General features: G+C 67.6%; 54 protein-coding genes, 1 pseudogene and 1 riboswitch (2 of these 56 only partly in view). Of the genes and pseudogenes, 32 read left to right on the top strand and 23 right to left on the bottom strand.

The annotated features are described in order from the left end of the window. A protein-coding gene (locus ACOHX0_RS15105) for an AAA family ATPase (protein WP_420677839.1) crosses the window boundary here: on the top strand, positions 1–538 show its end. Its footprint begins 563 nt before the window's first position; the window shows 538 of its 1,101 coding nt (coding positions 564–1,101); its start codon lies off the left edge, out of view; the stop codon is at positions 536–538. A 181-nt stretch (positions 539–719) separates the two neighbouring features. Here the strand turns inward: ACOHX0_RS15105 and ACOHX0_RS15100 are convergent. Beyond that, a pseudogene (locus tag ACOHX0_RS15100) lies at positions 720–1,060 on the bottom strand (IS5 family transposase); the annotation flags it as partial. 250 nt (positions 1,061–1,310) lie between these two features. Here ACOHX0_RS15100 and ACOHX0_RS15095 point away from each other — a divergent pair. Continuing rightward, entirely contained in the window at positions 1,311–1,856 is a 546-nt protein-coding gene (locus ACOHX0_RS15095; protein WP_475682936.1) for an IS66 family transposase, read from the top strand. A gap of 178 nt (positions 1,857–2,034) precedes the next feature. Here ACOHX0_RS15095 and ACOHX0_RS15090 read toward each other — a convergent pair whose 3' ends face one another. Beyond that, complete coding sequence (locus tag ACOHX0_RS15090; protein ID WP_420677837.1) at positions 2,035–3,489, bottom strand: cobyric acid synthase; 1,455 nt, start codon at positions 3,487–3,489, stop codon at positions 2,035–2,037. A gap of 443 nt (positions 3,490–3,932) precedes the next feature. Further along, entirely contained in the window at positions 3,933–4,250 is a 318-nt protein-coding gene (locus ACOHX0_RS15085) for a DUF6280 family protein (RefSeq protein ID WP_420677836.1), read from the bottom strand. Positions 4,251–4,467: 217 nt separating this feature from the next. Here ACOHX0_RS15085 and efp point away from each other — a divergent pair, with 217 nt between their 5' ends. Then, positions 4,468–5,031, top strand: coding sequence for an elongation factor P (gene efp / locus ACOHX0_RS15080; protein ID WP_420677834.1), 564 nt, complete (start codon positions 4,468–4,470; stop codon positions 5,029–5,031). 86 nt (positions 5,032–5,117) lie between these two features. Here the strand turns inward: efp and ACOHX0_RS15075 are convergent, their stop codons facing one another. Both ACOHX0_RS15075 and ygfZ read right to left on the bottom strand, forming a co-directional pair. Further along, the gene (locus ACOHX0_RS15075; RefSeq protein WP_420677833.1) at positions 5,118–5,666 is read right to left on the bottom strand and encodes a hypothetical protein; all 549 of its coding nucleotides are present in this window, start codon (positions 5,664–5,666) and stop codon (positions 5,118–5,120) included. Positions 5,667–5,787: 121 nt separating this feature from the next. Beyond that, the gene (ygfZ, locus tag ACOHX0_RS15070; protein WP_420677832.1) at positions 5,788–6,525 is read right to left on the bottom strand and encodes a CAF17-like 4Fe-4S cluster assembly/insertion protein YgfZ; all 738 of its coding nucleotides are present in this window, start codon (positions 6,523–6,525) and stop codon (positions 5,788–5,790) included. Between the two features lie 78 nt (positions 6,526–6,603). Here ygfZ and ACOHX0_RS15065 point away from each other — a divergent pair, with 78 nt between their 5' ends. Beyond that, complete coding sequence (locus ACOHX0_RS15065; protein ID WP_420677831.1) at positions 6,604–7,284, top strand: TIGR04283 family arsenosugar biosynthesis glycosyltransferase; 681 nt, start codon at positions 6,604–6,606, stop codon at positions 7,282–7,284. A 19-nt stretch (positions 7,285–7,303) separates the two neighbouring features. Here ACOHX0_RS15065 and ACOHX0_RS15060 read toward each other — a convergent pair whose 3' ends face one another. Beyond that, a complete protein-coding gene (locus ACOHX0_RS15060; protein WP_420677829.1) occupies positions 7,304–9,163 on the bottom strand; it encodes an ABC transporter ATP-binding protein in 1,860 nt (619 codons plus the stop codon). A gap of 196 nt (positions 9,164–9,359) precedes the next feature. On the opposite strand from ACOHX0_RS15060, the gene ACOHX0_RS15055 reads away from it, so the two are divergent. Next, complete coding sequence (locus ACOHX0_RS15055; RefSeq protein WP_420677828.1) at positions 9,360–10,586, top strand: pyridoxal-phosphate-dependent aminotransferase family protein; 1,227 nt, start codon at positions 9,360–9,362, stop codon at positions 10,584–10,586. Positions 10,587–10,908: 322 nt separating this feature from the next. Here the strand turns inward: ACOHX0_RS15055 and ACOHX0_RS15050 are convergent, their stop codons facing one another. Both ACOHX0_RS15050 and ACOHX0_RS15045 read right to left on the bottom strand, forming a co-directional pair. Further along, a complete protein-coding gene (locus ACOHX0_RS15050) occupies positions 10,909–11,103 on the bottom strand; it encodes a histidinol phosphate aminotransferase (RefSeq protein ID WP_420677827.1) in 195 nt (64 codons plus the stop codon). Positions 11,104–11,210: 107 nt separating this feature from the next. Further along, the gene (locus ACOHX0_RS15045) at positions 11,211–12,323 is read right to left on the bottom strand and encodes a pyridoxal phosphate-dependent aminotransferase (protein ID WP_420677826.1); all 1,113 of its coding nucleotides are present in this window, start codon (positions 12,321–12,323) and stop codon (positions 11,211–11,213) included. Positions 12,324–12,557: 234 nt separating this feature from the next. Here ACOHX0_RS15045 and ACOHX0_RS15040 point away from each other — a divergent pair, with 234 nt between their 5' ends. From ACOHX0_RS15040 to ACOHX0_RS15030, 3 genes are all read left to right on the top strand, one after another. Next, positions 12,558–13,343: a crotonase/enoyl-CoA hydratase family protein gene (locus ACOHX0_RS15040; protein WP_420677825.1), complete on the top strand. Its 786-nt coding sequence runs from the start codon at positions 12,558–12,560 to the stop codon at positions 13,341–13,343. Positions 13,344–13,686: 343 nt separating this feature from the next. Further along, positions 13,687–13,905, top strand: coding sequence for a hypothetical protein (locus ACOHX0_RS15035; RefSeq protein WP_420677824.1), 219 nt, complete (start codon positions 13,687–13,689; stop codon positions 13,903–13,905). A 115-nt stretch (positions 13,906–14,020) separates the two neighbouring features. Then, positions 14,021–14,212 carry a hypothetical protein gene (locus ACOHX0_RS15030; protein WP_420677822.1) on the top strand — a complete coding sequence of 64 codons (192 nt, stop codon included), beginning with the start codon at positions 14,021–14,023 and terminating at the stop codon, positions 14,210–14,212. A 54-nt stretch (positions 14,213–14,266) separates the two neighbouring features. Here ACOHX0_RS15030 and ACOHX0_RS15025 read toward each other — a convergent pair whose 3' ends face one another. From ACOHX0_RS15025 to ACOHX0_RS15015, 3 genes are all read right to left on the bottom strand, one after another. After that, the gene (locus ACOHX0_RS15025) at positions 14,267–14,806 is read right to left on the bottom strand and encodes a GNAT family N-acetyltransferase (RefSeq protein ID WP_420677821.1); all 540 of its coding nucleotides are present in this window, start codon (positions 14,804–14,806) and stop codon (positions 14,267–14,269) included. 105 nt (positions 14,807–14,911) lie between these two features. Further along, positions 14,912–15,814, bottom strand: coding sequence for a fructose bisphosphate aldolase (locus ACOHX0_RS15020; RefSeq protein ID WP_420677818.1), 903 nt, complete (start codon positions 15,812–15,814; stop codon positions 14,912–14,914). A gap of 190 nt (positions 15,815–16,004) precedes the next feature. Continuing rightward, positions 16,005–17,399 carry an aminotransferase-like domain-containing protein gene (locus tag ACOHX0_RS15015; protein ID WP_420677816.1) on the bottom strand — a complete coding sequence of 465 codons (1,395 nt, stop codon included), beginning with the start codon at positions 17,397–17,399 and terminating at the stop codon, positions 16,005–16,007. 160 nt (positions 17,400–17,559) lie between these two features. On the opposite strand from ACOHX0_RS15015, the gene ACOHX0_RS15010 reads away from it, so the two are divergent. Continuing rightward, complete coding sequence (locus ACOHX0_RS15010; RefSeq protein ID WP_420677814.1) at positions 17,560–17,946, top strand: DUF983 domain-containing protein; 387 nt, start codon at positions 17,560–17,562, stop codon at positions 17,944–17,946. Positions 17,947–18,106: 160 nt separating this feature from the next. Here ACOHX0_RS15010 and ACOHX0_RS15005 read toward each other — a convergent pair whose 3' ends face one another. Continuing rightward, positions 18,107–19,750 (bottom strand): CTP synthase, encoded by a 1,644-nt coding sequence (locus tag ACOHX0_RS15005; protein ID WP_420677813.1) that lies wholly within the window; start codon positions 19,748–19,750, stop codon positions 18,107–18,109. Positions 19,751–19,922: 172 nt separating this feature from the next. Beyond that, positions 19,923–20,288 carry a preprotein translocase subunit SecG gene (gene secG / locus ACOHX0_RS15000; protein WP_420677811.1) on the bottom strand — a complete coding sequence of 122 codons (366 nt, stop codon included), beginning with the start codon at positions 20,286–20,288 and terminating at the stop codon, positions 19,923–19,925. Between the two features lie 178 nt (positions 20,289–20,466). Here secG and nthA point away from each other — a divergent pair, with 178 nt between their 5' ends. From nthA to ACOHX0_RS14975, 5 genes are all read left to right on the top strand, one after another. Further along, entirely contained in the window at positions 20,467–21,093 is a 627-nt protein-coding gene (gene nthA, locus ACOHX0_RS14995) for a nitrile hydratase subunit alpha (protein WP_420677809.1), read from the top strand. After that, positions 21,090–21,767, top strand: a complete 678-nt coding sequence (gene nthB, locus ACOHX0_RS14990) for a nitrile hydratase subunit beta (RefSeq protein WP_420677807.1) — start codon at positions 21,090–21,092, stop codon at positions 21,765–21,767. The genes nthA and nthB overlap by 4 nt, the downstream gene beginning before the upstream one ends. Then, positions 21,764–22,096 (top strand): nitrile hydratase accessory protein, encoded by a 333-nt coding sequence (locus tag ACOHX0_RS14985; protein WP_420677805.1) that lies wholly within the window; start codon positions 21,764–21,766, stop codon positions 22,094–22,096. The genes nthB and ACOHX0_RS14985 overlap by 4 nt, the downstream gene beginning before the upstream one ends. Before the next feature lie 283 nt (positions 22,097–22,379). Continuing rightward, entirely contained in the window at positions 22,380–23,675 is a 1,296-nt protein-coding gene (locus tag ACOHX0_RS14980; protein WP_420677803.1) for an adenylosuccinate synthase, read from the top strand. Further along, a complete protein-coding gene (locus ACOHX0_RS14975) occupies positions 23,675–23,929 on the top strand; it encodes a DUF2842 domain-containing protein (RefSeq protein ID WP_420677801.1) in 255 nt (84 codons plus the stop codon). Before ACOHX0_RS14980 ends, ACOHX0_RS14975 begins: the two co-directional genes overlap by 1 nt. A gap of 165 nt (positions 23,930–24,094) precedes the next feature. Here the strand turns inward: ACOHX0_RS14975 and ACOHX0_RS14970 are convergent, their stop codons facing one another. Then, the gene (locus ACOHX0_RS14970) at positions 24,095–26,173 is read right to left on the bottom strand and encodes a chemotaxis protein CheA (RefSeq protein WP_420677799.1); all 2,079 of its coding nucleotides are present in this window, start codon (positions 26,171–26,173) and stop codon (positions 24,095–24,097) included. Between the two features lie 139 nt (positions 26,174–26,312). On the opposite strand from ACOHX0_RS14970, the gene ACOHX0_RS14965 reads away from it, so the two are divergent. Continuing rightward, positions 26,313–26,972, top strand: coding sequence for a thiamine diphosphokinase (locus ACOHX0_RS14965; protein ID WP_420677797.1), 660 nt, complete (start codon positions 26,313–26,315; stop codon positions 26,970–26,972). Here ACOHX0_RS14965 and ACOHX0_RS14960 read toward each other — a convergent pair. The 3 genes from ACOHX0_RS14960 to ACOHX0_RS14950 form a co-directional block, all read right to left on the bottom strand. Further along, entirely contained in the window at positions 26,950–27,873 is a 924-nt protein-coding gene (locus ACOHX0_RS14960; RefSeq protein ID WP_420677795.1) for a DMT family transporter, read from the bottom strand. The genes ACOHX0_RS14965 and ACOHX0_RS14960 overlap by 23 nt on opposite strands. A 63-nt stretch (positions 27,874–27,936) precedes the next feature. Further along, a complete protein-coding gene (locus ACOHX0_RS14955; protein WP_420677793.1) occupies positions 27,937–29,310 on the bottom strand; it encodes an L-serine ammonia-lyase in 1,374 nt (457 codons plus the stop codon). Next, complete coding sequence (locus ACOHX0_RS14950) at positions 29,310–30,017, bottom strand: glutathione S-transferase family protein (RefSeq protein WP_420677790.1); 708 nt, start codon at positions 30,015–30,017, stop codon at positions 29,310–29,312. Before ACOHX0_RS14950 ends, ACOHX0_RS14955 begins: the two co-directional genes overlap by 1 nt. 212 nt (positions 30,018–30,229) lie before the next feature. Here ACOHX0_RS14950 and rpiA point away from each other — a divergent pair, with 212 nt between their 5' ends. The 6 genes from rpiA (at position 30,230) to ACOHX0_RS14920 (ending at position 36,644) form a co-directional block, all read left to right on the top strand. Further along, positions 30,230–31,018: a ribose-5-phosphate isomerase RpiA gene (gene rpiA, locus ACOHX0_RS14945; RefSeq protein WP_420677788.1), complete on the top strand. Its 789-nt coding sequence runs from the start codon at positions 30,230–30,232 to the stop codon at positions 31,016–31,018. A 167-nt stretch (positions 31,019–31,185) separates the two neighbouring features. Then, entirely contained in the window at positions 31,186–32,541 is a 1,356-nt protein-coding gene (gor, locus tag ACOHX0_RS14940; protein WP_420677786.1) for a glutathione-disulfide reductase, read from the top strand. 70 nt (positions 32,542–32,611) lie between these two features. Continuing rightward, on the top strand, positions 32,612–33,757 hold the full coding sequence (gene hflK / locus ACOHX0_RS14935; protein WP_420677785.1) for an FtsH protease activity modulator HflK: 1,146 nt from the start codon (positions 32,612–32,614) through the stop codon (positions 33,755–33,757). Beyond that, positions 33,757–34,785 (top strand): protease modulator HflC, encoded by a 1,029-nt coding sequence (hflC, locus tag ACOHX0_RS14930; protein ID WP_420677783.1) that lies wholly within the window; start codon positions 33,757–33,759, stop codon positions 34,783–34,785. Before hflK ends, hflC begins: the two co-directional genes overlap by 1 nt. Continuing rightward, entirely contained in the window at positions 34,785–34,979 is a 195-nt protein-coding gene (locus ACOHX0_RS14925) for a DUF2065 domain-containing protein (RefSeq protein ID WP_420677782.1), read from the top strand. The genes hflC and ACOHX0_RS14925 overlap by 1 nt, the downstream gene beginning before the upstream one ends. A 171-nt stretch (positions 34,980–35,150) precedes the next feature. Continuing rightward, entirely contained in the window at positions 35,151–36,644 is a 1,494-nt protein-coding gene (locus tag ACOHX0_RS14920; RefSeq protein WP_420677780.1) for a Do family serine endopeptidase, read from the top strand. A 644-nt stretch (positions 36,645–37,288) separates the two neighbouring features. Here ACOHX0_RS14920 and ACOHX0_RS14915 read toward each other — a convergent pair. The 3 genes from ACOHX0_RS14915 to ACOHX0_RS14905 form a co-directional block, all read right to left on the bottom strand. Next, a complete protein-coding gene (locus ACOHX0_RS14915; protein ID WP_420677778.1) occupies positions 37,289–37,957 on the bottom strand; it encodes a Crp/Fnr family transcriptional regulator in 669 nt (222 codons plus the stop codon). Positions 37,958–38,083: 126 nt separating this feature from the next. Next, positions 38,084–38,626 carry a peptidoglycan-binding domain-containing protein gene (locus ACOHX0_RS14910; protein ID WP_420677776.1) on the bottom strand — a complete coding sequence of 181 codons (543 nt, stop codon included), beginning with the start codon at positions 38,624–38,626 and terminating at the stop codon, positions 38,084–38,086. Between the two features lie 52 nt (positions 38,627–38,678). After that, positions 38,679–39,101, bottom strand: a complete 423-nt coding sequence (locus ACOHX0_RS14905) for an OB-fold nucleic acid binding domain-containing protein (protein ID WP_420677775.1) — start codon at positions 39,099–39,101, stop codon at positions 38,679–38,681. 172 nt (positions 39,102–39,273) lie between these two features. On the opposite strand from ACOHX0_RS14905, the gene ACOHX0_RS14900 reads away from it, so the two are divergent. Next, entirely contained in the window at positions 39,274–39,597 is a 324-nt protein-coding gene (locus ACOHX0_RS14900) for a 2Fe-2S iron-sulfur cluster-binding protein (RefSeq protein ID WP_420677773.1), read from the top strand. Positions 39,598–40,144: 547 nt separating this feature from the next. On the opposite strand, the gene ACOHX0_RS14895 is transcribed toward ACOHX0_RS14900, so the two are convergent. Together ACOHX0_RS14895 and purD are read right to left on the bottom strand one after the other, a co-directional pair. Next, positions 40,145–41,026, bottom strand: a complete 882-nt coding sequence (locus tag ACOHX0_RS14895) for a bestrophin family protein (RefSeq protein ID WP_420677772.1) — start codon at positions 41,024–41,026, stop codon at positions 40,145–40,147. A gap of 249 nt (positions 41,027–41,275) precedes the next feature. Next, entirely contained in the window at positions 41,276–42,541 is a 1,266-nt protein-coding gene (gene purD / locus ACOHX0_RS14890) for a phosphoribosylamine--glycine ligase (protein WP_420677771.1), read from the bottom strand. 191 nt (positions 42,542–42,732) lie between these two features. On the opposite strand from purD, the gene xseA reads away from it, so the two are divergent. Then, positions 42,733–44,247: an exodeoxyribonuclease VII large subunit gene (gene xseA, locus ACOHX0_RS14885; RefSeq protein WP_420677770.1), complete on the top strand. Its 1,515-nt coding sequence runs from the start codon at positions 42,733–42,735 to the stop codon at positions 44,245–44,247. 49 nt (positions 44,248–44,296) lie between these two features. On the opposite strand, the gene ACOHX0_RS14880 is transcribed toward xseA, so the two are convergent. Next, positions 44,297–44,713: a hypothetical protein gene (locus ACOHX0_RS14880; RefSeq protein ID WP_420677768.1), complete on the bottom strand. Its 417-nt coding sequence runs from the start codon at positions 44,711–44,713 to the stop codon at positions 44,297–44,299. Positions 44,714–44,866: 153 nt separating this feature from the next. Between ACOHX0_RS14880 and ACOHX0_RS14875 the strand changes: the two genes are divergently transcribed. From ACOHX0_RS14875 to ACOHX0_RS14835, 9 genes are all read left to right on the top strand, one after another. Then, complete coding sequence (locus ACOHX0_RS14875) at positions 44,867–45,523, top strand: lysoplasmalogenase family protein (protein WP_420677766.1); 657 nt, start codon at positions 44,867–44,869, stop codon at positions 45,521–45,523. A gap of 89 nt (positions 45,524–45,612) precedes the next feature. Then, on the top strand, positions 45,613–46,797 hold the full coding sequence (gene ftsY, locus ACOHX0_RS14870) for a signal recognition particle-docking protein FtsY (protein ID WP_420677764.1): 1,185 nt from the start codon (positions 45,613–45,615) through the stop codon (positions 46,795–46,797). Positions 46,798–47,056: 259 nt separating this feature from the next. Beyond that, the gene (locus tag ACOHX0_RS14865; protein WP_420677761.1) at positions 47,057–47,962 is read left to right on the top strand and encodes an EamA family transporter; all 906 of its coding nucleotides are present in this window, start codon (positions 47,057–47,059) and stop codon (positions 47,960–47,962) included. A 29-nt stretch (positions 47,963–47,991) separates the two neighbouring features. Next, on the top strand, positions 47,992–48,612 hold the full coding sequence (locus ACOHX0_RS14860; RefSeq protein ID WP_420677760.1) for an inner membrane-spanning protein YciB: 621 nt from the start codon (positions 47,992–47,994) through the stop codon (positions 48,610–48,612). 79 nt (positions 48,613–48,691) lie between these two features. Further along, positions 48,692–48,770, top strand: a riboswitch (SAM riboswitch). An 83-nt stretch (positions 48,771–48,853) separates the two neighbouring features. After that, positions 48,854–50,056 (top strand): O-succinylhomoserine sulfhydrylase, encoded by a 1,203-nt coding sequence (gene metZ / locus ACOHX0_RS14855; protein ID WP_420677759.1) that lies wholly within the window; start codon positions 48,854–48,856, stop codon positions 50,054–50,056. Positions 50,057–50,300: 244 nt separating this feature from the next. Beyond that, entirely contained in the window at positions 50,301–51,434 is a 1,134-nt protein-coding gene (gene folE2 / locus ACOHX0_RS14850) for a GTP cyclohydrolase FolE2 (protein WP_420677757.1), read from the top strand. A gap of 338 nt (positions 51,435–51,772) precedes the next feature. Further along, complete coding sequence (locus ACOHX0_RS14845) at positions 51,773–52,771, top strand: hypothetical protein (RefSeq protein ID WP_420677755.1); 999 nt, start codon at positions 51,773–51,775, stop codon at positions 52,769–52,771. Positions 52,772–52,818: 47 nt separating this feature from the next. Beyond that, on the top strand, positions 52,819–54,267 hold the full coding sequence (locus ACOHX0_RS14840) for a TrkH family potassium uptake protein (protein WP_420677754.1): 1,449 nt from the start codon (positions 52,819–52,821) through the stop codon (positions 54,265–54,267). Positions 54,268–54,389: 122 nt separating this feature from the next. Beyond that, positions 54,390–54,442: the 5' end (the start) of an aspartate kinase gene (locus ACOHX0_RS14835; RefSeq protein ID WP_420677752.1), read on the top strand. Its footprint extends 1,186 nt past the window's final position; the window shows 53 of its 1,239 coding nt (coding positions 1–53); it begins with the start codon at positions 54,390–54,392; its stop codon lies beyond the right edge, outside the window.

Below are 54,442 nucleotides of genomic sequence, written 5' to 3'. Positions count from 1 at the left end.
CAGCGAGAACGCGTCGTTCGGCGTTGTCGGGTCGCAGCGCGGCTGGGGCAGTGCGCATCCGGGGCGCTTGCTGGAAACCATTATGCAGGCGCGCGTTGCAAACCCGATTATTGTCGTGGACGAAGTGGAGAAGGCCGGGAAAGCTACGTCCAACAGGGGACATGCTTTTGGCCTGGCTGAGGCGCTCTTGCCTTTGCTCGAACCCATGACTGCCAAACGCTGGAATTGCCCTTACTATCAGGTGAAGTTCGACATGAGCTGGGTGGGCTGGGTGCTGACGTCCAACAATTACCGCCTGCTGCCTGAACCGCTTCTTAGCAGGTGCCCGCCTGTCCGGTTGCGCGAGCTTACACCAGCGGAACTGAGTGATTTTGTGCGGCGGGAGGGCGCTAAACGGCATCTTTCGTCCATCGCGGTCCAAGCTGTTACCGAAGCTGTTGACCGCACTTGCCAATATGGGATGCGCATCGACCTCCGGATTGCATCCCGGCTGCTCCAGCGTGCTGAAGACCTGGAACGTCGACCTGTCTGGCAATGACCACCGTGGAACTTCTGCAAGTTGCTGAAATTGCACGTTGGAGTGCTCCGGACGAATTCGTTTGGTTCAAGGGTAGCAATTCGCAGACAGCGCCCTTCGCAAAGTCGACGCTGCCAGTTTATCAGAAGTGCGCCGTCAGCCCAAAGGTGTCCTATGTCTGGTGACCAGCTAGGGTCAGGACTCATAGCCAGTAAATGACGAGTGCGGCGAGGGCGATGGCTGAGAGGAAGACCTTCGGGCATCTGTCGTATCGGGTCGCCACACGCCGCCAATCCTTCAGCCTGCCGAACATGATCTCGATCCGATTGCGGCGTTTGTAGCGGCGCTTGTCGTACTTGACCGGTTTCTTCCGCTGTTTCCGACCGGGGATGGGATACACGCGCGTATCCCTTTGTCTTTCAACGCTTCTCTGAACCAGTCTGCATCATATCCGCGGTCCCCGAGGAGCCAATCGACACTCGGCAGGCTGCTCAGCAAAGCCCGTGCCCCGATGTAATCGCTGACTTGCCCAGCAGTAACGAACAGGTTCGGGCAGAACCCGGAACAGATCCTGCGGGGCTTCGATGGCATCCTGCAGCGGCCCTCCCGGCAGCATGCTTCGCATGCGCCTGCCAGGTGACAGAAGGCTGCACCGGCTGCAACCGGCAGGCGCGCCCATCGCGGAAAGGCGGCGCGCCGGTCACGGTCGCACATTGCCGGGTGCATGCCCTCAGAAAGCTGAAGGAGGTCTTCGACCGCGGCGGCGCCGTGCGGGAAGCACGCCTCCGGCGTGATGATCGCCGCCGGGGGACTGCGCCGGATTTCGAAGCTCTACCGCATCAAGGATAAGATCCGCGGCATGGGTGGTCCCGCCCAGCGGCTGCCGGCCCGGCAGGCCCGCACCGCGCCGCTGGCCGCCGGGTTCGGAGAATGGCTGCAAAGCCAGCGCTGCCGGATCTCCTCAAAATCGCGTCTCGGTGAGAAGCTGGCCTGCATCCACCGTCAGTGGGACCGGCTGCAAACCTTCCTCCACGACGGCCGCGTCGGGATCGACTCCAATGCCCCCTCTCGGCAGATTGCTGCGCAATCGCCCGCCGGGCAGCGGTGCGAGAACCTGATCCGCCCTATCGCCCTGACGAGAAAGAACGCCCTCCTCGCCAGCCATGATGAAGGCGGCCGCCCCTGGGGCCGCATCGCTTCGCTCATCGCCACAGCAAAGATCAACGGCGTCGAGCCTTTCGCCTACCTCAAGGCCACCCTCGAAGCCATCGCTGCAGATCACCCTGCCAGCCGGCTCGACGAGCTCCCCCCCCCCTGGAACTTCCAGCCGTCAAGCTGACCCCGGGTGCAGTGTGGGCAACGCTTGCAGAGAGGCCATGCGGAGCGGCGGCCTAATCAGGCGGGCGATCTGCCGGGGTGGGCTGCGGTGCCGGTTCTTTGGGCGGGAGAGCCGGTGCCGGGCCGCAGAAGCTGGGGAAGCAGGCAAGACTCGACGGAGGTCTTCGTTGCCGGCGCGGTCAGAGCCGCACCGGCGCGGCCAGCTCCAGCAGGCGCGGCAGGTCCATGTAGCGCTCCAGATGCGCGGCCAGCGCGTCCAGCGTTGCCTCCACCCCGGCCTCGTAGCCCGCCTGGCTTGCGTGTCCCAGGCTGGCGAGGAACTCGGCCCGGAAGGCGTCGGAGGAAAACAGACCGTGCAGATAGGAGCCGCGCACCCGCCCGCAAGGAGAAACGGCGCCTTCGGGGCGGCCATCGATGCTGAGCCAGGCGCGGGCGCAATCGGGGCCGGTGCTGCGGCCCATGTGGATCTCGTATCCGGTCACCGGCAGGCCGCTGTCCCGGGTCTGCGCCTCGGTCAAGGTCACGCGTTTCCCGGCCGCCATCGTGGTCTCGATGTCCAGAAGCCCCAGCCCCTCGGCAGTGCCGGGGCGGCCGTCCACCCCCAGCGGGTCGGCGATGCTGCGGCCGAGGATCTGGTAGCCGCCGCAGAGCCCCATCACATGGCCGCCGCGGCGGTGGTGGGCGCGGATGTCGATGTCCCAGCCTTGGGCGCGCAGGAAGGCGAGATCGCCCAGCGTCGACTTGCTGCCGGGCAGGATCACCAGATCGGCATCGCCGGGCAGGGCGCGGCCCGGCGGCACGATCTCCACACTTACGCCGGGTTCCGCCGCCAGCGGGTCGAGGTCGTCGAAATTGGCCATCCGCTCCAGCTGCGGCACCACCACCTTGCAGGCGCCGCCCAGGTGCGAGGCGATGTCCATCATGTCCTCGGCCGGCAGTTTCCAGGCGTCGTTGAACCAGGGGATCACCCCCAGAGACGGCCAGCCGGTGCGCCGCGCGATATCGTCCCTGCCCGCATCGAACAGGCTGAGATCGCCGCGGAACCGGTTGACGAGGAAGCCTGCGACCCGCTCCAGGTCCTGCGGCTCCAGCACCGCCTGGGTGCCAACGATCTGCGCAATCACCCCGCCGCGGTGGATGTCGCCGGCCAGCACCACCGGCACGCCTGCGGCGCAGGCAAAGCCCATATTGGCGATGTCGTTTTTCCGCAGGTTGGTCTCGGCCGGCGAGCCCGCGCCCTCGATCAGCACCAGATCGGCCGCCGCCGCCAGCCGCCGGAAGCTGTCGAGCGCGGCCTCCAGGAGGCCGGCCTTGTCGCGCATGAAGGAGCCCGCCGCCATGGTCCCGCGGCGCTTGCCCTGCACGATGAGCTGGGCGCCGGTGTCGGTCTCGGGCTTCAGGAGGATGGGGTTCATGTCGGTATGGGGCGGCCGCATGGCCGCGCGGGCCTGCAGCGCCTGGGCGCGGCCGATCTCGCCGCCTTCGGGGGTGACGGCAGCGTTGTTGGACATGTTCTGCGGCTTGAAGGGCGCAACCTTCAGCCCGCGGCGCGTGAAAGCGCGCGCAAGCCCCGCGACGATGAGCGACTTGCCGACATTGCTGCCGGTGCCCTGGATCATGATCGCCCGTGCCATTGACCGCTCCCTGCCTGATGCCGCCCGTGATGCCCCTTTGCCGGACCTTGCATAGCAGGTTAGCGGCGCCGGTCCAGCGCGGCTGTGCTGCTTCCGGCACCTTCTGGCCCGGGCGCGGCGCGCGCACCCGCGGGCGGGGCGCCCCGCGTCCGGCTGGTGTCCTGCGCGGGACAAGGCTTACGGCCGCCGCGCATCGCCGGCGCCCTCCCGCGCGGCGGCAGTTTGGCCGGGGCTGGGGCGCCGCCAATGGGGAGCACGGGCCTGGCCGGGATAAGCTGTCCGTCGCGCCCGTTGGGATCGCCCCCGCGCGCACAGGACAAGCACGGCTCACTGCTTAAAGCGGCGGCAGCTTTCCTCATCGCGGACGAGCACGGTTTGCGGGCGCCGCAAAAGAAAAACGCGCCCCAAGGGGACGCGCTTTTCAGCTAACATGGCAGGCGGTTTCAGGCCGCTTCGGCCTGTGCTGCGTGGCGGCGCTCGCTCTCTTCGCGCGACAGCGCAACCGAGGTCCGCACACCGCGGCCCACAAAATCCATCAGCCCGGAAACCACCCGCTCGTTGGGGTCGATCCCGGCACAGGTCAGCACTTCGCGGCCATCGCGCGACCGGGCCCAGCGGGCGATCTGCTCAGGGCCGTTGCCGTATTTCTTGTCATCGGCGATCGCATCATCCAGAGCGGCAAGCACAACGGCGGCAAAGAGTTTGCGCGCACGGTTGCCCTGCTCGTTGTTATATGCGGTGCCGTCAACGAAATCTCGCATCTCGCTTCCTTTGTTGTTCTTGCTGTTGCAATTTTCGCCGTGGCGCTGCTTATGACGGAAGTATGACGATTCGGGTAGCCCGCAGATGCATAGCGTTCATGCAAATTGCGCATACCTTTACGACACGCTCACACGACATAGGTTGTCTTGCCAGCCGACAGCCCGCCAGATATAGGGGCTGTTAAGAATACATCAACCATCTGAAAGGCATTTTTCCATGCCCAAGATCAATGGAAACGAAATCCGTCCCGGCAACGTGCTGGAGCACAATGGCGGCCTGTGGGCGGCGGTGAAAGTCGATCACGTGAAGCCGGGCAAGGGCGGTGCTTTTGCTCAGGTCGAGCTGCGCAACCTGCGCAACGGCTCCAAGCTGAACGAGCGGTTCCGCTCGGCGGACAAAGTGGAGCGCGTCCGCCTGGAGCAGAAGGACCAGCAGTTCCTCTATGAGAGCGACGGCATGCTGGTGTTCATGGACACCGAGACCTACGAGCAGATCGAACTGCCGGCGGACCTTCTGGGCGACCGCCGCCCGTTCCTGCAGGACGGCATGACCATCGTGGTGGAATTCTACGAGTCCGAAGCGCTGAATGCGACCGTGCCGCAGAAGGTGACCTGCAAGATCGTCGAAACCGAACCGGTGGTGAAGGGCCAGACCGCGGCCAACTCCTTCAAGCCGGCGGTGCTGGACAATGGCGTCAAAGTGATGGTGCCGCCTTTTGTCGGCCAGGACGAGATGATCGTGGTCAACACAGAAACCATGGAATATTCCGAGCGCGCCTGAGCCCGTTCTGCCGGCCGGCCGCAAACCGGCTGCAATCCCGACTCATCCAGCCCCGCGCCGCCCGCGCGGGGCTTTGTCATTGGGGATCAGCCGGGCAGCGCCAGGCTGAAGCCGCATTCATCCATCATCTTGCCATAAGCCGCGGTGAAGCCGTCGAGCGAGGCGGTGAGCAGGGGCACTCCGTCCGCGCGGATCTCAACCCAGCGCCCGGATTTCATCATTTGCAGCATCGGCAGATGCGCCGAAGGGTCCAGCCGGCTTTCGGCCGAGGCCAGGCCTTCGCGGTTGATCCAGACCGAGGTGGAGCCATAGGCCGCGCCGCCGTCGTCGAACAGAAACTCCACTGTCTGGCCGGGCTGCATCTGGGTGAGGTAGTGGCGCGGCGCGGTCTCTCTCACCCGCGTCACCGGATAATGATACGGCGGGCCCGCGTCGCCGTTGGAGACCTCGATCCGCAGTGTCGGCATACCGTCACCGCCGGTATAGGCGGTGCAGCTGCGGCGCAGATCCTCGCCGGTGTCCACCACTTCGACCATTGTGTGCCAGTCGCGGTAGCTCCAGTAGTCGGCCGCGGCCGCGGCCGCGGCCGGGGCGGCTGTGACGGTCGCGAGCGCGAGGGCAAATAGCAGGCGCATGCCTTCCTCCTTGCGGGTGCTCCCGGCCGGAAAAAGAGGACGGTCCGGGTATTGCGGGCAGGGTAGCGGCCAGACGTGAACAGACCCTTGCCATTTGCTTGGGAAGCAGGAGGCTGCGCGCTTACCCCAGCCAGGAAACGCGGGCGTCCCCCGCCTGCATGTCCCCGCCTGCGCGGTCAAAGCGCAGGTAGGCGATGCCCTGGCCGCCCGACTGGGTAAAGAGCGTGCCCGCGGGCTTGCCGCCCGCGGTGATCCCGCTGCCCACAGGGGCTGCGCCCGCAACTGAAACGGTGCAGAAGCCCTTGCGCAGCTCGGTCTTGTGTTTCATCCGCGCAGTCACCTCCTGGCCGACATAGCAACCCTTGCGGAAATCGACGCCGTTCAGCGCCTCGAACCCCGCTTCCAGGATGAAAGTGTCGCCGGTCAGCTCCACTCCAGTTTCAGGAATGCAGTGGCGGACCCGGATCGCGTCCCAATCGCTGCCGTCATCGCCGCCTTGCCTGCCATAGAGCCGCCAGCCCATGTCCGCATGGCGCGGATCGGCCAAGGCGCCGTACGGCGCCGGGCCGGTGCCGCGCTGCACCTTCAGCCCGGTCTCTTCGATCTGCACATCAGCGCGCAGCCGGTACATTGCGAGCCGCTTCTTCAGCCCCTCACCCAAGGGGGCGGCCACGTCCAGCAGCACCGCGCCGTCTTTGTCCGCCACCAGGAAGAAATCGGCCAGGTATTTGCCCTGCGGCGTCAGCAGCGCGGCATAGACCAGCCCCTGATCCAGCCGCTCGACATTGTTGGTGACAAGCCCCTGCAGGAAGCTGCGGGTGTCGGCGCCGCTCAGGCGCAGGATGCAACGGTCGCTCATGTCGTGGTCCCCCTGGGCGTTTCAACTCTTGCGCCCGTGATATAGGAACTGGGCGGGAAGAGAACAGGAAAACCCGCCATGCCCGCACCTTTGAGCATCGTGATCCCCACCCTCGACGCCGAAGATGAACTGCCCGCCTGCCTCACGGCGCTGATGGAGGGGCTGACTGCCGGGCTGATCCGCGAGCTGATCGTGAGCGACGGCGGCTCCGCGGACGCGACCCGCCGGATCGCGGCGGAGGCCGGGGCAGAGTGGCTGAGCGGCGCGGCATCGCGCGGTGGGCAGCTGCGGCGCGGCTGCGCTGCGGCCAAGGGCGAGTGGCTGCTGGTGCTGCACGCGGATACAAGGCTGGAGCCGGGCTGGGCGGCGGCAGTCTCGCAGCATCTGCAGGAGGGGCAGGGAAGGCCCGCTTATTTCCGGCTGCGCTTCCGGTCCCGCGGGGTGGCGGCGGCCTGTGTGGCGGGCTGGGCCAACCTGCGCGCGCGGCTGTTCGGGCTGCCTTACGGCGATCAGGGGCTGCTGGTGCGGCGGCGGGAGTACCGGGCCGCGGGCGGCTATCCCGATCAGCCGCTGATGGAGGATGTGGCTCTGGTGCGCAGGCTGAAGCGGCTCACCTGCCTGCCGGCCGCGGCGCTGACCAGTGCAGCGCGCTACGAGCAACAGGGCTGGCTGCGGCGCGGCAGCCGCAATCTATTTACCCTGGCGCGCTATTTCCTCGGCGCCGACCCGGAGGCGCTGGCCCGCGCTTACCGCAAATAGGCGCAGGCCGCCGCGGTCTTCAGCCGAACATTTTGCGCGCGACCCGCTTGAACCAGGGCGGCCGGGGCTGGCTGCGTGCCAGACGCTGCGGCGCCTGCGCGCGCACGCCCTCGGTATCGACCAGCGTCTTGCCGTCCTGAAACTGCAGCCGGTAGAGATCGGCGTAGATGCCGCCGCGCGCCAGCAGCTCCTCGTGGGTGCCCTGGTCCATCACACGGCCGCGGTCCATCACCACGATCTTGTCGGCGTTGCGGATGGTCGACAGCCGGTGCGCGATCACCAGCGTGGTGCGCCCGCCCGACAGCTTGTCCAGCGCCAGTTGCACCACCTTCTCCGATTGCGCGTCCAGCGCCGAGGTGGCCTCGTCCAGCAGCAGCACCGGCGTGTTGCGCAGAAGCGCGCGGGCAATCACCACCCGCTGGCGCTGGCCGCCCGACAGAGCCGAGCCGCGCGGCCCCACCTTAGTCTCCAGCCCGTGCGCCAGCTTGGGCAGGAAATCCGCCACATGGGAGGCCTCCAGCGCGGCCTGCAGCTCCTCCTCGCTCACGTCGGTGCGCCCCAGCAGGATGTTGTCGCGCAGCGTCTCGTCAAACAGCAGCGCGTCTTGCGTCACCACGGAGAACAACGACCGCAGGTCGTCGGTCTTCAGATCGCTCACCTCGACGCCGCCCACCGCGACCGATCCCGCCTGCGGGTCGACCATGCGGGTCAGAAGGTTGAAAATCGTCGATTTGCCCGCGCCCGAAGCCCCCACCAGCGCCGTGGTCTTGCCAGCCTCGGCAGTCAGCGACAGCCGGTGCAGGATCTGCGATTCGCCATAGCTGAGATCGACGTCCTTGAGGCTGATCTCCGGCAGGCCCGCGGGGGCCGGTTTCGGGTTCTCCGGTTCGGTCAGCAGGATCGGCGCATCGACCAGCTCCTTGATCCGCTCCAGCGAGGCCGCTGCAGCCTGCCAGATGCCGGAAATATTGGCGAGCCGGCGTATCGGCTCGAAAGAGAGACCGATCGACGTGAAGAAACTCATGAATTCGCCGACCGTCTTCTCGCCCGCGATGATCTCAGAGCCGCCGTAAAGCAGCACCGCCATGAAGCCCGCGCCCGCCATGACGTCGGTCATGCCGGAAATCGAAGAAGTGCCAAAGGCGGATTTCACCTCGGCCGTCACCAGCCGGTCCATCAGGTTGCCGAACCGGTTGTTCTGGTAGGTCTCCAGCCGGTTCAGCTTGATCGGCACGATGCCGTGGAAGATCTCGTCCAGCCGGGTGGTCAGCGATCCGCTGAGGTCACGCGCCAGCGACGCCTTCTTGCGCACGTAGCGCTGTGCCATCTTGATCGGCAGCAGCAGAACCGGCACCCCGATCAGAAGCACCGCGGTCCAGCGCCAGTCGATGCTGATCGCCACTGCAAGCACCGCGACAAGCGCCATCACGTCGCGGCCCGCGCCGGTGATCATCGCGCGCCACACCGTGTCGATGGCGCCGACATCTCCCTGCACGCGCTGGATCAGGAGCCCCGGCGGGTGCACCTGGTGAAACGCCGGGTCCTGCCGGATCAGCCGCGCGAGCATGTCCTTGCGCAGATGCGCGGCCGAGGTCTGGGAGACCTTGCTGAGCAGCACCTTCTGGGTGACGCTGGAGACACCGCGCAGGGTGAAAATGCCCAGGAACGCAAGGCTCACCCAGAACAGTGCGCCGGTGTTGCCCTGCACGAAGACAAGGTCGAACATCGGCTGCATCATGTAGCCGAGCGCGCCCATGGTGGCACCCTCCAGGATCATGAAGATCACCGCAATGCCCAGAAGGCCGATGTAGGAGCGCAGATAGCCGCGCCACAGCCAGCCCAGCAGCTCGCGCGCGGATTTATACTCAGGCTTGCTCATAAGCGGCGGGTCCGGCAGGAAATTCGGGACATTCTCAGGCCTTCCTTGACTTGCCACAGCCATTTAAGCAGCAAAGCGTCAGGGCGCAAGCGGTTCAACCCGGAGGGGAATTGACCGGCGCGGAGGGGCCGGTAGTGTAACGGCAAAACGATCCGGCGGCAGGGCGCTGCGGGCAGCAGGCGGGGATGATGCGGAAATGAGCACACCGGTAAATGTTTCGGCGGGGCGGCCCTATCTGGCAATCCCGGGTCCTTCGGTGATGCCGGATGCGGTGCTGCAGGCGATGCACCGGCCCTCGCCCAACATCTACGCAGGCGAACTGGTGGAGATGACCGCCGCGATGATCCCGGACCTGAAGCGGGTGGCGCGCACCGGCCATCACGCGGCGATCTACATTGCCAACGGCCACGGTGCCTGGGAGGCGGCGCTGCAGAATACGCTGCAGCCCGGCGACAAGGTGCTGGTGCCCGCGTCGGGACGGTTCGGAATCGGCTGGTCGGAAATGGCGGCGGCGCTGGGGATCGAGACGGAGCTTCTCGACTTCGGCACCGGGGCGGCTTGGGATCTGGAGCGGATCGCCGCGCGGCTGGCAGCCGACAAGGGACAGCGCATCAAGGCGGTGCTGGCGGTGCATGTGGATACCTCCAGCTCGATCCGCAACGATATCCCTGCGCTGCGGCAGCTGCTGGACGCGGAGGGGCACCCGGCACTCCTGATGGCCGATTGCATCGCCTCGCTGGGGTGCGAGCGGTTCGAGATGGACGCCTGGGGTGTCGATGTGATGGTCTCGGCCAGCCAGAAGGGGCTGATGGTGCCGCCGGGGCTGGGGTTTGTCTTCTTCAATGCGCGCGCCGCTGCCGCCCGCGCCGCGCTGCCCCGGGTCAGCCGCTACTGGGACTGGGCCCCGCGCGCCAACCCGGATGAGTTCTACCAGTATTTCGGCGGCACCGCGCCGACGCATCACCTTTACGGGCTGCACGCGGCGCTGGGGCTGATCCACTCCGAGGGGGTGGAGGCGGTCTGGGCCCGGCACGCGCATCTGGCCCGTGTCATCTGGGCCGCCTGCGAGGCCTGGAGCGCCGAGGGGCCGCTGCGGCTGAACGTGCCGGACCGCGGCCTGCGCTCCCACGCGGTGACGGCGCTGCAGATCGGCGCGCCGCTTGGCACGCGGCTGCGGGAGTGGCTGGAGCAGTCGCTGGGGCTGACCCTGGGCATCGGCCTCGGCATGGCGCCGCCGCGAACCGAAGCCTGGCACGGCTATTTCAGGCTTGGCCACATGGGGCATGTGAACGGCCATATGGTGATGGGGCTTCTGGGCGGGATCGACGCCGGGCTGAACGCACTGGAGATTCCGCATGGCGGTGGCGCATTGGCCGCCGCAGCGCAAGCGCTGAGCGCGGCGGAGGTGGAGAACGGCCGCTGAGCGAGGGGCAGGGCAGTCGGTGCCGGTCGCGCAGGCCCAGGAGAACAGCCCGCCGAATCTGCAGCCCGCGCGCTTCCGGACGCAAGCCGGGAGCAGCGCGCCCGCTGGCGCTCCGTATAGCCGCGCGGTCGGCCCGCCTTTTGGCGCCGCGTAAAAGGCAGCCCTGGCAGTAAGCCCACCGGCACGCCCATCGATAAGCCCACGATCTAGCCCCCAAGACAATCCCACCGGCGGGAAGCCCGCTTGCAGGTGGCCGGCCCCGGTCAGTTCCTGAAAGCCAGCTCCCGGCAGGCACAGCGCAACCGCCGGCTGCCTCCCGCTTTCAGGCCCCGCCGTCCGCCAGCCGGGCCTCCAGCCGTGAAATGAAGTGGTTGATCAGCAGCGCCAGCACCAGCACCGGCACCAGCCCGTATAGCATCCAGACCACGAAAAAGACCCACATCAGGTTCATGCCGGCAAAGGTGATCGCAGCGGTGAACAGATCCGGTGTGCCGTCCGGCCGTTCGGGTTCGCGCATGGCCATACTCCCAGAACAGGTTACCCAGAAATACTGTTCAAAGAGTAGTCCGGCGGGGGTGAATGTCCGGTAAAACCCGGTTGATCTTTGTTACCGAGCGGCGGAAATCAGCCTGCGGCGCGCGCCGCTGCCAGCGCCACCGGCAGGGCGGCGGCAAAGGCGTCAAGCGCGGCTTCAGGCCCGCAGCTGACCCGGATGCAGCGGTTCTGTGGGGCGGAAAAAGGCATCCGCACAAACACGCCTTGGGCGGACAGCGCCTCCAGCGCCGCGCGGGCAAAACCGCCGTCCCGGCCGCAGTCGATGGCAACGAAGTTGGCCGCCGAGGGCAGCGCCTCAAGACCATTGGCCGCGGCGGCCGCGGCAATCCGGCTGCGGGCGGCGGCGATCCGCTGCAGCACCTGCGCCAGGTAGGCGCGGTCCTGCAGCGCGGCCAGCGCGCCTTCCTGAGCGATCCGGTTCACGCCGAAATGGTTGCGCACCTTGTTGAAGGCGGCGATCAGATCCGGATGACCGAGGGCATAGCCGATCCGCGCGCCCGCCAGCCCGTAGGCCTTGGAGAAGGTGCGCATGCGGATCACCCGGGGGTCATCGGCGCGGCCCGGCCAGGCGGTGCCTTCGGGCGCGCAGTCCACATAGGCTTCGTCCAGCACCAGCAGGCAGCCTTCGGGCAGGCGGTCCAGCAGTGCCGAGATTGCCCTGCCGCTGTGCCAGCTGCCCATCGGGTTGTCTGGATTGGCGAGGTAGACCAGTTTGGCCCCGGTCTCCCCCGCCCTGGCAAAGAGCGCCTCGATATCCTCGTGGTCGCCCTTGTAGGGGACGAGGTGCAGGGTGCCGCCAAAGCCCGCGACATGGTAGTTGAAGGTCGGATAGGCGCCCAGCGAGGTGACCACCGCATCGCCCGGCCCCACGAGAAGCCGCACCAGGCAGCCCAGCAGCCCGTCGATGCCCTCGCCCACAAGGATATGGCCGGGGCGCACGCCGTGGTGTTCCGCCAGCGCCAGGCGCAGCGCGTGGCTTTCGGAATCGCCGTATTTCCAGGCCTCCGCCGCGGCCTCGGCCATGGCCTCGACGGCGCGCGGTGAGGGGCCGAAGATGTTCTCGTTGGCGCCGAGGCGGGCGGCAAAGGGTTCGCCGCGGTCGCGCTCCTGCGCTTCGGGCCCGACAAAGGGCACGGTGGCTGGCAGGGCATTGACGAGCGGGGTGTAGCGGGGTCCAGTCATGCGCGCAGATAAGCCTTTCGCGGCGCCCTCTGCAAGCCCCGGGGGACAGCCGCACCGGGCTGCGCCTGCGGCGGACGGGGCAAAATTCCGGACGCGGAATTTTGGCCGGAAAATCCCCATTTTCCGGCGCCTGCCGCTGCCGGCCTGCCCCCACGTCCCGGTGGATTCCGCGGCCGCCGCGCGGCAGTCTGGCGTAAACCGGCAGTGCAGGGCCGGCAGCACAGGGAGAGCGCCATGACCCGGGTTTCTATCAGCTACAAAGACCACATCGCCCACGTGGCGCTGACACGGGGTGAGAAGCGCAATGCGCTTGACGAGGCCATGGTCAAGGCGATCATCGCCGCGGGCCAGGAGGTCGCGGCCTCGGATGCGCGCGCGGTGGTGCTCTCGGGCGAGGGCGAAAGTTTCTGCGCCGGGCTCGACTTGGGCAGCTTTTCGGGCTTTATGCAGCGCGACCTTTCGGCCTGGCTGATGGAGCGCAGCTTTGAGGACGCCAACGAGATGCAGGAAGTGGCGATGGTCTGGCGCCGGGTGCCGGTGCCGGTGATCGCGGCGGTGCAGGGCGCCTGCTTCGGCGGCGGGCTGCAGCTGGCGCTGGGCGCCGACATCCGCGTCGCGGGGCCGGATGCGCGGCTGTCGGTGATGGAGATGAAATGGGGGCTGGTGCCCGACATGGGCGGCATGGCGCTGCTGCCCGGTCTCCTGCGCCCGGACCTGTTGCGCCGCCTGACCTACACGGCTGCAACGGTCCCTGCCGAACAGGCGCTGGACTGGGGGCTGGTGACCGAGCTGGCCGGCGACCCCCTGGCGCGGGCCCATCAGCTGGCAGGAGAGATCGCCGCCCGCAGCCCCTCGGCCATCCGCGCCGCCAAACGGCTGATCGCCTATGCCGAAAGCGGTGCCAGCCAGGCCGATGTGCTGCTGCGCGAAAGCGCCGAGCAGCTGGAGCTGATCGGAAAGCCGGAGCAGATGGAGGCGGTGGCGGCCGGGCTGTCTCGGCGGCCTCCCAACTTCCGTTGAGGGCTGCATCGGCCGGTCCGCGGCAACCGAACGCCTTACTTTGAAATGCAACGCCAATTTTCGTGTAACTTTTCCGGAATGCGCCTCAATTGGCGGGAAACCGCCGTCCGCCGGCGGGAAAATGCCGCGTAAAGGCAGCGCAAATGCGCGTTAACCCTTTGATAACCTCCGGCGCCCGAGGGTGTTTTCAGCAAGGCGCAGAAGGGCCGGGCCAGCCGCATGATCCGCAAGCGGCGGCCGCCCTCGCGGGGCAGGGGAGTTCCCGCCGCCTTGCGGTCCGTGGTGGATCCGGTTTCGGGCGGCGGCGGCTGCCCGAAACCGGGCTTCAGAAAGGAGTGAGGCAATGCGAGTTGTGCAAACCAACATTCAGGCGGTGCAGACCAAGTGGTTTATCCTGTTCGAAAGCGGCGGGCTTCTGTCGCGCACGGGGGACCGGATCACATATTTCTATGACGAGGCGCTGAGCTTCCAGACCCGCGAGGAGGCGCTGCGTTACTTGATGGCGAACCGGAACGTGGTGGATGGCACCGGCCTGCGCCCGTCGCTGACCGAGGCGGCCTGAGCGGTGCGGCGGCAGGGGTTTCCGGAACCGCTGCCGGGTAGCGGTGCAGGCAGCGCGGGCCGTGCAGGCAGGGCGGGCCGTGCAGGCAGGACGGGCAGGGCAGGCGGGGAAAGCCATGCCTAGAGCCGTGCGGCGGCTGGCAGTCTGCGCCGGCCTGCTGATCTCTGCCGCGGCGCTGGGGTTCTGGCTCTTGATGCAGGGCGGCGGCGGTGCCGAGGGCTGGTTCAACGCCGCCGCCGCCCGGCATTTCTGGCTGCCCTGCGGCACCGGCCTGGCGCTGGCGATCGCCGCCTGCTGCAGCCGTTGAGAAATCGCTTTGCGGGCGGCATCCGGCGGCATCAGCCGGTGAGTGTGGACTCTGCTACCAAAGTGCCGGGTCATTCAGCGCTGCTGTGCAAGTGCAAGGGCCGCCCAGCGGCGGCACCGCGCCCCCTGCCAGCGACTGGCCGATCCATCCCACGGGCTGGCTGAGCGGCTGCGGCGCGGGCACCTCGGCTTCATCCATCGGCAGGAATCCGACCTTTCCATAAAAGGCCGGGTCGCCATAGGTGAGGGCAATATCCACTCCGGCGCCGCGCAGAGCGTCCAGTGCATACCGCAGCAGGCCCCGGCCCGCGCCTTCGCCCTGGCGGTCGGGCGCCACTGCCATGGGGGAGAGGATGAAGACGCTGCGGCTGTCCTGCGCATAAGTAAGCCGGGTGAATATGGCCCCGCCTATCAGCGCCCCGCCGTCTTCGGTTACAAAGACGCGGAGATCGTCGAGCGCGGTCCGGGTGAGGAGATCGCGCACGAGCCGGCCGATCAAGGCACCTTCCTCCGCGCCTTCGGAGGCGGTGAAAGCGGCGGTGAACAGGCCGATGATGTCCTCTTCGCGCCCCTTGTGCGTGTTCGAATGCTGCATGCAGCTGTCTCCTGTTTGTACGGCAACATGAAGCCGATGTGAAAAGGGCCGCGCCTTCGGTGAGCGCGGCCCTGGAAGGCAACCTGAGTGAGACCCTTCGGCCGCTTAGAGCGAGGCTTTGTAGATCTGGGTGATGTTGGCGGCGAGGGCAGCGTTGTACTGCTCGTCGCTCATAGCCACGTTCAGCCCCTCGGTCAGCGCGCGGCTGAAGGAGGCGGTCATCTTGGGGTTCTGCGCCAGTTTCTCGCAGGCCTCATCAGTGGAGTAGCCGCCCGAGAGCGCGACCACGCGCACCACATTGGCCTGTTCGGCCAGCTCGTCGTAAAGCCCGGGCTTGGTTGGGATGGTCAGCTTCAGCGCCACCTTGGTGTCAGCGGGCAGCGCGTTCAGTTCGGCGAGGATTTCTGCCTTCAGGATGTCCTCGATCTCGGCCTTGGCGGGGGCATGGATGTCCACCTCCGGCTCGATGATCGGCACCAGCCCGGCGGCGGCGATCTGGCGGCCGACCTCGAACTGCTGCGCCACCACGGCCTTGATGCCCGCCGCATTCGGCTCCTTGATGACCGAACGCATCTTGGTGCCGAAGATGCCCGCCTCTTTGGCGCGGGCGAGCAGCGCGTCAAGCTCCGGCATCGGCTTCATCACCTGAACGCCGTTTTCCTCCGCTTCCAGGCCCTTGTCGACCTTCAGGAAGGGCACCACGCCGCATTTCTCCCACAGGTAGTCCGGCACGCGGATGCCGCCGATGGCGTTGTCCATGGTCTTCTCGAACAGGATCGCGCCGATGATTTTGCCGCTGCTAAATTCCGGCGCGGTGATGATGCGGGCGCGCATTTTCTGGATCTCGGCAAACATCTCGTCGTCGTTGGCATAGGCGTCTTCATCGACGCCGTAGAGCTTCAGCGCCTTCGGGGTCGAGCCGCCGGACTGGTCGAGCGCGGCAATGAAGCCCTTGCCAGTGGCGATGCGGTCGAATTGGTCCTGCCAGGTGGAAGCGTCTTTTGCCATAATGCGTCACTCTCTTGGAAAGGTGGGTTGTCCTGTGGTGTCTATAGCGCGAATTGAACCGGAAACAACGGGGTGTTGCGCTAACACAAAGGCGATTTCTGCGGGCCGGGCGGAGGGTTGCCGGGGGTGCGGCTTGCGGCCGGCTTCGGGGCTGTCAGGTTGGGCGAAGGGAAGGCCGCCGGGTCCGCCGTCAGCCCAGCCAGTCCTTTCGGCAGACTGCGTCGTTCAGTGCGGTGAGGTCGCGGCGCAGAGCCTCAAGCGGGATCGGGCCGCCAAGACAGACCCGCATCGCCTCGGACGGCGTGCCGGCCACAGTGAAGGCATCGCTCGGCATCAGCCCGATGCGGCAGCCCGCCATGCGGCCCATCACTTCGGCCCGGCTGGTGCCGCGGGGCAGGTCGAGCCAGAGGTTGAAGGCGCCGGGCTCCGAGACATAGCTGCACTCCCCCAGCACCTCCGCCGCCAATGCCTGACGCTGCGCCGCGGCACGGCGCACAAAGCTTTGGATCCCGGCCGCGGTGCCGTCGTCGATCCAATGTCCCAGCAGCGCGAGGCTCAAGGGGGAGACCATCACATGCATCGCCCGCAAGGCCTGCGAGAACTGGCCCATTGCGGCTGTCTTCGGCACCGTGGTGCAGGCCAGCCGCAAGCCGGCGCCGAGGCATTTCGACAGGCCTGCCACATGCCAGCCCAGCCCCGGCAGGTGGCTGCAAACCGGCGCGGGCGCGCCGGGGGCGGTGAAGCAATAGGCGTCATCCTCCACCAGCGGCAATTCATGGGCGCGCAGCACCGCGGCGATCTCGGCACGGCGGGTGGCCGGCATGGTGCGGGTGGTCGGGTTGTTAAGCGTCGGGTTCAGGTAAAGCGCCGCGGGCCAACGGCTGCGGATTGCGGCCTCCAGCGCGTCGGGCAGGATGCCGTCCGCATCCGCCGCCACCCCCTGCAGCCGCAGCCCCAGCCTTGCGGCGATGGCGCGCAGACCGGGGTAGGTCACCTCCTCGCACAGCACTGTGCTGCCCGGCTCGCCCAGAACCGAGAGGATGGCAAACAGGCTCGCATGGGCGCCCGGGGTGATCGCCAGCCGCTCGGGTGCCGCGGGCAGGCCGTTGGCCTCCATCCAGGCGGCGGCGCGGGCGCCGTCCTGGGCGCTGCCGGTAACGGACTGATAGCGCATCAGCGAGACCAGATCGCCCGAAACCTGCGCCAGCCCCGCCTGCATCCGTGCAAGCAGCGCCGGGTCATCGGGCTCCGGGGGCATGTTCATCATCGGGTCCTCTTCACCCGCGCGCTGCGGGTCGGGCCGCGCAGGCAGGGTCCCGGCCGCCTTCACGAAGGTGCCGCGGCCGACGAAGCTTTCGATATGGCCCCGGCGCACCGCCTCGGCATAGCCGCGCGAGACGGTGGAGAAATCCACCCCCAGCTCCTGCGCCACGCGCCGCTGCGGCGGCAGCCGGTCGCCGGGATTCAGCTCGCCGCGGCTGATCGCGGTGCGGATCGCCTCGGCGATCTCCAGGTAGCGCGGCTGCGGCTCCTGTCCGTCCGCCCGGGCGTCCCGGTCCGCAAGCGCGGGAATCCATTGTTTCACCTGTCGGCTCTCCTGCTGGCGGCGTGGCAGCCGCATTGTGTCGCAATTGATTGGTTTAATGCCTTATGCAAGGTCGCTATGCAACAGGAATGATCGCATATTGATTGCATTCAAACCGGGAATCGCTGTATCAGGCGGGCAGTTGCAAGGAGGTAGCGCAATGCAGACGCAGGTGAGCGACGGACAGCAGGAGACGCAGCGGGCGCTGAAGCCTGCGCTGCTGAATGGGTTGCGGCTGCGCTGCCCAAGCTGCGGGCAGGGCAAGCTGCTGCACAGCTATCTGAAGGTGAATGACGGCTGCGCCCACTGCGGCGAGGCGCTGCACCACCAGCGCGCCGATGACGGCCCGGCCTATCTGACCATTCTGGTCGTCGGCCATATCCTCGGCTTTGCGCTGCATATCATTTACGTGCAGTTGCGCCCCGATCCCTGGACCTTGGCGATCCTGATGTCGGTGATCACGGTGGGGGCCTCGCTGGTTCTGCTGCCGCGGATGAAGGGCCTGGTGGTGGCCTATCAGTGGGCCAAGCGGATGCACGGGTTTTAAGACGGCACCCTTCAACTATTAGAATGCAAAAGGCGGGCCAGCGGCCCGCCTTTTTCCGTTCTTTCCCTGCGCCGCGAAAGCGGCGCCGGGCCCAACGGGAGCTGCTCATGTGCCATGAGCAGGCGACGGGCGGGAGAACCCCGCCTGCCGGCCGCAGGCCTTACACCAGGCGCGAGGTCTGCTTGGCCGCGCGCACGAAATCGTCGAACAACGGGTGCGGTGCGAAAGGCTTCGACTTCAGCTCCGGGTGGAACTGCACGCCGATGAACCACGGGTGATCCGCCCATTCCACGATCTCCGGCAGGCGGCCGTCAGGCGACATGCCGGAAAACTTCAGCCCGCATTCCTCCAGCTTTTCGCGGTATTTGGTGTCCACCTCATAGCGATGGCGGTGGCGTTCCTCGATGTGGCTGCTGCCATAGACTTCGGCCACTTTCGAGCCTTCCGCCAGGGCCGCGTCATAGGCGCCGAGCCGCATGGTGCCGCCCTTGTCGTCGCCGACCTTGCGCTCCACGGTGAGGTTGCCCTGCACCCATTCCTTCAAGTGGTAGACCACCGGCTCGAAGCGCTTCTTGCCGGCCTCGTGGTCGAACTCCTCGGAGCCCGCCTCGGCCAGGCCCGCCACGTTGCGGGCGGCTTCAATCACTGCCATCTGCATGCCGAGGCAAATGCCGAGGTAGGGCACCTTGTTCTCGCGCGCGTATTGCGCTGCCTTGATCTTGCCCTCGGTGCCGCGCTCGCCAAAGCCGCCGGGCACCAGGATGGCGTGGAAGCCTTGCAGGTAGGGATCGGCGTCTTCCTTGTCGAACAGCTCGGCATCGACCCATTCGATCTTCACCTTCACCCGGTTCGACATGCCGCCGTGGGTCAGCGCCTCGGCAATCGACTTATAGGCGTCTTCCAGCTGGGTGTACTTGCCGACAATCGCGATCTTCACTTCGCCTTCCGGGTTGTAGATGCGGTCGGCGACGTCTTCCCAGCGGCTGAGGTTCGGTTTCGGCGCCGGCGCGATGCCGAAGGCATCCAGTACCGCCTGGTCCAGCCCCTCGCGGTGATAGGCCAGCGGCGCCTCGTAGATCGACTTGAGATCCTGCGCGGCAATCACCGAGTCGGGCCGCACGTTGCAGAACAGCGCCAGCTTCTCGCGCTCTTTCGCCGGGATCGGGCCTTCGGAGCGGCAAACGAGAATGTCCGGTGCCAGGCCGATCGAGCGCAGCTCCTTCACCGAGTGCTGGGTCGGTTTGGTCTTCAGTTCGCCCGAGGCCTTGATATAGGGCAGCAGGGTCAGGTGCATGAAGATGCACTGTCCGCGCGGCTTGTCCTGGGCGAATTGGCGGATCGCCTCGAAGAAGGGCAGCCCCTCGATGTCGCCGACGGTGCCGCCGATCTCGCAGAGCATAAAGTCGACCTCATCCTCGCCGATCGAGATGAAGTCCTTGATCTCGTTGGTGACGTGCGGGATCACCTGGATGGTCTTGCCGAGGTAGTCGCCGCGGCGCTCCTTCTCCAGCACGTTGGTGTAGATGCGGCCGGAGGAGATTGAGTCGGTCTTGCGCGCGGGCACGCCGGTGAACCGCTCGTAATGGCCGAGGTCGAGGTCGGTCTCGGCGCCGTCGTCGGTGACGAACACTTCGCCGTGTTCGAACGGGCTCATCGTGCCCGGATCGACGTTGAGATAGGGGTCCAGCTTGCGCAGCCGCACGGAGTAGCCGCGCGCCTGCAGCAGCGCCCCCAGCGCCGCCGAAGCCAGGCCCTTGCCCAGAGATGAAACAACACCGCCAGTGATGAAGATGAAACGCGCCATGAGTGTTCGGCTGCCCCCGTGAGAAGTCAGAATCTAGCTGCCCGGCGGTATTCGGCAAGGCGCCAAAAACCGCAGCATCACGGGACTTCATTCATAAAGGATTCGCGCAAGCAACGCAAGGGAACCGCAAGATGCTGTTGCGGTTCCTTAAATCCTGACTAAGTCTAGTAGTTTAGTCGGCGCTGGGCACCAGCGGTGCGTCATCGCCCTGTGATGGCGGCAGAAGGTCGCTGCCCAAGGGCGCCACCGGCGCCTCCGGTTCGTCCGTGGTGTCCGCGCCGGGAAAAATGATCCGGTCTGCAACCGAGCTTCCGGCCGATTTCTGCGCTGCCAGCACGGTGAGGGTGATCGACGTGCCGATGAAGGCAACCGCCAGCACCCAGGTCAGCTTGCTGAGCGCGGTCGCGGCCGCCCGGCCGGTCATCGCGCCGCCGCCGCCGCCCATGCCGAGGCCGCCGCCCTCGGACCGCTGCAAGAGCACAACGGCGATCAGGCCCAGAGCCAGAAGAAGATGGATGATGAGAACAACGTTTTCCATGGGTCCCTGCGGCGGTTGGCTGAGTACCGGGCGGTAAATAGGGAAGATTGCCCGGAGGGGCAAGGGCGGAGTTGGCTTCCCTTGGCGCAGGCCTCCAGGCGCCGTTTTGCCCGGCCCTGCCAGGCGGCCCGCTAGTTGGGGCTGGACGCGGCGTGCGCGCGCAGGGCAGAGTTGAGCCATGCCCCATGATCATACCGGCCACCCGCACAGCCTGCTGCCGCCAGATCCCGCCCTGCGGGTGAAAGCGCTGGAAACGATTCTCACCCGCAAGGGGCTGGTCGACCCGGCCGCGCTGGACGAAATTATCGACACCTATGAAAACCGCATCGGCCCGCAGAACGGCGCCCGCGTGGTGGCGAAAGCCTGGTCCGATCCGGACTTCCGCGCAGCTCTGCTGGACGACGCGGACCCGGTGCTGGCAGAGCTCGGCTGCTACGGCCGCCAGGGCGAGCACATGGTGGTGGTGGAGAATACGGAGCGGCGCCACAACATGATCGTCTGCACCCTGTGCAGCTGCTACCCGTGGCCGCTCCTGGGCATTCCGCCGGGCTGGTACAAGTCCGACGCCTACCGCGCCCGCGCCGTCCGCGAGCCGCGTGCGGTGCTGGCGGAATTCGGCGTGACCCTGCCTCAGGAGACCGCGGTCCGGGTCTGGGATTCCACCGCCGAGGTCCGCTACCTGGTGCTGCCAATGCGGCCTGAGGGCAGCGAGGGCCTGGACGAGGACGCGCTGGCCGCGCTGGTCACCCGCGACAGCATGATCGGCACCGGCCTGCCGCGCGCACCCGAAGGCGCCGCGCCATGACCCGGGTGCATGACATAGGCGGGCGTTTCGGCGATGGACCGGTCACCCCCGAGCCGGAGGAGGCCCCGGTCTTTGCCGAGGACTGGCACGCCCGCGCGCTGGCAATCACCCTTGCCTGCGGCGCGCTCGGGCAGTGGAACATCGACACCTCCCGCCACGCGCGCGAGCGGCTGTCGCCCAAGGACTACACCCGCTTCACCTACTACGAGAAATGGATCGCGGCGCTTGCGGACCTTCTCGTGGAGAAAGGCGTGCTCACGCGCGCGGATCTGGAGGGGAAGGGCACCGCCGGGCTCCACACGCTGGCGGAAAAGGCACTGAAGGCCGCGGACGTGAAAACCATGCTGGCCAAAGGCGGCCCAGCGAACCGGTCCGGCGGGCCTGCGCCGCGCTTCTCCCTCGGGCAGGCGGTGCGGGCCCGCCTGCCCGCCGGCAACCGTCTGATCCCGGGCGGCCACAGCCGCCTGCCGCGCTACGCCGCCGGTGCTGCGGGCTATATCCAGCGGTTGCATGGCAGCCACGTGTTGCCCGACAGGAACGCCCACGGGCTGGGCGAGGCGCCGGAACCGCTTTATGCGGTGCGATTCAGCGCCAGCACGCTTTGGCCCCACCCGGAAAATCCGGAGGACGATGTCGTGCTCGACATCTGGCAAAGCTGCCTGGAGCCGCTATGAGTGACTGCCCTGACATCTCCGCCCCGCAGCCGGTGTTCGAGCAGCCCTGGCACGCGCAGGTCTTTGCGCTGACCGTGCATCTGAACGAGGCCGGGCGTTTCACCTGGGCGGAGTGGGTGGCGCGCTTCTCAGCCGCTTTGAAGCAGCAGGGGCTGTCGCGGGAGCTGGACGGCGGCGAGGATTACTTCCGTGCCTGGCTGGATACGCTGGAGGCGCTGCTGGCCGAAGATGGCGCCGCCCCGACAGCCGACGTGGAGGCGGTGCGCGGGCGCTGGGAGGAGGCGTACCTCTCCACCCCGCACGGCGCGCCGGTGCGGTTGGCGGACTGACCCGCGGGCGACGGCAGCACGGAACAAGGCTGAAGGCCGCCGCGCATCGCCGACGCGCGCCCACGCAGCGGCGATTTGGCTGAGGCTGGGTCGTGCCCTCGCGAGGGCGTAGGGACTTAGCCAGGATAAACTTCGAGTAACACCCCTTGGATCGCCGCCGCGCGCGCTGGCAATGCGCGGCTCACCAATGAACGCCCCGCCTGCGGCAAAAATGCGGTTCCAATGCCGGGGTGGCGGGGCTATAGGGGGGGCTGGTTTTAACCAGAGTGCAAAAGGACCGGACATGGCCAACGTCGTCGTAGTCGGCGCCCAGTGGGGCGACGAAGGAAAAGGCAAGATCGTGGATTGGCTGAGCGAGCGGGCAGACGTGATTGCGCGCTTCCAGGGCGGCCACAACGCCGGCCACACGCTGGTGATCGACGGCAAGGTTTACAAGCTGCATGCGCTGCCCTCGGGCGTGGTGCGCGGCGGTAAACTGTCGGTGATCGGCAATGGCGTGGTGCTGGACCCCTGGCATCTGATGAAGGAGATCGGGACGGTGCGCGCCCAGGGTGTCGAGATCACGCCCGAGACCCTGATGATCGCCGAGAACACCCCGCTGATCCTGCCGCTGCACGGCGAACTGGACCGGGCGCGCGAGGAAGCGGCCTCCAAGGGCACCAAGATCGGCACCACCGGCCGCGGCATCGGCCCCTGCTATGAAGACAAGGTCGGCCGCCGCGCCATCCGCGTCGCCGATCTGGCGGACGCCGCCACGCTCGAAGCCCGCGTCGACCGCGCGCTGCAGCACCATGACCCGCTGCGCAAGGGCCTGGGCGTCGATCCCGTCGACCGCGATGCGCTAATCGCCCAGCTGAAGGAGATCGCAGCGGAAATCCTGCCCTTCGCGGCGCCGGTCTGGAAGGTGCTGAACGAGAAGCGCAAGGCGGGCAAGCGGATCCTCTTCGAAGGCGCGCAGGGCGCTCTGCTGGATATCGACTTCGGCACCTACCCGTTTGTGACCTCCTCCAACGTGATCGCAGGCCAGGCCGCGACCGGCGTGGGCATCGGCCCCGGCTCGATCGACTACGTGCTGGGCATTGTGAAGGCTTATACCACCCGCGTCGGCGAGGGTCCGTTCCCGACCGAGCTGGACGACGAGGACGGCAACCGTCTGGGCACCCGCGGCCACGAGTTCGGCACCACCACCGGGCGCAAGCGGCGCTGCGGCTGGTTCGACGCCTGCCTGGTGCGCCAGACCTGCGCCACCTCCGGCATCAACGGCATCTCGCTGACCAAGCTCGATGTGCTCGACGGGTTCGAGACACTGAAGATCTGCACCGGCTACGAGCTGGACGGTGAGCGCCTGGACTACCTGCCCACCGCTGCGGACCAGCAGGCGCGCTGCACGCCGATCTACGAGGAAATGCCGGGCTGGAGCGAAAGCACCGAAGGCGCGCGCAGCTGGAACGACTTGCCCGCCAATGCGATCAAATACGTGAAACGCGTGGAAGAGCTGATCGAATGCCCGGTGGCGCTGCTCTCCACCAGCCCGGAGCGGGACGACACCATCCTGGTGACCGACCCGTTCGCCGACTGATGGCGGCGGGCAAGGGGCTGAGCTACCGGGCGCGGCGGCTCTGGTCGCTGGTGATCCTGCTCGTCGGAATGCCGCTCTACGTGGTGGCGGCGGTGACGGTGCTGAACTGGCTCGGCCGGCCGCCGCTGGTTGTGGAGCTGGCGGTTTATGTCGTGCTCGGCGTGCTCTGGGTGCTGCCGTTCAAGTTCGTCTTCCGGGGGATCGGCAAGGAAGACCCCTCTGCGGAGACCGGATCCGGTGCCGGCGAGAAGTGACGCGGGCGGGAAGGGGCGCTGCCCCTCTTGGCCTTGCGGCCAATTCACCCCGGGGTATTGGAGGTCAGAAAGCGGCTGCCGCCTGTTGAGCTTGCGGATACCGGGATGGGATAACGAAAACGGCGCCTTGCGGGGCGCCGTTTTTTGCTGCTGGTGCGAGGGAGTTCAGCCTGCGGCGCGGCTGCCGGGCTGGAAGCCGATCTGGCCGGAGGCGGTGAACTGGCCGTTGCCGGAGCGTTCGATCTTGCCGTCGCGCAGCAGCTGGCCGAAGGAGCGCAGACCGTCTTCGCGGTTGAATTGACCGCTGCCGGCGCTGCGCACCTTGTTCATCAGCTGCGGCCGGGAGAACTGGCCGCGGCCTTCGACAAAGCTCATGTAGGCGGCGGCAGCTTCCAGCAGGTCCTGCAGCCCGGCGGCGCCGCGTTCCGCGGCATAGGCAGCAAAGCCGCTGGCGCTCTCGGCGCTTTCCTGGCCCAGCACGTCTTCGGAGACCCGGCGCGGGCGCACCGGGGTGGCCGCGGCGGCTGGCGCTTCCGCTTCGCCAATGCGCTGCTCGGCTACCAGCTTGAGCGGCGCCGGGCGTTCGGCGGTGCGGCCTGCGGCCTCCGGGCGGCGCGGGCGCACCACGCTGGCGAGGTCCTGGCGGTAGGGTTCGGCGCTGTCGCCGCTGTCGCCGGAACGGTCGGCTTCGGCGGCGGCAACGGCGGCGCGCAGGTGGCTGTAGGTCTCGCGGGAGGAAGCAGTTTCGGGATCGTCCAGCCGGGCGTCGGCAGCGGCCATCAGGCGGTTCACGTCATTGTCCACCGAGACCTGCGCGGGGGCAGGGGCGCTGTGCCCGCCCGCGGCGGCGTCCTGTTCCGGAGCGTCTTGGGCGGATGCGTCCTCTGCGGCCGCGGTCCCTGCCAGCCTGTCCTCGGCCAGAACGTCCGGACTGGCGGGAGGGACAGCCTCGGCGTCCTCGTCCTGCTCCTCCGGGGCGGCGGCCGCGGCGGCGAGGAGCTCTGCCTCGACCTCGGCCAATTCGCGCATCAGGTCGGCTTCGTCTTCCTCTGAGAGCAGCGTGTCCCCGGCGGTGCGCGTCTGCGCCTCCGGCCCGTCCTCATCCGCTTGCAGTCCGGCGCTGATTTCCTGCAGGCGGCCGCTGGCCACGGCGGCTTCGAAATCCGCGCGCTTGACCTTTGCGATGCGCGGCCGTGCCGGCGCAGCGGCGGCTTCGGCGGCTTCGGGTGTTGTTTCATCCGGAACTGCTGCAGTGTCTTCTTCAGCGTCCGTTCCCGCGCCGCCGCCCATGACTTCCAGATCCAGCCGGTCCAGCGCGCGGGCGATTTCTGCGTCGGGCTCATCTTCGATGCCGGAGGACTCTGCGCGGCCGTCCTGCTCGATCGCTTCGGCGATGTCGGCGGCGGCATCCTGCCGGATGCTGTCGGCGTGCTCGTCTTCCAGGAATTCGCTTTGGGGTCCCTGCTGGGCCACCACCGCGCGGATGCGCTGAAGCTTGGCGGCGATGCTGTCGGGAGAGAGCGTCTCACGCGGCTGATCCTGCCCGTCATCGCGCGCGACGGGTGCGATTGCCCTGGACGGGGCGGAGCCTGCAGCAAAGAATTCTTCGGCTTCGGCTTCGGCTTCGGCTTCGGCTTCGGCTTCGGCTTCGGCTTCGGCTTCGGCTTCGGCTTCGGCTTCGGCTTCGGCTTCGGCTTCGGCTTCGGCTGTCAACTCCTCAGCCGGAACGCTGTCATGCGCGGGGGCTTCAGGCGCCTGGGCGACGGAGATCGGTTCGGCGGCAGGCTCCGCAACTTGCGCCTCGGGTTCGGCGGCGGGCTCTGCGGTTGCGGCCGGCGGGTGCTGTATTTCGGTCTCTTCCTGCGGCGCGGCCTCAGGCGCAGCGGCAGGCGCTGCTTCCGCTGCCGGGTGGGATGAGTTGGCGGCGGCACCCTGTTCCGCCGCCGCGGGGGCGGCGGCAGGCGCGGGTGTTACGGGGGCCAGGGGCGGTGCTGCTGCGCGCAGGTGGATGCCGCTGCCGCTGCTGCGGGCCTCGACCTGCCGGGCGATTTCGCGCTGGGCGATGCGGGCCAGCATGTCGGCGTCAGGCTGCGGCGGCTCGGCACCGAAATAGCGGTCGTCCGAGGCAAGGTCGCGGAAGTATTCGGCGATGGCCTTCATCGTGCCGAAAGAATCCTCGAACCCTTCAAGCGTGCAGGAAAAGGTCCCGTAGGATACGGTCAAGACTTTGTTGTTCTGTACCATCTGCGTCTCCGTCCTCGCCACATCCGTTGTCCCCTACATTCGTTAGCGAAAGGACAAATTTTGCTCGAATCCGTGCAATTGATCGTATCATTTTGTGTTCACATTGTGGCCGGTTTCCAAATCTGCAAGGAATGCGGGTATGAAGCGATGGATTGTTGAGGAAGTCGGGCCGGTGACGCTGGCTGGCGGGGGCGAGATTGCGCCTGGCAGCCTGGAGGAGGCGCTGGCGCTGGCGCCAGTGCTGGCGGCGGCGGATGGCGGCGCCACCGCGGCGCTGGCGGCGGGGCATCTGCCGCGGGCGGTGATCGGAGATTTCGACTCCCTGCCTGCGGAGACCCGCGCCGCCCTGCCGCGAGAGCGGCTGTTTCACGTGACAGAGCAGGACAGCACCGATTTCGACAAGGCGCTGCGGGCGATCTCGGCGCCGGTGGTGCTGGCGGTGGGCTTTCTGGGCGGGCGGCTGGATCACCAGCTGGCGGCGCTGAGCACGCTGGTTCAGGGGCATCCGGCGCCTTGCGTGCTGATTGGCGAGACCGAAGTGATCTTCCACGCCACGAGCCCTGTGGAGCTGCCGCTGGAGGCGGGCGACGTTGTGTCCCTTTACCCGATGCAGGCGGTGACCGGGCGTTCGGAGGGGCTGCAATGGCCCATCGATGGGCTCAGATTGTCACCGATGGGGCGCGTTGGCACCTCGAACCGGGCGCTGGGCCCGGTGCGCATCCTGCCCGATGGGCCGGGGCTTCTGGTGATTGCGCCGCGCCGCGCCCTCAGGACGGTCATGCAGGCGGTGCGGCGGTGACGCGGGCTATGGCGCGGGCGGTGCGATGCTCGCGCAGCACCACATAAAGGCCCGCAGCGACAGTCAGCGCTATTCCGGCCGCGGCCAGCCTATCGGGCAGCTCAGCGAAGATCAGCCAGCCGATGAAAGTGGCCATCGGGATCTCAAGATATTGCATCGAGGCAAGCGTTGCGGCCGGGGCAAAGCGCAGGCTCCAGGTCATCATGAGATGCGCCACAGTGCCAAGCGCGCCCGCTGCGGCCAGCAGGCTCCAGGTGTCCTGCGGCGGCAGCTCAAGGCTGAAGCTGGCAGAGCCGAGCGCGCCGCCGATCAGAAACACGGGCGCCAGCATCACCGTGCCCATCGCGCCCGCGAGTGCTTGCACCGCGATCGGGTCAGTGTGTTTGGCGATCTTGCGGGTGATCAGCATGAACAGCGCGAAGATCACCGCCACCGCCACCGGCCAGAGCGCGTGCCCGCCGACCTCGGCAAAGCTCGGCTGGATTACCAGAAGCGTGCCCGCAAAGCCCACCGCGCAGGCGGCCAGGCGGCGCAGGCCGACCTCTTCGCCCAGCACGTACTTGCCCAGGAGCAGCATGATGAAGGGCATCACGAAAGCGATGGCCACCGCATCGGCCAGCGGCAGGTGCTTCAGCGCTATGAACATCGCGCCGATACCTCCCATCTGCAGGACCGTACGCAGCACCAGGAGCGGCAGCACCTGCCGTGACACGGTAAGCGGCAGCCTGAGCGCCAGCGCCAGCGGCAGCAGGATCAGTCCTTGCGCGGCAAAGCGGATAAAGACGATCTGCGCCACCGGCACGCGGGTGGCCAGCAGCTTGGCAATGGCATCGCCAAGCGGGATCACGGCACAGAAGCCCAGCATGAGGGCGATGCCAAGAAGGGGACGGTCCTGGGTCATGGCGCCACGCTAGGGGCGGCGCCATGGCTTGGCAAGCTGGGTGTCGCGTTTTTTGCTGCCGGCTCAGCAGTTTGGCACGTTGACGGCAAGCCCGCCAAGCGATGTTTCCTTGTACTTTTCATGCATGTCGGCGCCGGTCTGCCGCATGGTTTCGATCACCGCGTCCAGCGGCACGAAGTGCTGCCCGTCACCGCGCAGCGCCAATGATGCGGCCGAAACCGCCTTGATCGCGCCCAAACCATTGCGCTCGATACAGGGCACCTGCACCAGGCCCTTCACCGGGTCGCAGGTCATGCCGAGGTGATGCTCCAGCGCGATCTCGGCGGCGTTTTCCACCTGTTCGGGGCTGCCGCCCATCACCGCGCAGAGCCCCGCCGCCGCCATTGCCGCGGCCGATCCGACCTCCGCCTGGCAGCCCGCTTCGGCGCCGGAGATCGACGCGTTGAACTTGACCAGCCCGCCAATGGCGGCGGCGGTCAGCAGGAAATCCTCCACATGGCTTGGCGCCGCACCCGGCACATGGTCGAGGTAGTAGCGCAGCACTGCAGGCAGCACCCCGGCGGCGCCATTGGTCGGCGCGGTGACCACCTGGCCGCCGGCGGCGTTTTCCTCGTTCACTGCCATCGCGTAGACGCTCATCCAGTCGTTGATCGTGTGCGGCGCGTTGATGTTCTTGCCGCGCTCGGCGATCAGGGCATCGTGGATCGCCTTGGCGCGGCGGCGCACCTTGAGGCCGCCGGGCAGGATGCCATCGCGCTCCAACCCGCGCTCGATGCAGTTGTTCATCACCTCCCAGATCCGGGCAGTGCCTTTGGCCAGGCTCTGCTCGCAGCCGCGCGAAATCTCGTTGGCGCGTTTCATCGCGGCGATAGTCTTGCCGCTGGACGCGGCCATCTCCAGCATCTCGGCGGCGGATTTGAACGGGTAGGGAACCGGGGCGCCCTCATCGGTGTCCTTGCCCGCGGCCAGTTCCTCCTCGGTCAGCACGAAACCGCCGCCGATCGAGTAGAACACCTGCCGCAGGATCACGTCGCCCTGCGCATCGGTCGCCATCAGGATCATGCCGTTGGCATGGCCGGGCAGCGCCTGCTCGTAGTCGAAGATCATGTCGGCCTCGGGGTCGAAACGCAGTTCCGGCAAGCCCTCGGGCTGCATCGTCCTGGTCTCGGCCAGCCGGGCGAGGAAGGCCTCGGCCTTCTCGTCATCGTAGGTTTCCGGCTCGAACCCCGCGAGGCCGAGGATGGTGGCGCGGTCGGTGGCGTGGCCCGCCCCGGTGAAGGCCAGCGAGCCGTGCAAGGAGGCGCGCAGGCCATGGAATTCAAACGGTGACGCGCGCATCATGTCGAGAAAGCGCGCGGCGGCCACCATCGGCCCCATCGTGTGCGAGGAGGAGGGGCCGATACCGACCTTGAACATATCGAAGACGGAGAGGAACATCAGGTGGCTGATCCTTCTGGGGGATTGGCATAAACAGGAGAGGTGAAGGGCCGGGGGCCGAGGCCCTCAGCGGCCTGCGCGGCGGCGGTGGCGGGGCGCGTCTCCAGCCCGGCGCAGAGGCGCTGCAGGCCGGGATAGCGCGCAAGCGCAAACCACGACCGGTCATCATCGGCCGGGTAGAGCGCCATCCAGCGCAAGAGGCAGGCGAGGTAGCAGTCCAGCACCGAGGGCCGCGGCGCGCCGAGCCAGGGCGGGCGTTCAGCGGCGGCGCTCTCGAGGCGCAGCAGATGCCTGTGCAGGCGCTCGCGCAGCACATGGCGCAGCTGCGTCTGATGGCTGTCCCCGCTGCCGATGTATTTCCCTGGGTAGAACAGCATGCGCAGGTCAGCATGCAGCGTGTTGGAGGTGAAGACCAGCCACTTCAGGAACCCCGCCCGATCCGGGCTCATCTCCGCCGGGGCCATCGCGCCATGTCGGCCGCTGAGCCACAGCAGGATCGCCGCGGTTTCAAAGATCGGACCATCCGGCGTCTCCAGCACCGGGATCAGCCCGTGCGGGTTGAGCCGCAAGTAGCCCGGGCTCTGTTGCGCATCTGCCCCGCGGTCGACAAGCTGGCAGGTGTAGGGCAGGCGCAGCTCCTCCAGCACCAGCCGGACGATCAGGCTGGCGTTGTCGGGCGCGTAGTGTAGGCGGTACTCGTCTGTCATGGCGCGACCCTAGGCGCAATCGCGCGGAAAACTAGCCCGTTTCCGCCGTTTCCGATAGGAAACACGCCGCTGCGAGGCATCTTTTGCCGCACTTGCGCCCGCTGCCCGGCGTTTTGCGGGGCGGGCTGGACGAAACCGGCGCAATGGCCCCTCGCACCGCGCCGCCAATGCGCTTATAAGCGGCCCGAACGCTTAGCACGGGAGCCTCCCTCATGTCCTCAGAACTGTCGCCTGTCGACAACGCAAAATTCGTCGCCGCCAAACGGGCGTCCGACATGGTGGAAGACGGCATGCGCGTCGGCCTCGGCACCGGCTCCACCGCTGCCTGGCTGGTGCGCTGCCTGGGCAGCCGGGTGCGCGACGAGGGGCTGAAGATCACTGCCGTGCCGACCTCCTCCCGCACTGCCGCGCTGGCGCGCGAGGTGGGCATCAGCGTGGTCTCCCTGGACGAGGCGAAGTGGCTCGACCTCACCATCGACGGTGCAGACGAGTTCGATGCCGACCTGAACCTGATCAAGGGCGGCGGCGGCGCGCATCTGCAGGAGAAGATCGTTGCCGCCGCCTCGGACCAGATGGTGGTGATTGCCGATGCCGGCAAAGCGGTGGAGACGCTGGGCGCCTTCCCGCTGCCGGTGGAGGTCATCCCCTTCGGCTGGCAGTCCACCCGCTCGCTGATCGAGGAGACGCTGGTGTCGATGGATGTGCTTGGCCGCAACACCTCGCTGCGGATGGACGGCGACGAGCCTTTCATCACCGACGAAGGAAATCACATCCTGGACCTGCACCTCAACCGCATCGGCAATCCGCGCCAGCTGTCGCTGGTGCTGAACCAAATCCCCGGCGTGGTCGAGAACGGGCTGTTCATCGACATCTGCGATTCCGTTGTGATCGGCTATGGCGACGGCAAGGTCGAGGTGCGCGACATCAACGAAGGCACGGTGGAGCAGGGCCGGCTGGACGCGGGCGAGACCGAAAACCTGTTCAAGGACCTCCCCGGCTGAGGGCCTTTCCCCCGCGGTGCGTGCCGCGGGGGATCACAAACGCGCGGGGTGCCGGTCCGGCAGGACTGCCGGCAGTTGAATCCCGCGCATTTGCGCCCACTTAGGCATATGGCGTTTGGTGTCTTGTTGTGGGATACCGGATTTGGAAATGCAAAAGGCGGGACATCATGAGCTTTGATTATGATCTGTTTGTCATCGGCGGCGGCTCTGGCGGGGTGCGGGCTGCGCGGGTCGCGGCACAGGAAGGCGCCCGGGTGGCGCTGGCCGAGGAAGACCGCTATGGCGGCACCTGCGTGATCCGCGGCTGCGTGCCGAAAAAGCTGATGGTTTTCGCCTCGGAATATGCCGACATCGTGGAAGACGCCCGCAGCTACGGCTGGGAGGTGAGCGGCGGCGGCTTCGACTGGCCCGCTTTCAAGAACAAACTGCACAGCGAGCTGGACCGGCTTGAAGGCGTTTATCGCGGCATCCTGAAGAACAACGGCGTCGACAGCTACGACCAGCGCGCCAAGCTGGCCGATTCCCATACGGTGGAACTCGCCGATGGCACCCGCAAAACCGCAAAGCACATCCTGATCGCCACCGGCGGCTGGCCGTCGGTGCCGGACTTCCCGGGCTGCGAGCTGGCCATCACCTCGAACGAGATGTTCCAACTGGAAGAACTGCCCGAAAGCCTGCTGATCGTCGGCGGCGGGTATATTGCCTGCGAGTTTGCGGGTATCATGAACGGGCTCGGCGTGAAGACCACCCAGTTTTACCGCGGCGCCCAGATCCTGCGCGGCTTTGACGACGAGGCGCGCGGGCTGATCTCCGAGGAAATGTGCCAGGCGGGCGTGGATGTGCATCTGGGAACGAATGTGCTGGAGATGCGCAAGGAAGGCGATAAGATCTGGGTGAAGTCGACCAATGGCCGCGAACAGCTGTTCGACAAGGTGATGTACGCCACCGGCCGCAACCCCAACGCCGACAACCTCGGGCTGGAGGATATCGGCGTCGAGCGCGGCCGCAAGGGCGAGATCATGGTGGACAGCTACAGCCAGACCTCGGTGCCCTCGGTCTATGCGATCGGCGATGTGACCGACCGGGTCGCGCTGACCCCGGTGGCGATCCGCGAGGCGATGGCCTTTGTCGAGACCGTGTTCAAGGGCAACCCGACGAAGCCCGACCACGACCTGATCCCGACTGCGATCTTCACCCAGCCGGAGATGGGCACCATCGGGCTGAGCGAGGAAGACGCGCGCGAGCAGGAGGCGATCGAGGTCTATGCCACCTCCTTCAAGCCGATGCAGCAGGCCTTTGCCGGGCGCACGCGGCGGGTGCTGATGAAGCTGATCGTCTCCAAGGCCAGCCGCAAGGTGCTGGGATGCCATATCGTCGCACCCAGCGCGGGCGAGATGATCCAGCTGGCGGGAATCGCCGTAAAGATGGGCGCGACCAAGGAAGATTTCGATCGCACCGTTGCGGTGCATCCGACAATGTCGGAAGAGTTGGTGACCATGAAAACCCCGGTGCGCACGGCCTGACGCCGGGCGCAGCGGCAACAAGCGGAAACGAAGGCCGCCCCAGGGCGGCGGAAGTTCGGATAGGAGACAAATGGCGGGCAACAGTGGCGGCCCCTGGGGGGGCGGAGGCTCATCCGGCGGCGGAGGAGGCAACCGGGGAGACAAGGGCGGCAGCGGCGGTGGCGGCGGCCGCAAACCCGATGAACCTCAGATTCCCGAGATCGACGAGCTGGTGAAGAAGGGCCAGGAACAGCTGCGCGTGCTGATGGGCGGGCGCGGCGGCCGCGGCGGCGGCTCCGGGCGTGGTCCGGGCGGTGGCCCCCCGCTGTTCACCAAGGGCACCCTTGGCATCGCGGCCGCGGCCGCGGCGGTGCTTTGGAGCTGGGTCAGCTTGTACACCGTGAAGCCGGAAGAGCAGTCGGTCGAGCTGTTCCTCGGCGAATATTTGGCAACCGGCCAGCCCGGTCTGAACTTTGCGCCCTGGCCGCTGGTCACCTATGAGGTGATCCCGGTGCGGGTGGAGCAGGTGGAGAACATCGGCGCGGGCGGCCGCGGCTCGGACGCCGGGCTGATGCTGACCGGCGACGAGAACATCATCGACGTCGATTTCCAGGTGGTCTGGAACATCTCCGACCCGTCCCGCTACCTGTTCAACCTGCGCGACCCGCGCGCCACCATCCAGGCGGTGGCGGAATCGGCGATGCGCGAGATCATCGCCCAGTCCGAACTGGCGCCGATCCTGAACCGCGACCGCGGCGCGATCTCGGCCCGGCTCGAAGAGCTGATCCAGTTCACGCTCGACAGCTACGACAGCGGCGTCAACATCGTCCGGGTGAACTTCGACGGCGCCGACCCGCCGGAACCGGTGAAGGACGCCTTCCGCGAGGTGCAATCGGCAGGCCAGGAGCGCGACCGGCTTGAAAAGCAGGCCGACGCCTACGCCAACCGCAAGCTGGCAGGCGCCCGCGGCCAGTCCGCGCAAACGCTGGAAGAGGCCGAGGCCTACCGCGCCCGCGTGGTGAACGAGGCCCAGGGTGAGGCCAGCCGCTTTATCGCGGTTCTGGAGGAATACCAGAAGGCTCCCGAGGTAACCCGCAAGCGTCTCTACCTGGAAACCATGGAAGAAGTGCTGAGCCGGGTGGACAAGATCATTCTTGACCAGTCGGGTGACGGCCGGACCCAGGGCGTCGTGCCCTACCTGCCGCTCAACGAACTGCGCCGGACGGAGAGCAACTGATGCGAAAGACGACCTTTCTTCTGCCGGTTCTGGTAGTGGCACTGATCGCCCTGCTTTCGGCGATCTTCATCGTGGACGAGCGCGAGAAGGCGCTGGTGCTGCGCTTTGGCCGCGTCGTGGCGGTCGAGGAAGATCCCGGCCTCGCCTTCAAGGTGCCGCTGATCGACGATGTGGTGCGCTATGACGACCGCATCCTCAGCCTGGAAGTCGGCCCGCTGGAGGTCACTCCGCTGGATGACCGCCGCCTGATCGTGGACGCCTTCGCGCGCTACCGGATCGTCGATGCGGAGCGCTTCCGCCAGGCGGTGGGCGCCGGTGGCATCTCGGGTGCGGAATCGCGCCTCGACAAGATCATGCGGGCCCAGACCCGTGAGGTGCTCGGCTCGGTCAGCTCGAACGACATTCTGTCCTCGGACCGCGCCGCACTTATGCTGCGCATCCGCAACGCCGCCATCACCGAGGCCCGCAGTTTCGGGCTTGAGGTAATCGATGTTCGGCTGAAGCGCACCGACCTGCCGCAGGCCAACCTCGAAGCTACCTTCTCCCGGATGCGGGCCGAGCGCGAACGCGAAGCAGCGGACGAGATCGCCCGTGGTGAGGAAGCTGCCCAGCGGGTCCGCGCCCAGGCCGACCGTACCGAGGTCGAGCTGGTCTCGGAGGCGCGCCGGGAAGCCGAGGTGATCCGCGGTGAGGCCGACGCCGAGCGCAACGGCATCTTTGCCGAGGCCTATGGCCGCGACAGCGAGTTCTTCGAGTTCTACCGCAGCCTCAACGCCTATGCGCGGGCGCTGCAGGAGGGCAATTCCTCGATGGTGCTGTCGCCGGATTCGGACTTCTTCAATTACCTGAAGTTCTCCGACGGTGCCGCGGACTCCCGCGCCCCGGCGGCTCCGGGCACGGCTGAGGCCCCGGCCTCCGCATCCGAGGCGCCTGGGCCTGAAGCACCTGAAGCGCCTGAAACGCCTGATGCGCCCGCCGCAGACGGTGCGGATGGTGCGGCCGAGGCCGGCAGCTCCGGCAGCGAGTGATGGCAATGCTGCTGCTGGCCATAGGGCTGGTATTGATTGTGGAGGGGCTGGTCTATGTGCTGGCCCCTTCGCTTGTGGAGCGCCTGCTCGAAATGCTGCGCCTTATCGGCGAGGATCAGCGCAGACTGGCCGGGCTTGCTGCCGTGGCTCTGGGGCTGGTGCTGGTCTGGCTGGCGTTCCGCCTTGGGCTCTGACCCGGCCGCAAGCGCGGCCCTGTCCTCACGCGGGCTTGATTGCTTGCAACATTCATTGCGGTATGGCCGCAAACTCTTACATTGGAGCCATGACCGCCCGCCGGCGGCCCGTGTCCCGGGGCCCGCACCGGCGCAGACAAGAACAAGACGGCTATGACAAGGAGTAGTTCCGTGCAGCCACAGGCAATAGTTTTATCCGAACAGGCAAGCGAACGGCCGGTCCCCCTGCGGCTGTTCCTGCTGGCACTGCTGAGCGCGGCCATTCTGCTGCTGCAGGCGGTGCCCGGGCTGGCCCGGCCCGAAAGCCTGGCACCGCTGGCCGAGAAGATCAGCCCCGCGGTGGTCAATATCGCCACCTCCACAATGATCGAGGGCCGCACCGGCCCGCAGGGCATCGTGCCCGAGGGCTCCCCGTTCGAAGATTTCTTCCGCGAGTTCCAGGACCGCAACGGCAGCGGCAATGGCACCCCGCGGCCGCGCCGCTCCTCGGCGCTGGGCTCGGGCTTCGTGATCTCTGAAGACGGCTATATCGTCACCAACAACCACGTGATCGAGGCCGCCGACGAGATCGAGATCGAATTCTACCCGGGCGAAGGCCAGCCCGCGCGCCCGCTGCCTGCCAAGGTGGTTGGCACCGATCCCAACACCGATATCGCGCTGCTGAAGGTCGAGGCGCCCGGCCCGCTGAAGTTCGTGAAATTCGGCGACAGCGACACCGCGCTGGTCGGCGACTGGGTGGTGGCAATGGGCAACCCGCTGGGGCAGGGCTTCTCGGTCTCGGCCGGTATTGTCTCGGCCCGCAACCGCGAGCTTTCGGGCTCTTATGACGATTACATCCAGACCGACGCGGCGATCAACCGCGGCAACTCGGGCGGGCCGCTGTTCAACATGGACGGCGAGGTGGTCGGTGTGAACACCGCGATCCTGTCGCCCAACGGCGGCTCCATCGGCATTGGCTTCTCTATGGCCTCCAATGTGGTCAGCAAGGTGGTCGAGCAGCTGAAGGAATTCGGCGAGACCCGCCGCGGCTGGCTGGGCGTGAAGATCCAGGATGTGGACGCCGACCTGGCCGAGGCCATCGGTCTCAGCAAGCCCAAGGGCGCGCTGGTCACCGAAGTGCCGGACGGCCCGGCCAAGCAGGCGGGCATGATGGCGGGCGACGTGATCGTCAGCTTCGACGGCACCGATGTCGCCGACACCCGCGCCCTGGTGCGCCAGGTCGGCAACACCGAGGTCGGCAAGACCGTGCGCGTCGTGGTCCACCGCGAAGGCAAGACCGAAACCCTGCGCGTGACTCTCGGCCGCCGCGAAGACGCCGTGGGCGGCTCCTCCCTGCCGGAAGCCGAAGGCAGCCCCGACGTGACCGAGAAGGAGCTTCTGGGCCTCTCCGTCGGCGTTCTGAACGATGAGCTGCGCCGCGATCTGAATGTGCCTGCGGGCGTCGAAGGCCTGGCGATCCTGTCGGTTAACGAAGCCTCGGAGGCCTGGGAGAAAGGTCTGCGCGCCGGTGACGTGATCACCGAGGCGGGCCAGCAGAAGGTGGCCTCCATCGCCGAGCTGGAAACCCAGGTCGCGGATGCCAGGGAAGCGGGCCGCAAGTCGCTGCTGCTCCTGGTGCGCCGCGGCGGCGAGCCGCGCTTCGTGGCACTGAACCTCGAAGAGTAACATTCCGGGACCTGCAGCGGGCGGGATGCCTGCCGCGGGGAACCGGGCCAAGCCGGAGGCCGGGCGAATGCCCGGCCTTTTCCGTGCGAGCGGGCGGGTGCCGCCTGGTCAGACCGGGGAATTTTGAAGGGGAGCTTTGGGAAAGAGAGCGGAGAGCCGCGCGCCACCGGGCACGCGGCTCCTGAGGTCAGGGAGCCGCTGGGATGGAACGGATAACGGCCTCCTGTTGCGCCAGATTGACCTAGAGCGGCGGCAGCGTCTGTGACCTGCGTCACAGGGCAGGTTTCAGCGTAGGGAGCGGGTGAGTCCGGGGGGGGCACCTTTCGTGCCGGTCAGCATCCGGGCGCAACAAACTGAACCGAAGCTGATTGCCCCGGCGCGCGACAAGGCGGAAGGCCGCCGCGCACCGCCGCCGCCCCCCCGACTCGGCGGCGATTTGGCGAAGGACAGCCGCTCCGTCGGGAGGGCGCACGGACTTGGCAGCGATAGACCGCGGGACACACTCCTGCGGATCGCTACCGGGCGCGGCGGCGGGGCGCGGCGAGGTTCGGTGCGCGGGTGCAATGGTGGAGTGATCCCCATGCAGGAGCGGCGCGGTTGGCGGACCCTCCAATTTGCCGGAGCTTGCCGGCAGCTTCGGCGGCTCAGATCAGGTCCGGATCGGCCAAGAGCGCCAGTTCGGCCCGGTCCAGAATCTCCACCCCGCCGCGGGTGATGCCGACCAGCCCGCTGCGCTTCCAGGCCGCCAGCGTTTTGGAGACCGCCTCCCGCGTGGCGCCGACAAATTCCGCCAGTTCCGCCTGCGACAGCGCTATCCGGCCGCTGCCGCTTTCCGGCGCCAGGTAGATCAGCTTGCGCGCCAGCCGCACCGGCATCGGCAGGAACACCTGCTCGTTCAGCTGCGCGTTCATCCAGCGCATCCGCTGCCCGGCGAGGCGCAACAGGTCGGCCGCCAGGTCGGGATGCTGGCGGATCTGCGCCAGCACGTCGCGGCTGCGCACCCGGCGCAGGCGGCTGGGCTCGGCGGCGGTTGCGGTGGCAGTGCGCTCGCCCGGGTCGAACAGGGCAATCTCGCCGAAGACGGCTCCGGGGCGCATCATGTCCAGCGACAGCTTGCGCCCGGAGGCCGAGAGGATCGAGAACTCCAGCGCCCCCTCGATGATCGCATACAGCGCGTCCCCTGCATCGCCCTGCTCGAACAGCGTCTCGCCCTGGCGCAGCCGCACCTCGGTGGCCTGGCTCTCCAGCATGCGCCTGAGCGGCCCCGAAGCGCCGGACAGGAACCCGGTGTCGGGCAGGCGGGGTTTCAGCATGGCGGGTCGGTCTCCTTTGCGGCGGGTCGGCCGGAGGGCGGGACCGGCCAGGCGGAGCCTAGCAGATGGGTGTGAGGCTGGGAACTGCCTGCAGGGGCAGGGCGCTTCTGGTGAGGCGGGGGGACATCAGCCGCCAACGGCCACCAGCCCCAGCTTGCGCGCGGCAGAGAGCGACAGGGTGCCGCTGTCCAGCCCCATTGGCTGCTGATAGCGCTGCACGGCGGCGCGGGTGGCGGCGTCCATGCGGCCATGCACCGGTCCGCGGTAGAGCCCGCGCGCCGCCAGCGCGCGCTGCACCGTGCGGATGAACTCCGGCGTCATGCTGAGGGCGCAGGGGATCTCGAACCAGGTCTCGCGGCGCGGCTCGACGATCTCCTGCCGGGTCTCGGTGCGGAACAGCGCGGCGCGGACCACCTGGCCCGCGGCATCGGTCTCGGCTGGCCGCACCAGCACCTGGCTTGTCACGGTCTCGATCACGGCGGGACGGGTGTGCTTGCTCCAGCAGGTTCCGGGCGGCGCGCCGGGGGGCGCGTAATGGCCCGCGCGGGTGGCAGAGTCCCCCGTGCCCGCGCCGTTGCAGGCCGTCAGCGCCGCCAGCAGCAGTGCGGCCAGGGCGCCTTTCGGCCAGGCAGGCGGCAAGGGCCAGAGAATGGATCGGCTGGGCGGCATGCGCAGGGTCCCCGGGGGCAGGCGCGGCGCGCGGCTGCGGTTGCGCCGGACCCTAGCCCAGTTCCGGACCCGGCGCAAAGGCGGGATCGTCCTGCCGCCCCTGTTCGCTCAACAGCTGGTCGAGCATGGGCGAGATGTCCTCGATGATCTCGGCGATCACATGGGTGACCGCATGCGCCCGCTGCAGCCGTCCGGTCACCCGCAGGAGCCGTCCGGCAATCACCGCCCGGCGGAAGGTCTCGTAGATCTTGCGCCAGACGATCACGTTGACGATGCCGGTCTCATCCTCGAGCGTCAGGAAGATCACCCCCTTGGCGGTGCCCGGCCGCTGCCTCAGGATCACCAGCCCGGCCACGGTGATCCGGGCGTTCTCCGGCGGCTCGGCCAGGCGGGCGGAGGGCAGGCAGACCGGCGGGCGCGGCCAGGGGCGGCGCGGGCGCGGGACAGATGCGGGCGGCGGCGGTGCGGGCGGCATTGGGCCTCAGGGTGCGGGATGGTTGCGGGTGGTGAGTGGAGTGAGAACATATATAGAACATTTACCCCGGGCGTCCAGCCGCGTCAGCCCGGGGTCGCAAATGGGGCTGGCAGCGGCGCGGCGGCTTGGCTACACAGTCCGGCAAGTACCGGAAAAGGGAAGAGAGCTGACGATGGCAAAGATCACCTATATCGAGCACAACGGCACCGAGCACGTCGTCGAGGTCGCCAGCGGGCTGACCGTGATGGAAGGCGCGCGCGACAACAACATCCCGGGCATCGAGGCCGATTGCGGCGGCGCCTGTGCCTGCTCGACCTGCCATGTTTACGTCGATGCCGCCTGGGTGGAGAAGTTGCCGGCGAAGGACGACATGGAAGAAGACATGCTGGACTTTGCCTATGAGCCCGACCCGGCGCGCTCGCGCCTGACATGCCAGCTCAAGGTGACCGACGCGCTGGACGGGCTCGTCGTGCATATGCCCGAAAAGCAGATCTGATACGGCAGGCGGGCGGGCGCGCGGCGTCTGCCCGCCCGCTCCCCGGCTCCGTCCCGCACGCCGCGCGTTGGCGGCGAAGGCGCTTTCGGCGGGTGGAGAGGCGGGTCTGCCGGCGGCGTGAACAACCGCCATGCTGCAAAGACAGACCGCGGGTACAGGCCGCCCGCAGCACGCTTCGCAAGCTTTCAGTATTTTAGCCCTCCCCCCGCACTTTCTGAAACGCGGCGCCGCATCGCCCGCTGCGCCTGCCGCCACTTGCCGCCGGGCGCAACCTGCGCCGCGCGCAAGCGCGGCGCCCGGCCCAACTGTGAGCCCCATCCGGCAGATGGGGCGGCGCAGGCGGGAACGCTCCGCTCCACGGTCCGCCTGCCGGGGGCTGCCCTGCGTCCCGGCAACTTCGCCGGCGGTGCCGTCTTGGGCGCCCCGGTCCATCGCCTCTCCTCATGCGGATGGCGGCTGCGGCCCGTCTCTCCCGAAGCCTGGCCCGCCAAGCGCCGCGGCGGAAACGGCTTGCGGCCGCAGGCAGCCCGCGCAGGCGCCGCCTTCCTCAGTTCAGCACGTAGTCCGCAGGCCGCAAGGGTGGCGGCGGATCGAGGTCCAGATGCGGCGCCAGCGAGATTTCCACCGTCCGGCACATCGCGTCCAGCGGCAGCCCGTTGCCGGTGGCGCCGAAAGGGTGCGCCAGCTCCTCCGAGACCTCGGCCAGCCCGAAGAACACATAGGCCGCGATGGCCGTGAACAGCGGCGTCAGCCAGCCCGCCGCGTCGAACAGGGCAAAGGGGATCAGCAGGCAGTAGAGATAGGCGGTGCGGAACACCAAAAGCGAATAGACATAGGGCAAGGGTGTTGCCGCGATGCGCTCGCAGCCGGCCTGCGCCAGGGTCAGATCTGCCAGCCGCTCGCCCAGGGCCTTGCGCCCGAACCCATCGGCGCCGGAAGCCGCGACCTCCCGTGCCATACGGTCCAGCGCCGCGCAGGCGGAGTGCGGAGCGGGCGCGGGCAGGGTACCGGTCCAGGCGGAGGCGGCGCTGTCCGCGGCCTGCGCGCGCAGGTTCAGCCGGTGCAGGTGCAGGAAAGCCAGCGCCAGGCGCAGCAGGCGCTGGCGGCCGTCCTTGCCGGGAACGAAGATCTCCGCCTCCCGCCCCAGCGCGCGCAGCCCGGCTACCAGCTGCCCCCAAAGCCTGCGCGCCTCCCACCAGCGGTCATAGGCGGCGTTGTTGCGGAATCCGAGGAACAGCGAGAGCGCCACCCCGAAGACCGCCATCGGCCCGGGGTCGAGATGCGGCAGCGCCATCACGGCCCCGTCGGCCCAGACCATCAATGCGGCCAGCCCGGCCAGTCCCAGGACGCGCGGCAGGATGCGCGGCAGGACCGAGCCCTGCACCGCAAACAGGAGCTGCAGCGCCCCGGGTTTTTCTCTCAGGATCATTCGGGTCTCCCTGCGGTCCGTCCGCCCTCAAGGTGCGAGGCAAGGCCCCGGCCGCACATGGCCGCAAACGGCAGCCTGCACGCGAATGCGGCATGGCAGCGATGACGTCCCGCAAAATCTTCGCCGCAATGCGGTGCCGCCGGGCGCGCGAGCGCCCAGGCCACGGCCCAACTGCCAGGCCCATCCCGCGGAGGGGCCGGCGCAGGCGGGAGCGCGCCCCTTGCGGGAAGCGCGGCGATCAGGCGCAGATCAGCTCAGCGCGCGCCAGCCGATGTCGCGGCGGCAGAAGCCTTCGGGCCAGTCGAGCGCATCCACCATCGCATAGGCGCGGTCGCGGGCCTCCTGCAGGCTGCCGCCGCGCGCAGTCACGTTCAGAACCCGGCCGCCGGCGGCCAGCACCTTGCCGTCTTCGGACTTGGTGCCTGCATGGAAAACCATGTTGCTGCTGTCCTCAGGCAGGCTGTCCAGCCCCCTGATCTCGGTCCCCTTCCGGTAGGCGCCGGGGTAGCCTTCGGCAGCCATCACCACGGTGATCGCGTGATCCTCGCCCCAATTCACCCGCGCGTCCCCGAGGCGGCCTTCGGCGGCGGCGTGCATCAGGTCCAGCGCCTGCGCGCCCAGCCGCATCATCAGCACCTGGCATTCCGGGTCGCCGAAGCGGACATTGTACTCGACCAGCCGCGGCACACCGTCCCGGATCATCAGCCCGGCATAGAGCACGCCCTGATAGGGCATGCCGCGCTCTGCCATCACCTTCATCGTCGGCTTCACGATCTTCTCGATCGCCTTCTCTTCGATCGCAGCACTCAATACCGGGGCGGGGGAGTAGGCGCCCATGCCGCCGGTGTTGGGGCCGCTGTCGCCTTCACCCACGCGCTTGTGGTCCTGCGCCGTGCCGATGGGCAGCACTTCCTCGCCATCGACCAGCACGAACAGCGACGCCTCCTCGCCCTCCATGAACTCCTCGATCACCACTTCGGCGCCGGCCCCGCCGAAGGCGCCGCCGAACATCCCGTCAATCGCGTCGAGTGCCTCCTGCTCCTGCATTGCCACGATGACGCCCTTGCCCGCGGCGAGCCCGTCGGCCTTGACCACGATCGGGGCGCCCTGCGCCTTCACATAGGCCTTGGCCGCTTCCGCATCGGTGAAATGGCCGTATCCGGCGGTGGGCGCGCCGGCCGCATCGCAGATCTCCTTGGTGAAGCGCTTGGAGGCTTCCAGCCGCGCCGCTGCCTCCGAGGGACCGAAGACCAGAACACCCGCCTCGCGCAGGCGGTCCGCAACGCCTGCCGCAAGCGGCGCCTCCGGGCCGATGATCACGAAGTCGATGGCGTTTTCCTCGGCAAAGCCCGCCACCGCGCCGCCGTCCCCGATGTCGAGGCTGGCGCAGTCGGCGATTTGGGCGATGCCCGCATTGCCCGGCGCGACGATCAGCTTATCGCATTTGGGGTTCTGCATCACCGCCCAGGCGAGCGCATGTTCGCGCCCGCCGCCGCCGAGAATAAGGATGTTCATTGCCGCGCTCCGTTCTGCCGTCCGGGACCCGCCCCGGCGTCTTGCTGCCATTTCCCCCGGCCGCGCGGCCGGGGCTTGCCATGCTTGCGGCGGGTTCTATGCTGCGCGCCACGGCAAAACAAGAACCCCCGGGGCGGGCGCGCCGCCGCAAACCCCGAAACCGTCCCCCAAGAGACGCAGGAGAGCACCCCTTGTCCGACCTGTTCGACGACCCGCAGCCGGGGCAGAACGCCCCCGAATTCACCGTTTCCGAGATCTCCGGCGCCGTGAAGCGCACGCTGGAGGGAACCTTCGGCCGGGTCCGGGTGCGCGGCGAGGTGGGGCGGGTGTTCAAGGCCCGCTCCGGGCACCTCTATTTCGACATCAAGGACGACCGCAACGTCCTGGCCTGCACCACCTGGAAGGGGCAGATCGCCGGGCTTTCGGTGGTGCCGGAGGAGGGACTGGAGGTGATCGTCACCGGCCGGCTCACCGCCTTCGGGGCGCAGTCCAAGTACAACCTCAACGTCGAGGAAGCCGCGGCGGCCGGGCAGGGCGCGCTGATGGCGCTTCTGGAGAAGCGCAAGAAGCAGCTGGAGGCGGAAGGCCTGTTTGCGCCTGCCCGCAAGAAGCCGCTGCCCTACCTGCCGCATATCATCGGCGTCGTCACCTCGCCCTCGGGCGCTGTGATCCGCGACATCCTGCACCGCCTGCGCGAGCGGTTTCCGCGCAAGGTGCTGGTCTGGCCGGTTGCGGTGCAGGGCCGCAACTGCGCGCCCGAAGTCGCCCGCGCCATCGAGGGCTTCAACCGGCTCACCCCCGGCGGGGCTTTGCCGCGCCCGGATCTGATCATTGTGGCCCGCGGCGGCGGCTCGATCGAGGATCTCTGGGGCTTCAACGAGGAGGCCGTGGCCCGCGCCGCCGCCGCTTCGCAGATCCCGCTGATCTCGGCGGTGGGGCATGAGACCGACACCACTCTGATCGACTTTGTTTCCGACCGGCGCGCGCCCACCCCCACCGCGGCGGCCGAACTGGCGGTGCCAGTGCGGCTGGAGCTGATGGCCTGGGCCGAGGCGCAGGGCGCACGGCTGGCCCGCGTCGCGGGCCAGGCCGTGCAGCTGCGCCGCCAGCGGCTGAGCGACCTGGCCCGCGCGCTGCCGCGCCCGGACACGCTGCTGGAGACCCCGCGCCAGCGGCTCGACCGGATTGCGACGCGGCTGCCGGATGCGCTCACCGCGGGCGTGCAGCGCCGCCGCCTGCACCTGAGCGAGGCCGCGGCCACCTTGCGCCCGGCCACCCTGCGCGGGCTGGTGCAAGCGCGCCGCGACCGGCTGCAATACCTGTCGTCGCGGCTGAGCCTTCGCCCGATCCAGCGCGAAATCGCGCAGCAAAAAGACCGTATCGCCCAGCTTGGCCAGCGGCTGGACGCAGCCGAGCGCCAGCGTGCCGACCGCCGCCGCCAGAGCCTCGCCGCAGCAGGGCGCCAGCTGGAGATCCTCAGCTACAAGGCAACGCTGGCGCGCGGTTATGCGGTGGTCCGCTCCGAAGGCCTGGTGCTGACCACAAGAGCCGCCGCGGCCGGCGCCGGTCCGCTGCAAATCGAATTTGCCGACGGCACGCTGGATCTGGGCGCAGAACGCGCGGGCACGGGCGCCTCCGGTGCAGGCCACGCCTCGCCCGATGGGCCCGAGACCCCGCCCAAGGGCGGCCAGGACTCGCTGTTCTGATCCGCGTTTGCGGGGGCGGCACTCAGCCTCACGGCCCCCGGGCCGGACCTCAAACCCCGGTGTCGGGCCCGTAGCAGAGCATATCCTCGCCGATATCCTCGGCCTCGTAGAGCTCGGTTGCGGCGGGGTCGTTCTCAAACCGCGCGGTCAGCCCGCGCGGGCTCAGTTCGAAACTCCAGCACTGCGGCTCGTCGCGGTTGATGTAGACGAAACAGATCTGGCCCGCGTCCTCGTACCAACGGCCTTCCTGGCAGTTGCCATCGAGAAAGGACCAGATCACGCGGCGGTCCGGCAGGTAGCGCTCCACCCCGTAAAGCGTGCCGCCATAGCCGTAGTAAAGCGTGCGCCCCTGCGTATAGCGTTCGAACTCCTCCGCCCCCAGCGGCGCCGCCGCGGCCCGGCTGCCGCCCGGCGCCAAGGGGCCAAGCAGTGCGGGGATGATGAGAATCAGCAACAGCCAGCGCATGGCGCCACTGTGCCAGAGCTCCGCGCCTGCGGCCAAGGACTATCGGGGCGCCCGCAGGCCAAACAGCTCCCGCAAGGTCACCTTTGACCCGCGCCGCCCGTCCCGGGTTAGCTGGGCCGGAGCCGGGCGTAGGCGCGGAACAGGAGGCAGGCAATGGACATACTGACAGATCCCCGGACCCTCTGGGCCGGGGCGGCGGCGCTGGCGTTCTGGTACCTCCTCCTGGCGGCGCGCCCGCCTGGCCCTCTGCGCAGCATCGCCAAGACTGGCGCAGTGCTGCTGCTGGCGCTGGGCGCCTTGGCCGCCAGTGCGCCGGCGCTGCTGGTTGCGGCCCTTGGGCTCTGCGCGCTCGGCGATCTCCTGCTCTCGCGCGAGGGGGAGGGTGCCTTTCTGGCAGGAGTTGGTGCTTTTGCCGCCGGGCATCTTGTCTATGCGGCCCTGTTCCTGACCCGGGACGGCAGCGATCCGGCGCGCCTTCTGGAACTGCCGGGCCTTGCGGCGGCGGGCGCGCTGGCACTCCCGGGACTGGCGATGGCCCTGCTGCTCGCACCCCGGGCCGGGCCGCTCAAGGGCGCCGTTCTTGGCTATATTCCGGTGATCCTGGCGATGGGCTTTGCCGCGCTGAGCCTGCCCGGAGCCTTCGGTGCGGCGGTCTTCGCCGCTGCCTGCGCCTTCATGTTGTCGGACATCGTGCTGGCGGTTGAAACCTTCGTGCTGCCCCAATCCCACCGCCTGCGGCGGGTCACGCCCTTTGCGGTCTGGGTACTTTACTGGGGCGCGCAGGCCGGTTTCACCGCCCTGTTTTCCTGATCCGCCCGCGCGCTTGCGCTTTGCACTCCGGCGGAAACCGCATTAGGTGAAGGACAAACCCAAAGCCAACCTTCTGTGCGGAGACCAAGATGGCGTTTTTCTCGAAGCTCAAGGACCGGCTGTTCAAATCTTCCTCCAAACTCGAGCAGGGGCTCGATGCGATTGTCGAGGAGGGCGCGGCACCCGTTCCGGAGCAGGCGGCAAAGGCTCTGGCCGATTCGCCCGCGGTGACGCCCGAGCAGCCCGCGCCGGCGCCAGTGCCGTCTCCCGTCCCGTCACCGGCCCCGGAGCCCGAAGCAGCGCCCGAGCCCGGACGCGAAGCTGCCCCCGGACCGGCGCGGAAACCGGCCCCCGCCGAACCTGCGCCCGCCGCCCCTGCACCGAAAACCCCGGGCCTGCTCGGCCGCCTGATCGGCCGCGCCGCCCCGGAGGAGCCGCGCCGGGCGCTGGACGACGACATGCTGGAGCAGATCGAGGAGCTGCTGATCGCCGCCGACATGGGGGTCGATACCGCGCTGCGCGTCACCTCTAACCTGGCGGAGGGCCGCTTGGGCAAGCGGGTCTCCAGCCGCGAGATCAAGGAGCTCCTTGCACGGGAGATCGCCCGCATCATGGAACCCGTTGCCAAGCCGCTGCCGATCTATTCCAAGCGGCCGCAGGTGGTGCTGGTGGTCGGTGTCAATGGCTCGGGCAAGACCACCACCATCGGCAAGCTCGCGAGCCAGTTCAAGGCGGCCGGCAAGCAGGTGGTGATCGCAGCGGGCGACACCTTCCGCGCCGCCGCGGTGGAGCAGCTGCAGGTCTGGGGCGGCCGCGCCGGGGTGCCGGTGCTGACCGCGCCTGAAGGGTCCGACCCGGCATCGCTGGCCTTCGATGCGCTGACCAAGGCGCAGGAGGAAGGCGCCGACCTTCTGATGATCGACACCGCCGGCCGTCTGCAAAACCGCGCCGACCTGATGGAGGAGCTGGCCAAGATCGTCCGGGTGATCCGCAAGAAGGACGAAACCGCGCCGCATAACACGCTCCTTGTGCTCGATGCCACCACCGGCCAGAACGCGCTCTCCCAGGTTGCGACCTTCCAGAAGCTGGCCGATGTCTCCGGCCTGGTAATGACCAAGCTCGACGGCACTGCCAAGGGCGGCGTGCTGGTGGCGCTGGCCGACAAGTTCGGCCTGCCGATCCACGCCATCGGAGTGGGCGAGCAGATCGACGACCTCGCCCCCTTCGACCCGGAGGAATTTGCCGCCGCCCTCACCGGCCTGGAAAAATCCTGACCCGGCCTTTCCCTCGTCCCGGATATTCCCGCGCCGGGGCAGGGAAACCTGTCCCGCCGCTTCTTCTGGCTGAAAATATCCTCCGGGGGTCCGGGGGTGGAAAACCCCCGGCTTGCTCCCGCTGGCTGCTATAGTACCCCCGGCGGCCGCGGGCCTGGCCCACATAGATTTACCCCAACTCGTCCTCTTGCAGGAAATATCCCCGGGGGTCCTGGGGCAGGCAGCCCCGGGGGCTCTCCTCCGCGAAAAGGCATTTGATTTGAGCGATTGGCTGATTTCCCTTGAAGGCACCGCAGGCGGGCAGCAGGTGGCGCTGTACCTCGCCGTGGTGGCCGCCTTCCTGCACGCGGTCTTCGGCGCGCTGCAGAAGGGCCGCCATGACCCCTGGCTTTCGCGCGGCGCGATCGACTTCTCCTATGCCGCGATGGCGGCGCCCTTCGCGCTCTTCGTGGTGCCCTGGCCCGAGCCGCACATGTGGCTGATCTTCTTCGGCGCCTGGGTGATCCATGTGCTCTACAAGCTGTTCCAGGCGCTGGCCTATACCAAGGGCGCCTATACCGTGGTCTACCCGGTGGTGCGCGGCACCGGGCCGCTGTTTGCGGTGATCGGCGCCTACCTGCTGTTCGGCGAGACTTTCACGGGCACGCAATGGCTGGGCGTTGCGGTGCTTCTGGCCGGAATCTTCGGGCTGGCGGTCTACAACTTCCTCTTCCTCGTCAGCGCGCGGGAGACCCTGGGCATTGCCCTGGTGCTCGCGGTGATCACCGGGCTGTTCGTGGCGCTTTATACCACCTATGACGCCTACGGCATCCGCGCCACAGCCGACCCGTTCACTTTCCTCGCCTGGTTCTTCATGATCGACGGGCTGGTGTTCCCGGTCATCGCCCTTGCCCGCTGGCAGCGCATGGCCGAAGCGCCCGCACCGGGGCCGCTGATGATCCGGGGCTTCTTCGGCGGGCTGGTGGCCTTTGCCTCCTTCGGGGCGATCATGCTGGCGACCCGGCTCGACAAGGTGGGCGAAGCGGCGGTGCTCCGCGAGACCTCCACAGTCTTTGCCGCGCTGATTGGCTGGCTGGTGCTGAAGGAAACCGTCGGCCCGCGCCGGATTGCCTTGATGGCTTTGATCGCGCTGGGCGCCGTGATAGTGGAGATGGGCAGCGCCTGAGCGCGCACCGCAGAATGTCAGGAGAATGAATGGCCGGCCGTAAAATCAACCCCACCCTGAAGATGGTTCTGGAACTGGGCCCGATCGTCCTGTTCTTCATCGGCTACCTGCGGCTCAAGGACGAGGTCTTCCTGCTCGGCGGCGAGGAGTACCGCGGCTTCATCGTGGTGACCGCGGCTTTCATCCCGTTGATGATCGCCTCGACGCTGGCACTGTGGAAGCTGACCGGGCACCTCTCCAGGATGCAGTTCGCAACGCTGGTGCTGGTGGTCCTGTTCGGCGGCATGTCGGTCTGGCTCAATGACGACCGCTTCATCAAGATGAAGCCGACGATGCTTTACCTGTTGTTCGGCGGGCTCCTGGGCGCGGGCCTTCTGCGCGGCAAGAGCTACCTCAAGGTGGTGATGGAGGAGGTGATGCCGCTGGAGCAGGAGGGCTGGATGATCCTGACCCGCAGGCTCTGCGGCTTTTTCCTGGCGCTGGCGGTGGCAAACGAACTGATCTGGCGCTTCCAGAGCGAGGAGACCTGGGTCTATTTCAAGACCTTCGGCCTGCCGGTTGCGATGTTTGCTTTCTTCATGCTGCAGGGCGGGCTGCTGCAGAAATACGGCATCGATGAGGAGAAAGAGGAGGCAGGCCCGGCGGAATGATCCGGGGCCTCCCGCCGCTCCAGCGTGCCATGCGGCCTCCGGTGCTTGACGAAGCCCGCAGCCGTGCGTATTGGGAACAGACATCGATCGTGGCGATTTGTTACCGGATTGCGGGCCACGTTAAACATTCCCGCTAAAGAGGTCAGGACGTGAAGGACCCCCTTTCGCTTGGCCGATCGGGGGTTTTTTGTTGCGGCGCGTCCGTCCCGGCCGCCCGCCGCGCGAAGGAGACTGTGACGAGATGAGCGACAACGCAAACAGCACCTGGAACAGCCGCACCAGCATGGTCCACGGCGGCACCCGCCGCAGCCAGTACAACGAGGTGAGCGAAGCGATCTTCCTGACCCAGGGCTTTGTCTACGACAGCGCCGAACAGGCCGAGGCGCGCTTCATCGAGACCGGCCCGGACGAGTTCATCTATGCCCGTTACGGCAACCCCACGGTGGCAATGTTCGAAGAGCGCATTGCCGCGCTGGAAGGGGCGGAAGACGCCTTTGCCACCGCGTCCGGCATGGCGGCGGTGAGCGGCGCGCTGACCTCGATGCTGAAGGCGGGCGACCATGTGGTCTCGGCAAAGGCGCTGTTCGGCTCCTGTCTCTATATCCTGGAAACCATCCTCACCCGGTTCGGGGTCGAGGTGACATTTGTCGACGGCACCGACCTGGACCAGTGGCGCGCCGCGGTGCGCCCCGATACCAAGGCCGTGTTTTTCGAGAGCATGTCGAACCCGACGCTGGAAGTGATCGACATCGCCGCGGTGGCAGAGATTTCCCATGCCGCAGGCGCCACGGTAGTGGTGGACAATGTCTTCTCCACCCCGGTCTTCTCCAACGCCATTGCGCAGGGCGCGGACGTGGTCGTCTATTCCGCGACCAAACATATCGACGGCCAGGGCCGGGCGCTGGGCGGTGTGGTGCTGGGCAGCAAGGACTTCATCCGCGGCACGCTGGAACCCTACATGAAGCACACCGGCGGCAGCTTGAGCCCGTTCAACGCCTGGGTGATGCTGAAGGGGCTGGAAACCATCACGCTCCGGGTCAACGCCCAGGCCGACACTGCGCTGAAACTCGCACAGGCGCTGGACGGGCACCCGGCGCTGAACCGCACGATCTATCCGGGGCTCGCGGCCCACGCCCAGAACGCGCTGGTGCAAAGCCAGCTCGGCGGCAAGGGCGGCACCGTGCTGTCGCTGGACCTGAAAGGCGGCAAGGATGCGGCCTTCCGCTTCCTCAACGCGATGACGATCCCGGTGATCTCCAACAACCTCGGCGATGCGAAATCCATTGCGACGCATCCCGCCACCACCACCCACCAGCGCCTCAGCGACGCGCTGAAGCAGGAGCTTGGAATCACCCCGGGCCTGGTGCGCTTCTCGGTAGGATTGGAGGATGCCGAAGACCTGATCGCAGACCTGAAGGCGGCGCTGGCGGCGGCAGAAGGCTGAGTCCGGCCGCGGTCAGGGAGCTGCGGTTCACCTTTTGGAAATCATTCCTGTGCTAGATTGGCTAAAAGGCGAAGCGGGGCAGGCGCCTCCTACTGCCCGCAGCGTCGGCTTGGACGGTGCGGGGTCCGATTAAAAGCCGGTTCTGCCGCATTTGACCGATCCGTTTTGAGTTTTGCGGCGTAACAGGGTAAGACAGATGCCTGCCGGTCCCGTTCCGGGCCGGCCAGTGGAAGGACATGCGCCAATGAACATGCACCCCCGCGACAGCGGCGACTCCTCCGGACGTGAAGACGCGGGCCCCGGGTCCCCGGACCGCGCCGCCGCGGCGGCTGCACTGGACCTGCTGCGGGCCTGGGCGGTCAGCGCCAGCGAGACCGAGATTGCCGAGCTTGACCCGGCAGTCGCCCGGCTGCTGCCGGGGCGCGCAGCCTCCAACTACCCGGAGCTGTCGCGCCGCTACCCTGCGGACTTCCAGGCCGATGAGGCCTACCGCGCCACACTGCCCGACCTGCAGAACGGCCCCACCAGCCTGATCCGCGGCGCCCGCCAGCAGATTCAGCATGTGGGGATCTCCAACTTCCGTCTGCCGATCCGCTTCCACACCCGCAACGGCGGCGACCTGACGCTGGAGACCAGCGTGACCGGCACCGTGAGCCTCGATGCCGAAAAGAAGGGCATCAACATGTCGCGCATCATGCGCTCCTTCTACAAGCACGCCGAGCGCACCTTCAGCTTCGAGGTGATGGAAGCGGCGCTGGGCGACTATCTCTGCGACCTCGACAGCCCCGATGCCCGGCTGCAGATGCGCTTCTCCTTCCCTCTGAAGGTTGACAGCCTGCGCTCGGGCCTCAGCGGCTACCAGTATTACGATATCGCGCTGGAGCTGTCTGAACATGACGGGGTGCGCGAAAAGATCATGCATCTCGACTATGTCTACTCCTCGACCTGCCCATGCTCGCTGGAGTTGTCGGAACACGCCCGCCAGGCCCGTGGCCAGCTCGCCACCCCGCATTCGCAGCGCTCGGTCGCGCGGATTTCGGTGCAGTACGACCCGGAGGGCCCCTGCCTGTGGTTCGAGGACCTGATCGATCACTGCCGCCGCGCGGTGCCGACCGAAACTCAGGTCATGGTCAAGCGCGAGGACGAACAAGCCTTTGCCGAGCTGAACGCCGCCAATCCGATCTTTGTGGAGGACGCGGCGCGGCTGTTCTGCGAGGCCCTGCAGAGCGATCCCCGGATCGGCGACTTCCGCGTCATCGCCAGCCATCAGGAAAGCCTGCACAGCCATGACGCTGTGAGCGTGCTGACCCATGGCAAGCTCTTCAAGGCGGTGAGCCTCGATCCCAAACTATTCTCAACCCTGATCCATCAGGGCTGATCAGCACCGGGCACGCCTCTGCGCCGCGCGGCCCGGGCGGCAGGCGTCCCTCATTTTTGCGGCGGTTTTCCGCTCTTGCCGCGGCGCCTTCTGCGCTGCGGCATTTTTTATGCTGCCATGCGGAATTTCATGCTAGCCTGACTTGGAGCCTGCGGGGAATCCCGGGCAGGTTCCAAAGGGGGAGCCCATGCAGATGCGTCCACGACCGAGCGCCCGCAACCGCCCTGTTTCCGCATGCCGCGCGGATGGCGGCCGGCTGTCTGCTTCCCTCCGCTTGCCATCCGCTGGGCCTCGGGCCGCGGGCGGGCAAGCCAAGTGCAAGATGTAAGGAGTACGTGATGACCCGCTCTCACCGCCCCGTGGGGCTTTCTTTCCCGGCGCATCAGTGGGCTGGCTATGCGGCCGGCGCGCAGATGAAGCTGTGGCGCCGGATGGCCGAGGCCGCGATCGAGGTGCCGTTGCAGCAGATGCGGCTGGCACACAGCTTCCTGGACGCGCAGCGCAGGATGATGGGCTTCCCGGTGCCGCAGGGGTCTGGGGAAGCGCCCGCGCGCGCAGAGCAGGACATTCCGGCCAACCCGCCCGCCGGACCCGCAGCGGCACCGGAGGCCGCCGCAAAGCCCGCCGCACGCGAGACGGTGCGCCAGCCCGCCAAGCGCAAGCCTGCCGCCCGCAAGGCGGCGCGCCCGGCTGCCGCCGCTGCGCCCGCCACTGTACCGGCACCGGCCGCAGACGCAAAACCGGCCGCCAAGTCCCCGGCCCGCAAGCGTGCCAAACCGGCCGCCAGTTCCGCCACGCGCAAAGCCGCAAAACCAGCTGCAAAGGCAGCGGCACAGAAGGCACCCGCGGCGGACGGGAAACCGCAGGCCTCCCCTCCTGCGGAGGCGAAGACGGCCAAGCCCGCAGAGGCGAAGACAGCCAAGCCCGCAGAAGCGAAGACGGCCAAGCCCGCGGAAGCGAAGACGGCCAAGCCCGCAGAAGCGAAGACAGTCAAGCCCGCAGAGGTGAAGGCGGCCAAGCCTGAGGAGGTGAGGGCGGCAGAGCAGCCGAAGCCTGCGGCGGCCAAACCCGCCGCATACGCCAAGCCGGAAACCGCAACAGCCGCCAAGTCCGGTCAGCCTGCCGCTGCCGCAAATAACGGCGCAGACAATGGCGGCGGGGATGCCATTGCCAAGGCCGCAGCCGCGGTTGCGGCCCGAACCACCAAGCCGGCGCAAGCGGCCTCCGCCGACGGCGGCGAGGCGGCACAGTCCAAAACCGCCCGCCCGCGCCCGCCCTCGGCGCCGCCGCAGATGCCCGCGCGCAACGGCACCAAGGACGGCGGCAGCGCCACCTAAGCGCGCAGGCTTGACAGTTCCGTTGCACGGGGCCAACGCTGCGCGCCATGTTGGATCTGCGCCCGGTCGGGTATGTCATCGGCCTTCTGGTCGTCATTCTGGGAGCCACGATGGTCTTCCCGCTGCTGGTCGATCTCTATGACGGCCAGGGCCAGTGGCCGGTGTTCCTGCAAAGCATGGTGTTCACCGTGCTGGTCGGCGGGCTGCTGGCGCTCAGCTGTGCCAATGGCGTGCGCGAAGGGCTCAGCATCCGCCAGACCTTCCTGCTGACCACCACGGTCTGGCTGGCGCTGCCCCTTTTCGGGGCGGTGCCGCTGATGCTGGGGGCAACCGAACTGCGCTTTGTCGATGCTTTCTTCGAGGCGATGTCGGGGCTGACCACCACCGGCGCCACGGTGATCACCGGGCTCGACGGCCTGCCGCGCGGGCTTTTGCTGTGGCGCGGCATCCTGCAATGGCTGGGCGGCATCGGCATCATTGTGGTTGCGATGGTGTTCCTGCCCGAGCTGCGGGTTGGCGGCATGCAGATCTTCAAATCCGAAGCCTTTGACACTTTTGGAAAAATCCTGCCCCGCGCCCAGGCTATCGCCAAGCAGATCTCGCTGATCTACGTCGGCCTGACACTGGCCTGCATGCTGGTTTACACAACGCTGGGGATGGGCGTCTTCGATGCGCTGGTGCATGCGTTGACGACCTCTTCCACCGGCGGGTTCTCAAACTACGACGCCTCCTTCGCCACCTTCTCGGGCCCCGCGGAATATGCGGCGGGGCTGTTCATGGTGCTCGCGGCGCTGCCCTTCGTGCGCTACGTGCAGCTGTTGCACGGTCATGCCACGCCGATCCTCGGCGACAGCCAGATCCGGGTCTTCCTGATCACCATCGCGCTCCTGGTCGCGGTCACCGCCGCCGTCCTGATGATGCTGTTCCCGCACACGCCCGAGCGGGCCGTGCGCGAGGCACTGTTCAACATCATCTCGATCATCTCCGGCACCGGTTATGCCAGCGCCGACTACATGACGTGGGGCAGCTTCCTGGTGATGGTGTTTTTCTTCATCGGGCTGATCGGCGGCTGCGCGGGCTCGACCACCTGCTCGGTGAAGATCTTCCGCTACCAGCTCTTGTTCTCCGCGATCAAGGTGCAGATCCTGCGCATTCGCCTGCCGCACGGAGTCTTCATCCCGCGCTTCGAAGGCCGCCCGGTGGGGGTGGACGTTCTGAGCTCGGTGATCTCCTTCTTCATGTTCTTCGTCCTGACGCTCGGCATCGTCGCCCTGGCGCTGGCGTTCACCGGGCTGGATTTCGTGACCGCCGTGTCGGGCGCGGCCTCGGCGGTCGCCAATATCGGCCCCGGGCTCGGCAGCGTGATCGGCCCCGCGGGCAATTACGCGGCGCTGAACGATCCCGCCAAATGGATCCTCAGCGCGGCCATGCTGATTGGGCGGCTGGAGCTGATGGCGGTCTATGCCATCCTCACGGTGCGCTTCTGGCGGGCCTGAGCGGCGCGCGCCTTGGCCCGGCGGCCTGCGTGTATCGCTACAATGCGCGGCTTGCTCTTGCACGGCGGCTCGCATAAGAGGCTCTGGATTATAACCCGCAAGCGCAGGGAGACGATGTCCTTATGCCCGTACTTGTGATGAAATTCGGCGGCACGTCGGTCGCCAATCTAGACCG

It is taken from the genome of Cribrihabitans pelagius (assembly GCF_048820915.1).
In the GTDB taxonomy this organism is placed as follows: Bacteria; Pseudomonadota; Alphaproteobacteria; order Rhodobacterales; family Rhodobacteraceae; genus Cribrihabitans_A; species Cribrihabitans_A pelagius.
The sequence above is the reverse complement of the archived record's forward strand: the minus strand, read 5'-3'. Positions and strand labels throughout refer to the sequence as shown.

Coding starts and splice junctions, on each gene's coding strand:
- ACOHX0_RS15075 (WP_420677833.1), bottom strand. CDS start 5,666: ATGCGCCTGCTATTTGCCCTCGCGCTCGCGACCGTCACAGCCGCCCCG.
- ACOHX0_RS15010 (WP_420677814.1), top strand. CDS start 17,560: ATGCAGACGCAGGTGAGCGACGGACAGCAGGAGACGCAGCGGGCGCTG.
- ACOHX0_RS14955 (WP_420677793.1), bottom strand. CDS start 29,310: ATGTTCCTCTCCGTCTTCGATATGTTCAAGGTCGGTATCGGCCCCTCC.
- ACOHX0_RS15095 (WP_475682936.1), top strand. CDS start 1,311: ATGATCGCCGCCGGGGGACTGCGCCGGATTTCGAAGCTCTACCGCATC.
- ACOHX0_RS14975 (WP_420677801.1), top strand. CDS start 23,675: ATGGCGGCGGGCAAGGGGCTGAGCTACCGGGCGCGGCGGCTCTGGTCG.
- metZ (WP_420677759.1), top strand. CDS start 48,854: ATGAGCGACAACGCAAACAGCACCTGGAACAGCCGCACCAGCATGGTC.
- ACOHX0_RS15050 (WP_420677827.1), bottom strand. CDS start 11,103: ATGCGCGAACCCGAACGGCCGGACGGCACACCGGATCTGTTCACCGCT.
- ACOHX0_RS14915 (WP_420677778.1), bottom strand. CDS start 37,957: ATGCTGAAACCCCGCCTGCCCGACACCGGGTTCCTGTCCGGCGCTTCG.
- ACOHX0_RS14970 (WP_420677799.1), bottom strand. CDS start 26,173: ATGGTACAGAACAACAAAGTCTTGACCGTATCCTACGGGACCTTTTCC.
- ACOHX0_RS15030 (WP_420677822.1), top strand. CDS start 14,021: ATGCCTAGAGCCGTGCGGCGGCTGGCAGTCTGCGCCGGCCTGCTGATC.
- ACOHX0_RS15065 (WP_420677831.1), top strand. CDS start 6,604: ATGCCCGCACCTTTGAGCATCGTGATCCCCACCCTCGACGCCGAAGAT.
- ACOHX0_RS14905 (WP_420677775.1), bottom strand. CDS start 39,101: ATGCCGCCCGCACCGCCGCCGCCCGCATCTGTCCCGCGCCCGCGCCGC.
- ACOHX0_RS14900 (WP_420677773.1), top strand. CDS start 39,274: ATGGCAAAGATCACCTATATCGAGCACAACGGCACCGAGCACGTCGTC.
- ACOHX0_RS14925 (WP_420677782.1), top strand. CDS start 34,785: ATGGCAATGCTGCTGCTGGCCATAGGGCTGGTATTGATTGTGGAGGGG.
- folE2 (WP_420677757.1), top strand. CDS start 50,301: ATGAACATGCACCCCCGCGACAGCGGCGACTCCTCCGGACGTGAAGAC.
- ygfZ (WP_420677832.1), bottom strand. CDS start 6,525: ATGAGCGACCGTTGCATCCTGCGCCTGAGCGGCGCCGACACCCGCAGC.
- ACOHX0_RS15085 (WP_420677836.1), bottom strand. CDS start 4,250: ATGCGAGATTTCGTTGACGGCACCGCATATAACAACGAGCAGGGCAAC.
- ACOHX0_RS14910 (WP_420677776.1), bottom strand. CDS start 38,626: ATGCCGCCCAGCCGATCCATTCTCTGGCCCTTGCCGCCTGCCTGGCCG.
- ACOHX0_RS14950 (WP_420677790.1), bottom strand. CDS start 30,017: ATGACAGACGAGTACCGCCTACACTACGCGCCCGACAACGCCAGCCTG.
- nthB (WP_420677807.1), top strand. CDS start 21,090: ATGACCCGGGTGCATGACATAGGCGGGCGTTTCGGCGATGGACCGGTC.
- ACOHX0_RS15055 (WP_420677828.1), top strand. CDS start 9,360: ATGAGCACACCGGTAAATGTTTCGGCGGGGCGGCCCTATCTGGCAATC.
- ftsY (WP_420677764.1), top strand. CDS start 45,613: ATGGCGTTTTTCTCGAAGCTCAAGGACCGGCTGTTCAAATCTTCCTCC.
- ACOHX0_RS15020 (WP_420677818.1), bottom strand. CDS start 15,814: ATGGCAAAAGACGCTTCCACCTGGCAGGACCAATTCGACCGCATCGCC.
- nthA (WP_420677809.1), top strand. CDS start 20,467: ATGCCCCATGATCATACCGGCCACCCGCACAGCCTGCTGCCGCCAGAT.
- ACOHX0_RS15005 (WP_420677813.1), bottom strand. CDS start 19,750: ATGGCGCGTTTCATCTTCATCACTGGCGGTGTTGTTTCATCTCTGGGC.
- secG (WP_420677811.1), bottom strand. CDS start 20,288: ATGGAAAACGTTGTTCTCATCATCCATCTTCTTCTGGCTCTGGGCCTG.
- ACOHX0_RS15090 (WP_420677837.1), bottom strand. CDS start 3,489: ATGGCACGGGCGATCATGATCCAGGGCACCGGCAGCAATGTCGGCAAG.
- ACOHX0_RS14845 (WP_420677755.1), top strand. CDS start 51,773: ATGACCCGCTCTCACCGCCCCGTGGGGCTTTCTTTCCCGGCGCATCAG.
- purD (WP_420677771.1), bottom strand. CDS start 42,541: ATGAACATCCTTATTCTCGGCGGCGGCGGGCGCGAACATGCGCTCGCC.
- ACOHX0_RS14985 (WP_420677805.1), top strand. CDS start 21,764: ATGAGTGACTGCCCTGACATCTCCGCCCCGCAGCCGGTGTTCGAGCAG.
- efp (WP_420677834.1), top strand. CDS start 4,468: ATGCCCAAGATCAATGGAAACGAAATCCGTCCCGGCAACGTGCTGGAG.
- ACOHX0_RS15060 (WP_420677829.1), bottom strand. CDS start 9,163: ATGAGCAAGCCTGAGTATAAATCCGCGCGCGAGCTGCTGGGCTGGCTG.
- ACOHX0_RS15035 (WP_420677824.1), top strand. CDS start 13,687: ATGCGAGTTGTGCAAACCAACATTCAGGCGGTGCAGACCAAGTGGTTT.
- ACOHX0_RS14860 (WP_420677760.1), top strand. CDS start 47,992: ATGGCCGGCCGTAAAATCAACCCCACCCTGAAGATGGTTCTGGAACTG.
- ACOHX0_RS14840 (WP_420677754.1), top strand. CDS start 52,819: ATGTTGGATCTGCGCCCGGTCGGGTATGTCATCGGCCTTCTGGTCGTC.
- ACOHX0_RS14960 (WP_420677795.1), bottom strand. CDS start 27,873: ATGACCCAGGACCGTCCCCTTCTTGGCATCGCCCTCATGCTGGGCTTC.
- ACOHX0_RS14875 (WP_420677766.1), top strand. CDS start 44,867: ATGGACATACTGACAGATCCCCGGACCCTCTGGGCCGGGGCGGCGGCG.
- hflK (WP_420677785.1), top strand. CDS start 32,612: ATGGCGGGCAACAGTGGCGGCCCCTGGGGGGGCGGAGGCTCATCCGGC.
- ACOHX0_RS14880 (WP_420677768.1), bottom strand. CDS start 44,713: ATGCGCTGGCTGTTGCTGATTCTCATCATCCCCGCACTGCTTGGCCCC.
- ACOHX0_RS14895 (WP_420677772.1), bottom strand. CDS start 41,026: ATGATCCTGAGAGAAAAACCCGGGGCGCTGCAGCTCCTGTTTGCGGTG.
- rpiA (WP_420677788.1), top strand. CDS start 30,230: ATGTCCTCAGAACTGTCGCCTGTCGACAACGCAAAATTCGTCGCCGCC.
- ACOHX0_RS15045 (WP_420677826.1), bottom strand. CDS start 12,323: ATGACTGGACCCCGCTACACCCCGCTCGTCAATGCCCTGCCAGCCACC.
- ACOHX0_RS14965 (WP_420677797.1), top strand. CDS start 26,313: ATGAAGCGATGGATTGTTGAGGAAGTCGGGCCGGTGACGCTGGCTGGC.
- hflC (WP_420677783.1), top strand. CDS start 33,757: ATGCGAAAGACGACCTTTCTTCTGCCGGTTCTGGTAGTGGCACTGATC.
- ACOHX0_RS15025 (WP_420677821.1), bottom strand. CDS start 14,806: ATGCAGCATTCGAACACGCACAAGGGGCGCGAAGAGGACATCATCGGC.
- gor (WP_420677786.1), top strand. CDS start 31,186: ATGAGCTTTGATTATGATCTGTTTGTCATCGGCGGCGGCTCTGGCGGG.
- ACOHX0_RS15040 (WP_420677825.1), top strand. CDS start 12,558: ATGACCCGGGTTTCTATCAGCTACAAAGACCACATCGCCCACGTGGCG.
- ACOHX0_RS14980 (WP_420677803.1), top strand. CDS start 22,380: ATGGCCAACGTCGTCGTAGTCGGCGCCCAGTGGGGCGACGAAGGAAAA.